The sequence below is a fragment of the Endozoicomonas sp. Z74 genome (assembly GCF_057680865.1).
The window spans coordinates 1-53296 of sequence record NZ_JBLYZI010000030.1 but is presented as its reverse complement, the minus strand read 5'-3'; the positions used below and the strand labels follow the sequence as shown (position 1 = coordinate 53296).

The following is a 53296-nucleotide window of genomic DNA, read 5'->3' as shown; positions in this document are numbered from 1 at the left end:
AAGAACGCCAATGGAAACTCTGATAGATGGCAAAGAGATCTGGAAGGAAAAATTTGTAGCCTGAATTTGACCTGACAGACACCCTCTGAAAAATCGGTGACTGTCAGATCAGGTCTGAACTACTACACCTAATGAATGGCTGAAAACCATGTGCTGGAACAACCGTTTTCGCCGCGCGGTTGGCAAACTCGCAACACTGAAAGCTTATGCGGAAAGCTCTGGTAAAAGCTGGATTCATGGTATTTCTGTAAGTGTCTGCCTTTATCCCTGCAGATAACAGCCTAGAATTTATTAAAACAATACGATTGTACTCCGATAACTTTATAGCATTGAATCTATCTTCCTTTTTCTTCTTCTTATTTTCTTTTGTCACCGGGCTGATTTTCTAAAGGCTCTTTATGACCCAATACCAACTTGACAGATCATAATCTGTACATACAATGTATGTATGTATGATCAAGTTTGAATGGGGTCCGATTAAAAACCGGTCCAACCAGAGAAAACACGGAGTCTCCTTTGAAGAGGCAAAAAGCGTATTTTATGATGAATATGCGGTTCAGTTTTATGACGAGGAAAGTTCAGAAGCTGAAGATAGATTTTTGATGGTTGGCCTGAGCCAAGAATCTCGCGTTCTATTGGTATGTCATTGCGAAAGAGATGACGGTCAATCCATTCGTATCATCTCAGCACGGAAAGCCACCAATGATGAACGCAAATATTATGAAGGGACCTTATCATGAAAGATGAATATGATTTGTCAAAAATGAAATCCCGTAGAAACCCTTACGCATCAAAGCTGAAAAAATCAGTAACAATGCGCCTTGGTGAAGATGTCATTGAATATTTCAAAAAAATGGCAGAAGAAACGGGTGTACCTTATCAAAGTCTAATCAACCTCTATCTCAGAGACTGTGTAGCCCAGCATCGTAAAATCGATATCACATGGCAAGCCAGGCCATAACAAAAACTTCGAGGGGAAGCCGGGGTGTTACCACCAATTTGAAATGTCCGGCAAAGATAGAAACGGCGCACAAATCAAAGCAGAACCAGAATATTATTCAGGAGTGAACTCGCCAGCACTGGCTTGAAGTAAAAAAATACCCAATCCAACCTCTCATTCCAATTTCCCTCCAACTGCTATGGTCGCAGGCACCATGCTTCCTCTTTTCTTCCTTACTCCCTTCCTGAGTAAAACCCCCTCCCAAATTGCCATAAACCCGTCGTTTAAATGGTCTCCAGATGTCAGAATAAAACCACCTGTAACCCCTGATAACCACTAATGGCTGCAAGAAAGCACATTAATAACCCATTGATATTTATATTAACTTATTGAAATTAAAGGAGCTGTCCTTGCTCTTCAGTGATACGCACTATGGGATTAATGAAGGGAATGCATATAGGCACTGCCTGCTGTCAGCATCAGGCTCTGCATATTGATCAACCATTCCTGGTTTGGGTTCCGGTTCACTTCCTTCTGGCTGACTTGTTCAGCTACTTGATGAACCAGAGGAAGCAACTCCCGATATTTGTTGTCTTCGGCACAGCTACCCAGCACATGCTTGAGCAGTAACGTACTGTTAGTGAACCGGGCCATGTTTTCATACAGCGTTTCCCCCAGGGAGTTCCGGGCATTCCTCAACAGAATTTCCGCCGCTTCAAAGGCGCAACCCGCATGGGGGAGTGCTTCGTCAAAACGCATTTCACGGGCCAGCAGCAGCGCATTTTCGGATCCCTGCTCCCAGGTTCTTAAAGCGGCAGCATTGTGCTGTTCGAGCCATCGCCTGTGATTGGCGCACAAAAATTGCAGTTTCATAGCGATCTCCTGATGCGACTTTCAAATGATAATGATTATCATTTGAAATAACAACCCTTCCTGCGGATGCCCAAAGTAACCTTCCGAAACAAAAACAGAGTAGACTCCAGGACACCTGAACCCATAACCTTCTCAAGATAGTTCAGGGATCAGGGAAAGCGATGAGCCAGAAGAACCAATTCGCCCTACTGGGAAAACGACGGTTTTTACCTTTTTTTACCACCCAGTTTCTCGGCGCATTTAACGACAATATTTATAAAAATACGCTGTTGCTGATGGTCGCCTTTGCCGCTGCCGAAAGCCTGCCATTCAACTCAGCACTGTTTATCAACCTTCTAGTGTCCCCAGAATCTCAGACCGGAAACACTCCAGAGACTGAACCGGTTTCTTAAGCAAGGAAGCCGGGACACTGGTGAGCTGATGTGTCAAAAAAAAGTGCGTATTCCTGATCTTTGATGGATAACTCCAAGCAGATACCCTCTGGCACTTTATCCAGCAGGAAAGGGGTCTGCCTGCGACTCTGTCTGCTCGGGTTTTCATACAGCATTAACTGGGCCATCAGAAACTCCGGAACTCATCAGAGAACAGTCCGTACTCTTCCTGGAATCGATTCACCGCTTCAACGCCCTCCCTGTTTTCTTCCAGCCATTGTTCCGAACGGCGTTTTTTTATTTTTTCCGCCAAAGCTTCCTCCAGGGTCGCGTAAAGATTGATACCCAGGGATTTTGCGGTTTCCACAAGAGCCTTGCGGGCTCTGAGGTTAACAGTTTTTTTCTCATGGTCTTTAGCAGGCATATCTGCCTCCTGTGCGCCCTATCTATGCACCTACTCTATGCGCATAATTCTAGAACAGCAAATACAAGCCATTTAAAATTGCCCCAAATAGATACAAAAAAAGAAGACAAGAATGCTTGTGCACGAATGGGAGAACCGAACATGATCAACACTGCCCCCCAGTCTTCAAAGGCCACGGGTATAATTACCCAGTGACGCCCGGCATCGAGAGAAAGATAATAGTCCAATGACTTCATCTTTTATCGTCCCCCCCTGCCGGGAGCCATTGACCGAAATTTACCGGGATGCCCACATTGTTGTGATCAGCAAACCCGCTGGTTTGCTCAGTGTGCCGGGCAAGCCCCCCAATGATCAGGACAGTGCACTGGCACGGCTTCAGAAAATTGAACCGGAAACCCGGGTGGTTCACCGGCTGGATATGGCCACATCCGGATTGATGGTGTTTGGCCTTGACGCCGACAGCCATCGCTCACTGAGCCGCCAGTTCCAAGATCGCAAAGTCCGCAAACAGTACCTCGCTGAGGTTTGGGGAGAACCCGGGGAAACACATGGGGAAATCAATCTGCCCCTGCGTTGTGACTGGCCGAACCGCCCGAGGCAGATGGTGGATCATGAGCTGGGAAAACCTTCCCTGACCCATTTTCAGCAGGTCCATAATTACCGGGAAAGGTATTCCAGAGTGCTGCTTCAACCCATCACCGGGCGCTCACACCAGCTGAGGGTTCACCTGGCAGAAATCGGACACCCGATCCTGGGCTGTGAGTTTTATGCCCATCCTGACGCCAGGGCCGCTTCTGACCGGCTGCATTTGCACGCCAGCCAGTTACAGTTCACCCACCCTGTCACGGGTGACATCATGACGTTTAACAGCCCGGCTCCGTTTTAGGGTTGATGCAATGTCCCTCAGCTGGGACAGCATCAGAAGGCAATCTGAAAAACAACAGCCAGGTGCTGTCCGGTGTTTTATCGGAAGCCCCGTTATCATTCACCAGAATCATCAGCCTCGAACCATCCCTGAGTTGAGGCCCAAACGTCACTCCTTCAATGTTCAGGGTTGACAGCAGGTTTTCTCCCTCAACGTGCCGAACTTTCTGCTCAAGCGCCTCTGTGTTCAGAAGCCGTTTCTTATCAACCAGAGCCTTCTGAACTTGGGGTGAAGATAACAGCGAGTTTCCCCGCAGTATCGTGACGTGTTCTGGATCCACCAGCCCCAGTTCCAACCACTCAAGCATGTTTTTCATGGTCTGCGGCAGATTCTCAGCCAGCCGGGCTCCAGGCACAGAATCCCCGGGGGTTTTGTCAAGGCCCACAACAAACAGCTGGGTGTATGACCCACGGTATGGAATATGATTTTTCTCAATCACCAAGGCCTGATGTTCATTTAATACGCTCACGTCCGAAACCCCACGCTCTATTGAATATTTAAATTCCCCCTTAGCGATATCCTCTGGTAAAGGGTCAAAGGGATAAAGGTATTGTTCCAGGCCTATCACCTCTCCTTCATGTTCAGGAAGCTCAAATATAAGGAACCTTGCAGGAGCATATTTACTAATATCAATCATATCTTGCGTAATCGCAGCTTCAGTGATGGCAACAAAACGTTCTTTTCCTGAGCTTGAAAGCCACCTGTCAACACTTTCTATTCCTTTGTTTCTTTGAATCCCCTCTTGAAGAAATAAATCGCACTTTGCTGAATTCCACTTATGGGTTAATAACAAATAGGGGTGATTTACCCAACTCCAGCATGTATCCCGGTAGTGCTCCGGAAACCTGTATCGCGCTTTGATCTGCCCTTCCGGCCCTATTAACAAAAGAGAGGATTCAGCATTTTGCTCAGAGGCAACCAGCATGTCTTTACTTTTGGTTAACGCCAGACCTTCGAGGACAGGACATCCAGTACTAAACGAGTACTTACAGCTTTCGATCCAGCCATCCCCCATTTTCAGCTGAACCTCCCGGATAGTAAGAGTATTTGCAGGCAACTCGGCAATGGTTTCGCTGTTGCGATCCCACACCTGCTTCAAAGGCACTCGATAGTAGCGAGCCTGACCGTACTCACCATAATGGTTTGTTGTCGATCCCGTATCATTAGAGAGCAGTATCAACTGATCCGCATCTTGATCATAGCGAATAGATGAAACCCTCAGAATTGGCTGTTTCGCCGAATGGGCAACGGGAACTTTACCCAGGTATTCAATCTCTTCTGGAGTATATAAATCTGCATTTGCCAGAGCGCTGAATAGCAAACTTGCCAGGCAGGCTAACCACTTTTTCACGTGTCTTCTCCCAGGGTTCTGCTTATTGGCCAATAAAACCAATATCCAATTGAGGATCACTGGCAAACGCCAGCTGGCAGCTTTGACACCTCCATAGTCATAAAATTCCCAATCAAGTTATTGGCATATGCCAATAACGAGCGTATAGTGAACCTGAAGTCCATAACCAGGAGGCACTATGCCCAGGCCGAAAAAATGCCGTCGAATCTGTGGTCGCCCTGCCCATAGCTGCTTCAAGCCCAACGGTGTCCCAATGAAACAGCTTCAGCAAACCCGGTTTCTTCCGGAAGAGTTTGAAGCCCTGCGACTGGCAGACCACAACGGCCTGAGCCAGCAGGAGGCCGCTGAGCAGATGGGGGTTTCAAGACAGACTTTCGGCAACATTATCCAGCAGGCACGCTACAAAGTGGCCACCTGCCTGGTCGAAGGCAAGGCGCTGATGTTTGAGGCGCCGTTTGTTGAAAACAGCGAATGAAAAAGATTTTGCGTCACCCTCACTTATGAAAAGCCAGGGAGCAAATTATTTTTCACACCAAGAGGAATCACAGTCATGATCATTGCCATGCCCTGCCATCAACAACGAGTGGCAGGCCACTTTTCCAGAGCGCCTCAGCTGGCGTTCTATGATACTGAACGCTCATCCCTGCAAACCATTGACAACCCGGCCTCCCTTTCCGATGACTGCCATGCTAAAAAAGCCATGGCCCATTTGCTGGAAAGCATGAAAGTAGATGCTCTCATCGTCCGCCATATTGGCCAGAGAATGCTGGCTCGGCTTCTTGGCCAGGGAGTAAGGGTGTTCCAGCTGGGTTCTGGCATGAACATTAACCAGGCCATCACAGCCCCTTATACTGAAATGACCTCTGCCAGCCAGGGCAGACCTTCCCATCGACATCAGGGTCGACATCAAGAAGGTCAATGTGGGGAATCGAGATCCTGTTGTGGTCACCACAAGGGTGAATCTCGCTCCCGCTGCGGTTCTGGCTGTGGTAGCCGCTGCCATTAAGAGCAGGAGTGCACTCTACGGCTCAGGAATCAGGCTGACCTTTTCGATACCCGGACTGACTGGCCAGTAGAGTTTCGTCATTTTCCTGTTCCAGTCTGGCCAGCAACCGGGCAGAAGCTGCCGTAAAGTGAGTCAGCTCAATCCCATGAAGCACCTTTTCAACCTTGGGTTTTGCCTTCATGGCGTCCACTGGCCGCCCATCCACATACACTTCATAGTGCAGGTGGGGGCCTGTGGATAACCCACTGTTACCCGACAGGGCAATTACCTGTCCCCGCTCCACTTTCTCCCCCACTTTTACTCTAAGTCGACTCAAGTGCAAAAAACGGGTGACGTAACGACGGCCATTGCGAATTTCAATGTAGTTGCCCGCAGCAGGATGGTTTTTCACAGCGCGGACAACAACCCCTTCTGCAGTGGCCATAACGGGTGTACCTGAAGGAACCGACCAGTCCGTTCCCTTGTGGGGGCGAACTTTTCCGGTAATCGGATGTTTTCTGGCCAGGTTGAAACCGGAACTGACCGGGTACTTTTCATCCAGTGGGAAACGCATAAACGTCCGGCCCAGCAGCATTCCCTTTGGGGTATAATAACGACCATCGGTATGACGAATGCCGGTCAGTGTTCGTTGCTTCTGATGAATCCGGGCCACCAGAATACGGGCATCGCTGCTCGAGCGCTCACCAGCGGGCTTTTCCAGCAGAAGGTCAAAACGATCGCCGGGTTGCAGGTCACGGTTAAAATCAATCAACCACTGAAACACATTGGCAAACTGGCTAATAGTGGACGATGACAGCCCCGCTGCCCGGGCACTGAAATAAAAGCTGCCGGTAATCTCCCCTTCTACACGAACCGTCTCCAGGGCCAGCCGATCCTTGATCTCCCTGAGGGTGAAGTCGTCATAAGGGCCTGGAAACAACCGCTCAAACCTGAGTCGCTCACCGGAATGCAGAGTCACTTCCAGCAGAGACACCCGGCTGTCCTCCCTGAGCTGGTAACGAATCAGATCAACCTTGCCAGACTCTTTAAACAGGGGTGAATTCCCGGCAATGTTCAGCAACCGGTCAAGATCGCTCTGTGCCAGACCTTCATTGATAAATACCGTGGCCAGGCTCTCATCCGGGCTGACCTTATACTCATGCCAGAGGCCATTGCCTTCCAGCCTTTCCAGATCCACCAGCAGAGGATCTTTGACCGGATCACTCAGCAGGCTTTCCGTTTCCATATCAAAATAGAGAGGCGCTTCGGCTTCAGAGGATCCACCGGCAAACGCTTCCATGGAAGTGCCCGGGGCACTCAGCAGAAAAGCCGCTATGGATATGAGAGCGGATAATATGAACGTCTTGTGTCGTAAAAAACAGTTTGCTCTCGCTGTGGGTATTTGTTCTGTAAAAAAACCTGCCAGAGCAAGGGGCCAGCACAGCAACCTCAGGATTTTTGCATCTATTGCCATGAATACGGTCTGTAGAAAGGAAACCCTGGCAGTATCTATTCTGGCGGGAGATGAGCCTATGGCGGTTTGCCCTTAAAATAAGCAGGTACTTTCAGGAAAAAAGAAAAAAGCGGACTGTTCTGAACAGAGCAGCCCTGGCAGGTCAGCAATCTCCCCGAAACTCTTTCGAGTCTCCGCAGCCGGTTCAGCCTGCTGCGAAAACCGTTCCGGGGAAAACACAAACCGTTGAGCGATTACGCCTCTTCAATCCCCTGGCTGCGCAGGTAATCGTCGTAAGTACCATGAAAATCAACAATGCCGCTGTCTTTAATTTCGATGATGCGGGTGGCCAGTGAGGAGACAAACTGGCGGTCGTGGGAAACAAACATCAACGTTCCCGGATAATTTTCCAGCGCCAGGTTCAGGGACTCAATAGACTCCATATCCATATGGTTGGTGGGTTCGTCCATCAACAGAATATTAGGCCTCTGCTGAATCAGCTTGCCAAACAGCATCCGACCCTGTTCGCCCCCGGAAATCACCTTTACGGACTTTTTGATATCACTCTGGGAGAACAGCATGCGACCCAGCACACCTCGAATCACCTGTTCATCGTCGCCTTCATTGGTCCACTGGCTCATCCAGTCGAACAGGTTCATGTCCTTTTCGAACTCATCGCTGTGGTTCTGGGCGTAATAACCGATATTGGCGTTTTCTGACCACTGAATGGTGCCGGTTCGGGGCGCCATTTGCCCAGCCAGGGTATGAAGCAGAGTGGTCTTACCAATACCGTTTTGGCCAATAATGGCGATTCGCTCGCCCACTTCAACCATCAGGTTAACGCCTTTGAAGAGGTCCTCTTCGTACCCCTGGCTCATCTTTTCCACCACCAGGGCATTACGAAACAGCTTCTTTTCCTGCTCAAAGCGGATAAAAGGATTCTGTCGGCTGGAAGGCTTGATCTCCTCCAGCTTGATCTTGTCTATCTGACGGGCCCGGGAAGTGGCCTGCTTGGCTTTGGAAGCATTGGCCGAGAACCGGCTGACAAACGACTGCAGTTCAGCAATCTGGGCTTTCTTCTTGGCATTCTCTGCCTGCAGGCGTTCACGGGCCTGGGTGGCGGCAGTCATGTACTCGTCATAGTTCCCTGGCAGCACCTGCAACCTTCCGTAATCCAGATCCGCCATATGGGTGCAGACACTGTTCAGAAAGTGGCGGTCGTGGGAAATGATGATCATGGTGCAGTCGCGCTGCTTCAACACCCCTTCCAGCCAGCGGATGGCATTGATATCCAGGTTGTTGGTGGGCTCGTCCAGCAACATGATGTCCGGATCGGCAAACAGTACCTGGGCCAGCAGCACCCTGAGCTTCCAGCCCGGTGCAACGGCACTCATGGGGCCGTAATGCTGTTCAATGGGAATATCCAGCCCCAGCAGAAGTTCCCCGGCACGGGCCTCGGCAGAATAACCGTCCATTTCACCAAACTGCACTTCCAGGTCTGCCACCCGCATGCCTTCTTCTTCGCTCATTTCACCTTTGGCATAGATGGCATCCCGTTCTGCTTTTACTTTCCAGAGTTCGGCGTGGCCCATGATGACGGTGTCGATCACCGTGTACTCTTCATAGGCAAACTGGTCCTGGCTCAGCTTGGCCATCCGCTCATTGGGATCCTTGATAACGTTGCCGGAAGTGGCTTCCAGTTCGCCACCCAGAATTTTCATCAGGGTTGACTTGCCACAACCGTTGGCGCCAATCAGTCCGTAACGATTACCGTCGCCAAATTTGACGGAGATGTCTTCAAACAGGGGCTTGTCCGAGAACTGCATGGTGATGTTGGCTGTGGAAATCAAATTATTGTCCTGCTTTTCGTTTATGTGTCATCAATAGAAAGGGCAAATCAGCGGCGCAGCCTACAGTGACTGAGCCCTGTGCAGCAATAGGGAATTTACAGACTCCTTTCGATTTCGGCCTGATCACGACGAACTCAAGCCTTTGCTACCGCCTGCAGACAAGCTTATGCCAATAACACCTAAACCGTTGGATTTCTGATGGCGGAAAAGGCCACGGGAATATCCTCAAGCAGATCATAAACAGGCTGGTTATCCTCGGTGTAATAGGAAACGGTGGACTCAAAAGTAGAATGGCTGGTGGAAACACACTGAAGATAGTGCGTCACTCTCACCCGGAGACTGACTTCCTGGTTATAGTCACCACTGGGCGTTCTGTAGACTGCCTGACTGACCAGTGGCAGGTTGCTGATGGCAGAACCATCATTATTGGTGACAGCGCTGATGGTGTCGTATTCTAAAAAATCAGTGGCGGAGGGCTTGATCACCAGACTGTCAGGCCCAGTGTAGAGTCCATTCGGCGTGCTGCTGAGATTATAGCCATGGTTCACTTCATCATCTGCACTGTTGTTGGCAACAGTAAAGTCAGCAACGGTCTGAGAGACTCCGCTGGTACTGCTTTCGGAGACACCCACAGATAAAGTGGGAACCCCTTCCTGTTCACTGGCACCGGCACTGACCCCCAGGGTTTCACCACTGGAAAAGGAAGTGGCACTGGAACTTGTGGCGGGAATATCTTTGAGCAAAACCGGATTATTACCAAACCCGTCGACCCCCATATACACCTTGACCTTTTCCGTGAACCAGCCCCTTTGAGTATCCGTGTCATAGACCATATCACCGGTATGGCTGGCGGCAACGGTGCTGTTTTCCAGGGAAATAGTCAGAAACTTGCTATCTATGCCATCAAAGCATTCCAGCTTTATGGACAGCTGCAGGGTAATTTCCGGAACCTGGCCGTCATACCGGTCATCCGTCCCTTTGATGGAGTAGGTATAATATTGCGTATTGGAATCACCGCTCATGTTATTGTTCCTTCAATGATCCATTCCTTATCCTAGAATGAAGGATTTCACCGGTTTTTTCACGACAAAAGTGCCATTCATGGTTAGACTTCAGGCCTTTGCCATCAACCGACCCACCCTTCATGCCTATCCAACTTCACTGCCCTGTCTGTCACACCCCCCTGAACAACACAGAGAAAGGGGCAAGCTGCGCCAATAATCACCAGTTTGACCGGGCTCGCCAGGGTTACCTCAATCTGCTTCCAAGCCATAAGAAGCGCAGCAAAAACCCGGGCGATGACAAGGCGATGATTCAGGCAAGAACCCGTTTTCTGAGTGCCGGATACTATAAACCCGTCGTACAGACCCTGGCTGAAAAGATTCAGTCACTGGTGGGCCAGGGCAAGCCCCCGGTTATTCTGGATGCCGGTTGTGGCGAGGGCTATTACACCGCTGAACTGGAGTCCATGATCAACCAGAGCACGGTGTGCGGAGTGGACATTGCCAAACCGGGTATCGTAGCCTGCAGTCACCGCAGCAAAACCGTTCAGTGGCTGGTGGCCAGTGTCAGTGACCTGCCATTGGCCGACAATCAGTTTGATATCATCGTCAGTGTCTTCTCCCGCTGCCACTGGCCTGAGTTTTCCCGGGTACTGAAACCCGGAGGGCACATCCTGGTACTGACCCCTGGCCAGAATCACCTGATGAGCCTCCGCCAGGCCATTTATCCACAGGTACACCCCTATCCCGAGGATAAGAGGCTCCAGAGCCTTCCGGACGATCTGGAACGGATTGATACCCTGCCCGTCACCGACACCCTGGAACTGCCAGACCGCCAGACCATTATGGACCTGCTCGCCATGACGCCCCACTACTGGCACGTTAAACCTGACCAGAAACGCCATCTGGAAACCCTTGAGCATCTGAGCTGCCCCCTGGACATGCGCCTGTCCGTGATTCAAAAAGTACAAACCGGCCACTGAAAGCAGGTAAATACCGTAATAAACACTGCGGTATATCAACCTTATTCCCTTCTCCCGGTGTTATAAGGAATAAGGCAGGAACAGGTCAGACCCCGCTGCTGGATCCGGCCTCTGCTGCTTTTCAATAAGAAAGGGGGAATTCGTCATGTTCGGGTTAAAGCAGCTCGTCACAGGGCACCAGGATCAGAACCTCTTTAACCAACTCGCCTTCAAAGCCGAAACGGCACTGGGTGTGACACTGGCCATTGCCGTGATTCAGGCTCTGACCTACGGCACCGACGGTCAACGCCTGGCCCTGATCGCAGGCTCTCTGCTGTCCATTGCCGTTCTGGCCGGTCTTTGCAAAGGAGCCCGAAAAATCCTCTGTGGAGCGCTCAGCTACATCCCCTACCTGTTCGGGATTTATCTGTTCTTTTTCGAAGGGTTTATACGACTGAATCGATTGATGGGCCGCTTTACTGTCGAAGATACTGCTCTGGTGATTGTTTTTTTCCTGCTGGGAAATATTGTCGCTACAGTCGGTTATAATGCCATTACTTACGCCAAACGCATGAAGCAGGCGCACTGACGTCAGGATTTCTGACCACAAGGCAGTATTAATGGAAGCAACCGTCCCACAGGCTCGTGAAACAATAACGACCTGGTATCTGGAGATGACCCGTCCCGACCAACTTATCCCCAAGGCGGTGGATAACCCGGACTTTGTCATTCAGGAGTGCCAGGTTAAACAGTACTCATTTAACCGCTTCCTTTACGCACTGGTGGGTAAAAACTGGCAATGGACTGATAAACTGTCATGGTCTGATACTCAATGGCAGGAGTACGCCGAAAACGACAACCTTCGCCTGTGGGTTGCCTGGTACCAAGGCAGTCCAGCCGGTTATTTTGAGCTGCAAAACGTCCAGGACCATGTTGAGATTGCCTATTTTGGCCTGGCTGAACCGTTTATCGGGAAAGGGTTGGGAGGCGCGCTGTTAAGCAATGCCATCGAAAAGGCCTGGGCATGGAATGCTCAACGGGTATGGGTAAACACCTGCAGCCTGGATCACGCCCACGCCCTCAAGAACTACCAGGCCCGCGGACTTCAGGTCTATAAAGAAGAGTGCGCCTGAAGGTGCCTGCCGGACTTACGACCACTTCACTATTACTTTCTATCCATTCATCAGTCACGCAGTAACCCAATGGCAAAAGCAGCAAAACGACAGGCTTCTTCGCAGCAGACCCGGGATGAAGCGAGTAAAATTGCCCGGGCAACCCAGCGCCCAGGGCAAACCAAAGAACAGACCCGATTGATTGCCCAGGGCATTCAGAAGGGGATTGATCAATACAAGAAGCAGCAGAAAGCCAAAGCCCGTGAGCTGGATCGCCACCTGAAAAAAGTCACCCGTCAGGCAGCGCAACCCCTACAGGAAAGCGAAAGCAAAACAGCCTCTCCTGCCACCACCCCTACCGAAAACAACTCGGTGCCCACCAGAGTCAACTGGTTGCCCTGGGGGCTTCTGGTGCTCAGCTGGCTGGGATTTCTGGCTTATTCGCTGCTGTGAAAAACAGCTCCTTGAGTATGGATTTTTAAAACAGCAGCTCAACCAGGCCATCGCACAGAAGTGTGATAATCACAATACCCGCCAGGTTAAGAGCCATTCCACTACGGGCCATCTGCCGAATAGGCAACATACCCGAACCGTAAACAATGGCATTGGGCGGTGTAGCCACTGGCAGCATAAACGCACAACTTGCCGCCAGTGCTGCGGGTATGGCCAGCATAGCCGGATCCATTCCCAGAGAGACGGCCAGAGCGCCTAACGGCGGCAAAAAGGCTGCGGTGGTCGCAGTATTACTGGTGACTTCGGTCAAAAAGATAATCACCGTTACCACCAGGGCAATGGCCACCAGGGAAGGCATGCCCCCGAGAATGTCCATGGAACCGGCAATCCACTCTGCCAGGCCTGTCCGACGAATCATGGCCGCCAGACTCAAACCACCACCGAACAGCAGCAGAACATCCCAGGGCATCTTCTGCATCTCCTTCCAACTCATGAGAAACTCCAGTTTGCTCAACCGAACCGGACAAAGGAACAACAGAAGAGTCGCCATCATGGCGATGGAAGTATCAGACAGGCTCAGCCATGGCAGTAGCCCACTCAGCCATGGCCTCAAAACCCAGGCACCGGCGGTCAACAGAAAGATCACCATGACCGCTTTCTCCGGCCTGCTCAGGGCGCCAGCGCCTGTCTGTTGTTCCTGCAGAGCCTGTTTTACAGATAGATTGTCATCCGACCCCAGGTCATAACCGGACCGACTCAACCACCAGCCAGTCACCAGCAGCATCAGAAAAGAAGCGGGCAACCCAATAATCAGCCACTGGGCAAAGCCGATTTGCACCCCATACTGTTCTTCCAGAAATGCCGCCAGCAAAGCGTTGGGGGGAGTCCCTATCAAGGTTCCAAAGCCGCCAATGGAGGCTCCATAGGCTATGGCGAGGAGCAGGGCTACCGGGAACCCTTTACTCATTCGCCCCTGCTCTCGCATCATGGCGATGACGGAAAGCCCTATGGGCAACATCATGATGGAGGTGGCGGTATTGGAAACCCACATGCTGATCAGCGCTGTCGCTGCCAGAAACCCAATGACCAGTCGCTTTTCACCGGTTCCCACAAATAACATGGTTTTCAGGGCCACCCGGTTATGAAGCCCCCAACGCTCCATGGCCAGCCCCAGAACAAAGCCCCCCATAAACATAAAAATCACCGGGTGAGCGTAAGGCGTTGCCACTTTATCAATACTGGCCAGTCCCAGAATGGGCGCCATAATCAACGGCAGAAGAGCCGTTACCGCCGTGGGCAGGATTTCCATAGACCAGAACACCGCCATCATCATGGCCAGCCCGGCACAATGCCAGGCCTGCTCACTCATACCCACAGGAGGCTCAACGATCAGGGTGAGACTTTGCAGGCCGACCCCGAGGAGCAGTCCTGCCAACCAGAAAATTGTGCGGCCGCCATTGTCCGCCTCCAGTTCCTGGTGTGATGAATCGGGTGTCATGGCAGTCTCCATGGGTATTGGGAAAGTGGACAGGCAATCTATAAAGTAATCGGTCAAAGCCCTCACAGATTGAATAACACGGGTGACTTCTGGTTCTGTTATACTCCGTCCCTCTGATGGTATACCCCGTTCCACCACCGCCATTCACAACCACAACCTCAAGAGCCTGCTTTGACCAGTCCCCGCTTTAACCGCTTGCCGCTTCCTGCTCCTCTTCTAAGCAACCTTGATGCTCTGGGCTATCGGACGATGACTCCGATCCAGCAGCAGAGCCTGCCTGAAATCCTGGAAGGGAAAGATCTGATCGCCAGGGCAAAAACCGGCAGTGGTAAAACCGCCGCTTTCTCCATAGGCCTGCTACTGAAACTGAAGCAACGGAACTTTGGCTGCCAGGCCCTGGTGCTCTGCCCAACCCGGGAACTGGCGACCCAGGTGGCCCAGGAAATCCGGCGACTGGCCCGTTACCAGCAAAACATCAAAGTGGTGACCCTGTCCGGCGGGCAACCCATCGGCCCCCAGATAGGCTCCCTGGAGCACGGAGCCCATGTGGTGGTGGGAACACCCGGCCGTATTCAGGATCATCTGAGAAAGCGCACCCTGAGCCTGGAACAAGTGAGCACCGTGGTCCTTGATGAGGCTGATCGAATGCTGGATATGGGATTCATTGATGCCATGGAAGCGATTCTGGCCCACACACCGGCTCAACGCCAGACACTGCTGTTCTCTGCCACCTACCCTGTGGGTATCCGCCAGTTGAGCAGCCGGTTTCAGGTGAACCCGGTGGAAATAACGGTGGAATCCTCCCATAGCCACGAACAGATTGAGCAGCGCTTTTACCTTGTAGATGACCATTCAGGCAAGCCTGCAGACAAAAACGGTAAACAAGCCATGCTGCTAAAGCTGCTGGCCCATTACACCCCCGAGTCCTGTGTGATCTTCTGCAACACCAAGCAAGCCTGTAAAGAGGTGGGTACCCAGCTCTATGAGCAGGGATACAAACCTCTGGTTCTGCACGGGGACATGGAACAGAAAGAGCGGGACCAGATGCTGGTTCGCTTTGCCAACCGAAGCGCCACCCTGCTCATTGCCACAGACGTAGCGGCCAGAGGGCTGGATATTGATAGCCTGGCAGCGGTGATCAACTATGACCTGAGCCGCGATCCGGAAGTTCATGTACACCGGACAGGACGAACCGGGCGGGCAGGAAAAGAGGGGCTGGCACTCAGCCTGTACACCCGCCGCGAACAGTACAAACTGGATCGCATCAGTGATTATCTGAAGGCGCCCCTGGCTTTTGGAGACCATAAAACCCTCACTGACCACTCAACTGTCCTCCAAGCCCCCATGGTCACGCTGGCCATTGATGGCGGCAGGAAAAATAAGGTGCGTCCCGGTGACATTCTCGGAGCCCTGACCGGTGAGGCAGGTATACCCGGTGACCAGGTGGGTAAAATCAATATTTTTGACTTTGTCGCCTATGTTGCGGTTAAGCGGGAAGTGGCTCGCAAAGCCCTTGCCCAGCTGGAAAAAGGAAGAATCAAGGGAAGGAAATTCAAAGTCAGAAGACTTTGATCGTATATTGACCCACAGAGTCAAACAGGCGCTCCCGACTGCACTGCTATAATCAGAACCGGGCGGTATAAAACATCCGCCCAATACAGTTTTACTCTTCAAGTCTACATACTCTGCCTATACCGGCAAACGGTATTACATGATTTGTGAACAGAAAGCCCTGAAGGCCTCAATCCTCATGGAAGCCCTGTTTGGGGTATTGGGGCTGGCGGTGGCTTGCCACAGCAACTCGGCCGTTCTGTTTATTGACGGAGCCTATTCCACACTCTGTATCTTTATCATGATGGCTAATGTTCGGGTGGCCCGTCTGGCAGCTCAGCCAACCACCCGGCTAAAGCCTTATGGCAGTGCAGCACTGGAACCTCTTTCCATCATACTCCAGGCGCTTCTGATTATTTTGTTATGCACCGTATTGATCACGGTTTCCTGCTACCGCTTGATCAACGGCGGCTATATTCCTGTATTTTCAAGTGCCGCCCTTTACGAATGCATTTCTGTCGTGGCCGGTATTGGAATGACCGCCGTGTTTTATCGACTGTCCAACCACCAGTCATCACCCATTTTAAAAATTGAATACCAGGAGTGGCTGGTGGATACCGCCCTAAGCACCACTGCGCTTATGGCTTTTATTATCGGCCTGCTGCTAACACCTCTGCACGCTGTCACCCCTTATCTCGACCCGGCCATGACGCTTCTGATCACCCTTGTCCTGATCCGGTTTCCCCTGAAAACATTGATGGCCAGCATCCGGGAGCTGACTCTCCGGGAACTGCCACTGGCTGACATTACCACCCCTATTGAACAATCCATTGAACAAACCGCCACCGACAGCCAGATAAAACTGACGGGTCTGCGAATGATCAAAGTGGGCCGCTGGCTATGGCTGGACATTGAAGTAGACTGTTCTCCGGGTATGTCCGTTGATACCCTGGCAAACCTCCAATATCAGGCTCGCTGCATAGTAGGTCAGCATTGTGAACACTACCGTGTCCAGGTGCTTTTCCCGGAGAACTGGTCACAGTCCGCTCATGGCCATCAGAACCACGGACAAATAAACCCGGTGAAAAACAGACCAGGTTAAGAAACAAAGTTCTCCAATCTCTTCCAGTACATCGTTCAAGCGTATTTATAAATACATGGCCGACTAAAATACAAAAAGGACAAACAAACCTGGGTTCTATTCCAAAGTGTTTCAAGAACCGTTCTGATTCAACCCATGCCTCCACTATAACTATGCAATACTTTTGGCTGGCTACCTGACAAAGGGCCCACTGAAACCACTTCCTCCATGACAGGTTTTTATTTGCCTTAACCTGGAATTAAAATGCAAAAACCAAAATCAGATGCCCCTGTTCTATTGAAACCTGTCCTTCTGAAGAGTCAATCAGAACGATCGGGATCAGCACCTGCAATCAATGACCATTTTATAAAGAAAAACGGCCAGATTTATGCCGGTGAACACATCATTATTGATTTCTGGGGAGCAGAGAGCCTCAGTGACCTGAAGCATATAGAGAAGGCCTTAAGACAATGTGTTCTTGCCTGCAAAGCCACCCTGCTCCATATTCACCTGCACCACTTCAGCCCTAATGACGGTATCTCAGGGGTTGCCGTTCTTGCGGAATCCCACATCAGTATTCATACCTGGCCTGAACGCCAGTATGCAGCCCTGGATGTCTTCATGTGTGGAAATACCCTGCCAAACAGGGCCATTAATATTCTTGAGCAGGCATTGCGTCCGGAACGAAAAGAAGTCAGAAACCTTCTGCGGGGGCAGCTGTCATTATGAATACTTTTTTTGAAACGCTGTTTGATGGCTACGGTCAGGAATTTGAAATCAATCGCCTGCTGTTTGAACAGAAAACCGAACATCAGCATCTGGTTGTGTTTGAAAACACCCGCTTTGGCAGGGTAATGGCCCTGGACGGCATCATCCAGACCACCGAGGCCGATGAATACTTTTATCATGAAATGCTGGTTCATGTACCAGTCATTGCCCATGGTAAAGTCAGGAATGTATTGATTATCGGAGGCGGTGACGGGGGTAGCCTCAGGGAAGTGCTGAAGCACAAAGGTGTTGAGCAGGTGACCCTGGTCGACATTGACCGGCAGGTGATTGATATTTCCCGAGAACTTCTGCCCGGCCACAGCCAGGGAGGCTACGAAGACTCCCGCCTTAATCTGGTCATTAATGATGGTCTGAAGTTTGTTCAGGAAACGGACCTGACGTTTGACGTCATCATTTCTGACTGCACTGACAACATTGGCCCGGGAAAGTCGCTGTTCAGTGATGCATTTTATCAGGGCTGCCGCCGTTGCCTGAGACCGGAGGGTATTTTTGTTGCCCAGAATGGCGTCCCTTTTTTTCAGCCTGACCAGTTGCTTGAGACCAGCAGGAAGCTCCCCAATTATTTTCAGTTATCCACCTTCTACTGCGTTCCAGTCCCCTCCTACGTAGGAGGGTTTATGGCACTGGCATGGGCTACCGATAAACCGGAACTGACAAAAACTGAACTTCCCCTTCTGACCCAACGACACCAGGCCTCAGGGATGGCAACCCGGTATTACACACCCGCCATCCACCGGGCCAGTTTTGCTTTGCCACAATACATGCTTTCAATCCTGAAGATGCAATGAACAGGCTTACCATAAACCCCATTCATCAGGCCAGATACTGGCGCTCTCTTGTTAAAGACTATGGATCCCCTTTGTGTGTGATTGATTGCTGGAAACTGCTTAAACAATACCAGCAGTTATGTCAGAGCCTCCCCGGGGTCAGGCACTTCTACGCAGTGAAGGCGCTTCCGGAAAAAGCTGTGCTTAAAACACTCGCTCTCCAGGGTGCCGGTTTCGACATCTGCAGCCTTGGTGAACTGGAGTTGCTTCAAAGCTTTGACGTTTCATCCAGGGCTATTCTTCATACCCATCCCATTAAGAAAGATCAGGATATATCCAGCGCCCTGAGACTGGGATGCACAACATTCGTTGTAGATAACCCGCTGGAACTTGAAAAGTTCAAACCCTACCGCCACCGGGTGGCGCTGCTACTGAGATTGAGCTTTCCCAACCCGACATCGCCGGTTGACCTCTCTGCAAAATTTGGCTGCACGCCTCAAAATGCAGCTCTGATTCTGAAACAGGCTCAACAGGCAGGCCTTATCATCAAAGGGCTCTCCTTCCATGCGGGTTCTCAGTGCCCGGGCCCGGAGAACCACGTCAAAGCAATTCAGGCCTGCTGTTATCTATTGAAAGAAGCGGCCAGAAAACACGGGAATGCGCAGCTGAATATACTGAATATTGGTGGAGGCTTCCCTGTGGAGTACTGCCAGCCAGTCCCGGACCTTAATGACTTCTGCCAGCCCATCCGACAGGCGCTGGCAGAGTTGCCGGACTATATCAATGTTCAGTCAGAACCGGGTCGTATACTGGCAGCCCCGGCAGTCACCTGCATATCAACTGTGGTTGGCTCTGCACAGCGGGAAAAGGCTCTCTGGTATTATCTTGACGATGGTCTTTACGGCTCCTATAGCGGCCAGCTGTATGATCATGCCAGGTACCCACTGACGGTTTTTGGCGATCGACACAACCTCCAGCCATCGGTCTTTGCCGGTCCTACCTGTGACAGCATTGATGTTATTGCCAGAAATACCCTGAGCCCAAGACTCAATCCTGGAGACCTGGTGCTTGGCAAACAGATGGGGGCCTATACCCTGGCCAGTGCCACTGACTTTAATCATCAGCCCAGGGCAAGAGTCATCGCCCTCCATCAGCCAGCTCAAAAGCACCCCAAAAATGATCGCAACCGATGGGAGTATCCCTATTTGTGCATAAGGCAACGTGCATAAGTGGAGCCATGATTCCCTCACCAGGATATTTCAGGGCTGATCGTGAACTTTTTGCCGATTTACGGCTCTATCACTGAGTAATTAGAACGATTTACCTAATAAGAGCTGACAATCATGGTACAGATTACTGAGCTCAGTGAGAGTCAAACCGTCAGAGATATACCGCTTCCTCAACCGTCTCCCACTGATTCCGGGCAATTTAAGGGGCGAACTGCAGAACCCGTTTCCCCCCAGAGGCCGCCATTGAAACGGCGTCATTCATGCAGTGACCTGCCTGAGCATTGGAATCAAACACCCATTGCCAACAGAAGTAACCCACAATCGGTTAAGAAGCCCAGGCTCCAGCGAAGCCTCTCAACCCCCACCGGGGATCATCAAAACGTCCAGACAGACCTCACTGACAGGGCTGCCCGACTGATGAAGCTGAAAAAGCAGACAGAAAAACAATTAAGGAAAGAAGGTGAGAAGTGCTTTGAAGACTATCAGAAAGCCTTTACCCCATATACTCAGCTTTCTCTTGCCCACAGTGCCGCCGGAGCCCTGAAACCGTTCAGTGCAGCATGCTTAAACAGCGAAGATAACAAAGTGCCCTTGATGGACCTTCTCAAGCAGGCCAATGATCAATTGACGGCAGAAGTGGAAGTCACAATAACCATCGGTAAAAGAAAACTGACCCTGATCCCACCCGATCCTTCGCTCACCGAAGAAGAAGCCAGAAAGTACTACCCCATGGCAGTAAAAGCACTGGCCAACTGGAAGCCTGCTGATGCCGGGAGTGTCGTAGACCTCAAAGCACAGTTGTCACAGGCAGAGAAAGCACTGAAACAGGCAAAAGAGGCTCTGGATGACGTTGTTATCATCCTCAGGAAAAAGGGGATCAGCAACCCATGGGAAGCCCGGCTGGAAGAAATTCACAGCAAACCCGTAACCCTCCACGCCTCCTGTTCAGCCCCTAAAAGCAAAGACAGCGTGGAAGTGAAAGCTGCCCCCCGTTTGCCAGCGAATAAAAAACATCCTCCGTCACAGGGTGTTCCAGCTGGATAAAACAGCACCTCCCAGTTATGCGTGACTAAAAAATGATCACGCCCGGCTTTCCGGGCTTGATACCTCAACCAGAGGCGGCAACGGGCACTCCATAATGACCGCTATTGCCCGCAGAGCCTGGGCCTCCGCCAGCATTACTTTGCCATCATGGTCAATACAGCGGCAAAGGGCATTCAGTAAATCTTTCCGGGCATCACTATAAAGCAGGGAAATCTTTTCCAGCGCCTCATTCAACACCCTGAAATTGACTTTTTCCTTATCCGCCACGGACTGCAATCCCAGTGACTGCATGGTCTGCACATAACATTCCCGCTTATCATTCAATGCCATGCCCGACATACTGACCAGAGCCTTGACGACAATCCCCACCTCCCGATTCAACCGTTTCAGGGAGCGATATTTTTCATACCGGATGGTCCCTTCCGGCCTTTGCTCCCGAGCCAGAGAGTGATGAACAATCGTGGTCAGCGCCCACTCCATAACCGAAGTTTTGCCATCCGCTCGAGTCAGTTTCAGCAACATTGACTGTAACCCCTGCTGCTGATTCCGGCTGGCGGTTTTTAGCGCAGGCAATGCCATATCCAGAATCGACAGACGATCCTTGAGCAAACCCGCACACTCCAGCTCTTCCTGTAAGGCCAGGGTTCGGTTGAGAGCTTCAGGCAAAGGACTGTGAGCAATGATATCGCATTGCTTTTTCAGGACAGAGGGGGTTTCATCCAGCACCAGCGCCATCAGAACCAGTTGAACGCCCTCTGGGTCATAGATGGCCTTTGACAGCCGCACGGGGAGCGTCTGAACCAGGCTCCGGGCATACTTCCTGTGGGCTTTCCCCGGAGCCCCCATGGACTGGACCGATTCCGACAGGCTGGCTGCGGATGCAATCAGCGCCGTACCTTCATGGCCGGAACCTCCCGGTTTCCCTGGTCGCTCCTGAGGTGAAACAACCGTTGCTTCGGGAATGATAAACGCCCCATCCCAGCGAGGCGTTAACCGGCGAATACGGTTATCCAGCGGCGGATGAGTCGCAAACCACCCCGTTAAAAAACGGTCAACCGATGAGCCAAACATCATATGGCTGGTCTCAGGGGCAGAGGCACTGTCCAGCCTCGAACCAAATATGGAACCCCCGATTTTTTTCAGGGCGTTTGCCAGGCCCTCGTTATCGCGGGTGTATTGCACAGCCGATGCGTCCGCCAGATACTCTCTGGTTCGGCTGACCGATGAGCGGATCAGGCTGCCGAAGAATGCTCCGCTGTAACCGGTCACCATCAATCCCAGTCCGGTTACAAAAAGGAAGTGGCTGCTTTTTGAACGGGACAGCGTCGCACTTCGCAACATCGCATATCCCAGATCCGCCAGCATGGTGATCCCGAAGATGATCCCTATCAAACGCATGTTCAGTCGCATATCGCCATGGACAATATGGCTGAACTCATGGGCAACCACCCCTTCCAGCTCATCACGACTCAATTGCTCCATGGCACCACGGGTCATTCCTATCACGGCATCATGGAGCCGGAAACCGGCAGCAAAGGCATTAATGCCCTCTTCCCCATACAGAATGTAAACCGCCGGTACAGGAGCCCCCGAAGCAATGGCCATCTCTTCCACCACATTAAGCAACCGTCGTTCATAAAGATTGTCGGTGGATGGGTTGATCATCTTTGCCCCCAGGGACTCGGCAACGCCTCTGCCTCCCCCCTGGGCCAGAATCAGGGTTTTAATGCCCCCTGCAATCATCACCACCGAAACGATAAGGGCTGACGACACCTTAAAGGTATCCATTGTGAAAAAACTGGAAAGGGCCTGCTGATAACGGACACTGCCATACAAGGCGTACAACAGGTTCGTAGCAACGATAAGTCCAAGCACCGCCAACAGCATCAATACCAGTAAGAGACGGGTTCGGGTGCGGGCCTCTTTCTGTCGCTGAAAAAAAATCATAGCCTGTCCATCACTCAGAAACGGACGTCTGGTGCTTTCTGCAGGCTGGCACTGTCTTCAAATTCCAGCAGAGCCGCATCCTGTTTATGGCCAAACTGACGGGCAAAAAAAACGGGAGGAAAAGACTGCCGGTAACGGTTGTATTCGGTAACCGAATCATTGAAAAACTGGCGGCCCCTGGAAACACGGTTTTCGGTGCTGGTCAACTCTTCAGTGAGCTGCTTCATATTGTCACTGGCTTTCAGTTCCGGGTAGCTCTCCATCACCACATTCAGCTGACCCAGTGCACTGGACAATAACTGTTCCGCTCCCTGAAGCTGTTTCATGCTTGGAGCACTGAGCGAACCGGAAAGGGTACTCAGTAATTTAGCCGCCTGGTTACGCGCACTGATCACCTGCTCCAGGGTTTCCTGCTCATGCTTCAGGTAGCCCTTTGCGATTTCAACCAGATTCGGAATCAGGTCATAGCGCCTTTTCAACTGAACCTCTATCTGGGCAAAGGCGTTTTCATAGTCGTTTTTCCGGCTAACCAGGCTGTTATAAATATGAATGATGTAATAAATCACTCCCCCAATAGCAGCCAGGGTTATGATGGTTGAGCTTTCCACGGCAGGCGTCCTTGATCTTGTTGTCTAAACGACCAATTATTCCAAAGTTTTTCCTGGGAAGCACAGTGATAAATCAACGGAAGCGGATTATGGATCAATAATATGGCTAGCTGAATACTGAATCATATCCACCGCCTCACTGGAAAGTTGATTCTGAATCTCCTGCAATTGAGCTTTCAGATCATCAGGCCTGGCTTTTTCATTGGCCAGTTGCTTGCTGGTGCTGTCAACGAGCTCTTTCAGTGGGGCAGCCTTCGTCTCCACATGAAGCACTATTTCATCAATTTTGCCCTGCTGCTGTGGACTGTAATTCTCTTTCTGCTCCTGCAACTGGGAAAAGAGCCGATCAAAGCCTTCTGGTGTTTCATTTTCAAGAATCATTGCGGCCTGTTCATCAATATTGTTACCCAGGAAAAAGTCTCGAATCATCTCATTCTTTTCACTGATCCGGCTCTCATGCAGCTCCGTCACTGTTTGCAACTCCTGCTCCAGTGCCGCCATCAGCTTCTCGCTCTGGACTGAGGCCGGGTTCATCTCCAGGTAATCCATTTCCCCCTGAATCTGGTTTACTTCTGTTTTAATGAACTGTAACCGATCCTGCAACTGACTGGCCGTCATCGCCTGAGGGTTACGGCTGAGCAGAGATTTACTCTCAGGTCTTCCTCCCGTCTCCTGCCCCCCCAGGATAGAAGTCGCCTCTTTAAACTCAGAAACCTTACGGCCTTTATAATCCCCTGGTTCAACCTGTGGTGAAGCATCCTCCAGCGACAGATTCTGGACTGAAGCCCCTCCAACGCTGCCAACACCCTGTCCACTCATACTTTCATCCCTGCCTGTATTTGTGAATCAATACAATCAATGATAGCAACCGTCAGGCACCCTCGGTCTGATGCACCCTCCAGACTGCCGCCTCCACCCTTGAGCGCACTCCCAGCTTTTTCAGCAACCGTTTGACATGCACCTTCACCGTCCCTTCACTGATGGCCATTCGCCGGGCGATCATTTTGTTGGCCAGCCCCTCGGCAATCAGGCTGAGCACTTCCTTTTCTTTGGGGGTCAGCTCATCCAGTTTGCTCTGGGCCTTTGGTTCAGGACGCAGCACAGAAGCCAGCACTTCCGCCAGCCGGTCATCCACCACCAGCTTTCCCCGGGCGGCCTCAGACACTTTGGCCAGCAAATCTTCCGGCTCCATATCCTTCAGCAGATACCCGTCAGCTCCCGCCCGAAACATGGCTGCCACATCTTCACGATGTTCGGAAACCGTCAAGACAATCACCTTGCAATCGACGCCCGCGGCCCTCATTGCCTTCAGGGTATCCAGACCATCCATCCCCTTCATGTTCAGGTCCAGCAACACCAGATCCGGTTCCAGAGCCAGCGCCAGCTCCAGACCCGACTGTCCGCCGCCGGCTTCACCCACCACCTGTAAACCGTCTTCTTCGTCAATCAACTGAGCCAGCCCTTTTCTGAGAAGAGGGTGATCGTCAATCAACAACACTGCAGTATCATTCATATCCATAGGATTTATCCGCCCACACCATTCAGCATCCGTTATCAGGCTACATCAAATTCCAGATACACCTGGGTTCCCCCCAGCGGCCCCGGACGAATATCCAGGGTTCCCTCCATACTGGCCGCCCGCTCACGCATAATCGTTGTACCATAATGCCCGGAATCCGGCTGGTTGTCCGGTATACCGCAACCATCGTCTTCTACCAGAATCGCCACAGCACCGTCCTCTTTCTGGAAGCAACGAACAATGGCTTTAGTGGCCTGTGCATGCTTGATGACATTAACCAGAGCCTCACGAACAATCTGCAGGGCATGAATCTGGTGAGGGGCATCAATGCTGCAATACCTCAGCTGGTAGTCCAGTTCAAATTGAATCTCCGGCGCTCTCTGGCCGTATTCATCCAGGGTTTTATTCAAGGCCTTCTCCAGATCCCCTTCGGTCAGGGTCAACCGGAACGTTCTCAACAGTTCTCTCAGCTGGGTATAGGCGCTGCTGATGCCTTCCTGCAGCTCAGCCAACACTGTGGTGACCGCAGGCAGAGCACCCGTCTTATCCAGTTGACGCCTGAGCCTCAGAGCCTGAATCTTCTGGTAGGACAGAGCCTGAGCCAGAGAGTCATGCAGCTCCCTGGCAATCACCGCCCTCTCTTCCATCAATAACAACCGCCGCTCCTGGGTTCTGGAGCTGCTCTGATAAAGGGATGTGGCGACAATATCCGCAAAGGTCTGTAGCCACTGCCGGGCCTCTTCACCCCGTTCACTGCCCGGAGTCACTTTCACCTTCAGAAACCCGAAACTCTGCTGTTTGGCCAACAACTCAAACTGCCAGCTGTTGGAACCTGCCAGAATAGGGGCTTCGGTGTTCCTGAGACAGTTAACACAGCTATTGCCGGAACAGGATGAGGGCTCGGCTTCCAGTGAAATTTTGTGCAAACGGACGCTATCGGCGCTCCCGGAAAGACAGATGTACGCACTGTCCAGGGCCAGAAGGTGTTTCCACTCATCCATCATGCGGGCCACCAGCTCACCGTCATAGGGATTGGCAGCCAGGCTCCGGGAAGCTTTGTACAACAGCTCAAGGGCCTTGTTTGACTGGGCCAGCGCCTCCGTCTTTTGCGCTACCTTGAACTCCAGTTGACCATAGAGATGACTGAGGTCATCGGCCATGCCCTGAAAGGTCCGGGTCAACTGCCCCATCTCATTCGGGGAGTCATAGGACAGTGATAATCCAGTAAAATCGCCTCCCTGAACCTTTCTTGCCGCCGCTCCCAACTGCCCCATTGGCTGGAGGATATGTTTACCGATAAACCGGAGGGCGATCAGGCCAATCCCAAGAATGCCCATCAATGCCAGAAGGGCCGTAATAAACAGCTGCTGTAGCTTCTGCTCGGTGTTCAGTTGCAGGGCCTGAACCATCCTGTCGATGTGATCAACAAAGTCGGGAACCTGGTCAACAAAGGCTTCATAACCGGCAGGATCCGACAGCAAAGGCTTCATATGCTCACGCCATTCCCCGAGCACTGACCGATAGGCATTGCCAAGAGCATCCTGACGATCCTGCAGTTTAGCCAGTGGCTGGCTATTGATGCTGTTGTCGTAAATATCGATGAGCCTTAACAGCGCCTCCTGGCTGGTCAGCTCTGGAATCAGTACCTGCTCAGTCAGACGCCAGGACTGCATGCGCAGGGATCCCGCAATATTGATGGCAGCGGCATCACTCTCAGTCACCACCGCAAACCAGATGGACGAACCGACACTCACCAGTGCCAGCAGACAGATGCCCAGAATCACGGCAAGCGCCTTTTTCTTCAGGGAGGCGCCCTTTTTCATGAAAGTCATTTTGCCATGGACATTTTCTCTGGAAATGCCGCTTTTGCGGGTGCTGCTGCTCTGTTGCAACTCCGGATGAACCGTGGATTGATCCAGATCAAACCTCCTTCACTTAATGGTTTGTACCTCTAAATAGCCCAGGGGGGACCTCAGGGGACTGTGCAGAATTCAGAGATCATTGGCAATACCTGAAACCCCCCTTTTCCCGGCGGTTTTTCTGGGTTCCTGAAGGACACTCCAACATCCCCCCGCACCACCAATATACCTCTTTAGAGGTACAGGCGTTATACCCCGAACTCTACCCCGTATTTACAGGGGGTTCCCCCTGTTTTCCGGACCGTTATGATCCCTGTTAACCAAGCTTTTTCAACGCGATTTCAATAACCGATAAGTACAGCCAGTCATGGGGGCAAGCAGCATTCTTTCACGTCGTCGTTTTCTCAGGGGTTCCCTGCAGCCAGGGTCGGTCTTTCGCCCTCCATGGACCCCACCCGAAGTTGACTTCACGGATCAGTGCCGACGCTGTGGAGACTGCGTCTCTGCCTGTGAAACCGGCCTTCTGAAAAACGGCAGTGGCGGCTTTCCTGAAGCGGACTTCAGTCGGGCTGGCTGCTCATTCTGCCAGTCCTGCGCCAACGCCTGCCAGTTTGATGTGATCAAGGTCACGGAAGCGGATGCCTGGCACATCAAACCCGGAATCAATGACCGCTGCCTCGCCCTTAATCAGGTTCATTGCCGTACCTGTCAGGAACTGTGTGAAGCAGAGGCGATTTCCTTCCAGCTCAGAGCCGGTGGCGTGGCTTTACCACAGGTACTGACAGACCTCTGCAGCGGATGTGGAGAGTGTGCAGGAGATTGCCCGGTCAACGCCATTGCCATGACCCATTCGCTGCCAGACAGCCAGGGACAGGAAAAACATCGTTCTATTACCACCCAGGAGGTGTCATGACCCAACAGACTGAAATAGGCGCCATCTCCGGAGTGGTTGTCCGGGCATTGCCGGAAAATCTATCCGACGTAACCCGTCGTCTTGAGAGCCTGCCCGGAGTGGAGGTCCATGCCAGTGACCCATCCGGCAAGCTGGTGGTCACTGTTGAAGAACTGCCCGGTCAGAAGCTGATGGTTGACCGGTTAACCGAAATGAATGCTGTGGCGGGGGTTTTGTCTGCTGCACTGATTTATGCGCACCAGGAGTAAGTTATGTCTACTGATCTGAGGGATCTGAAACAAAGTCGAAGGGACTTTATAAAAAGCAGTGCCATTGCCGCCACTGCTGCTGCCGCCGGGGTCAGCACCTCCGCTTCCGCGACCAACCTGATCACCAGCAGCAAAGACACTGAGATCAAATGGGACAAAGCTCCCTGTCGTTTCTGTGGCACCGGCTGTTCTGTCCTGGTGGGCAGCAAGGATGGCCGTGTAGTAGCCACCCAGGGAGACCCGGAAGCACCGGTTAACCGCGGGCTGAACTGCATCAAGGGCTACTTCCTGTCAAAAATCATGTACGGCGCTGACCGTCTGAAAACCCCGCTGCTGCGCATGAAAAACGGTGAATTCCATAAGGACGGTGACTTCACCCCCATCAGCTGGGACCAGGCCTTCGACATCATGGCTGACAAATGGAAGGCAGCCATGGCCAAAACCCGGAACTCCGATGAGATGCCACCGGTCGGTATGTTTGGCTCCGGCCAGTGGACCGTCTGGGAAGGCTACGCCGCCGCCAAGCTGATGAAAGCAGGTTTCCGCAGCAACCATATCGACCCCAATGCCCGTCACTGCATGGCGTCTGCCGTTGTTGGCTTCATGCGTACCTTCGGCATGGACGAGCCCATGGGTTGCTACGACGACTTCGAAAAAGCGGACGCCTTTGTGCTCTGGGGCTCCAATATGGCGGAAATGCACCCGGTGCTCTGGTCCCGCCTGACAGATCGCCGCCTATCAAGCGACAACGTAAAGGTAGCTGTACTTTCCACCTTTACCCACCGTTCTTTTGAGCTGGCAGACAATGGAATTATATTCACGCCACAAAGTGACCTGGCCATTGGTAACTACATTGCCAACTACATCATCAGCAATGGCGCAGTGGATCAGGACTTCGTTAAAAAGCATGCCCACTTCCGCCAGGGTGTCACCGATATCGGCTATGGTCTGCGCCCGAACCACCCCCTGGAGCAACAGGCCAAAAATGCGGGCAACGGTGGCTCTAAAGAAATTACCTTCAAAGAGTTCGCCAGCTTTGTCAGTGAATACACCGCTGAAAAAGCCTCTGAGCTCTCCGGCGTACCGGTAAAACAGCTGGAAGACCTGGCCAAACTCTATGCCGACCCCAAGGTTAAGGTCATGTCCCTCTGGACCATGGGCGTTAACCAGCACACCCGCGGTGTGTGGATGAACAACATCATCTACAACCTGCACCTGCTGACTGGCAAGATTTCCAAGCCCGGCTGCGGTCCCTTCTCCCTCACCGGACAACCCTCCGCCTGCGGTACCGCCCGTGAAGTGGGCACCTTCGCCCACCGTTTGCCTGCCGACATGGTAGTCGCCAAAAAGCCCCATCGCGACAAGGCTGAAAAAATCTGGAAACTGCCAGAAGGCACCATTCCCGCCAAGGTGGGCTATCACGCCGTACTGCAGAACCGCATGCTCAAGGATGGCAAACTCAATGCCTACTGGGTGATGTGCAACAACAACATGCAGACCGCTCCGAACATGAACCAGGAAGGGCTGCCCGGTTACCGGAACCCTGACAACTTCATCGTGGTGTCTGATCCATACCCAACGGTCACCGCCCAGGCCGCCGACCTGATTCTGCCAACGGCCATGTGGGTAGAAAAAGAAGGGGCTTACGGTAATGCCGAGCGCAGAACCCAGTTCTGGTATCAGCAGGTGCATGCCCAGGGCGATGCCAAATCCGACCTCTGGCAGCTCATGGAGTTTTCCAAGCGCTTCAAGGTGGAAGAAGTCTGGTCTGATGAACTGCTGGCCAAAGCACCGGAGCTGAAAGGCAAGACCCTGTATGACATTCTCTACCGCAACGGCCAGGCCGACCGTTTCAGCCTGAAAGAAATCCCGGAAGAACGGTTGAACGACGAAAGCCGTGATTTTGGTTTCTATGTACAGAAAGGCCTGTTTGAAGAATATGCCAGCTTTGGCCGTGGCAAGGCTCACGACCTGGCGCCCTTCGACATGTATCACCAGTCCCGCGGACTGCGCTGGCCAGTGGTCGATGGCAAGGAAACCCTGTGGCGTTACCGCGAAGGCTATGACCCTTACGTTAAAAAGGGAGAAGAGGTCAGCTTCTACGGCAAGCCCGATGGCAAAGCCTGGCTGTTTGCACTGCCTTACGAGCCACCCCATGAGACCCCGGATGAGGAGTTCGATCTCTGGTTATCCACAGGCCGGGTACTGGAACACTGGCATTCCGGCTCCATGACCCGTCGGGTACCGGAACTCTACCGGGCCTTCCCCGATGCCGTGATTTACATGCATCCGGAAGACGCCAAAGCCCGTGGGCTGCGTCGCGGTATGGAAGCCAAAATCGTGACCCGGTATGGCGAGGTCCGGACCCGTGTTGAAACCCGTGGACGGAACAAAACACCGAAAGGACTGGTCTTCATGCCGTTCTTCGATGCCGGACAGCTGGTGAACAAACTGGTACTGGACGCCACGGATCCGCTTTCCAAAGAGACCGACTTTAAAAAGACCGCTGCCAAGGTGGTCAAGGTCTGAAACTGAAAGCCTGATTGTGAAAGGACTGGACTGAACCGTCATGAGTACCCAAAAGGCCATTACCGGCAAGCACGCTTCCGGCACTCCCGGAGAAGCATCCCCAGCGCCTGCAGCGCCAAGGAGAGCGCCTGCTGCCATGGGTAAAAAGCCTGGTAAAAACGACAGTAACCACCTGAGTCGCCGCCGCTTTCTGGCCAGCGCTGCTCAGGCGACCTGTGCTGTCAGCCTGCTGGGCATGGGCATGACATTTGTCGCAGACAAATCAAAAGCCCATGGTTCCCAGGCCCTGCGCCCACCCGGTGCGCTGGCGGAAGATGAGTTCCTTGCTTCATGCCTGCGTTGCGGGATCTGTGTGCGGGACTGTCCCTATGACGTGTTGAAACTGGGCACACCGGAAGACCCTGTGGCTTCAGGAACGCCGTTCTTTGAAGCCCGGGAGAACCCCTGTCTGATGTGTGAGGACATTCCCTGCACAGCCCACTGCCCCAGCGGCTCACTGGCGCCCGAACTGACCGACATCACTGATGCCCGCATGGGGCTGGCCGTGCTGATCGACCGGGAAAACTGCCTGAACCTCCAGGGCCTGCGCTGTGATGTCTGCTACCGGGTCTGCCCGCTGATTGATGAAGCCATCACGCTGCAGCGTTCCCGGAACCCCCGGACCCATGTTCACGCCATCTTCGAGCCGGTGGTGCATTCCGATGCCTGTACCGGCTGTGGCAAGTGTGAGCATGCCTGTGTTCTGGACGAAGCAGCCATCAAGGTGGTTCCCCACGAGCTGGCCCAGGGCAAACTGGGTCGGCATTACCGGCTTGGCTGGAAAGAGGAAGAGCGGACGGGACAGAAACTGGTGCCCCGTAACCTCAAACTGCCCGCCCACCAGCCAGAGGGAGACAGCTTATGAGCAGGACTCCAGGCCAGGAAGCCATTAACGAGATGGGCTACTGGAAGGCCTTTCGCTTTCTGGTACTCCGCCGTACCTGCCAACTGACAGTGCTGGGAATGTTCCTGGCCCTGCCTCTGGCCGGACTGCCGCTGATTAATGGCAATCTGTCGTCCAGCAGGATTCTGGACACAGTGCCCATGAGCGATCCACTGGCCATCCTGCAAAGTCTGCTGGCAGGTCATCCGGTGGTGGCCACGGGACTGATCGGCGCATTGGTGGTGATCAGTCTCTATGCCCTGCTCGGTGGCCGGAGCTTTTGCAGCTGGGTCTGTCCAATCAACCCCGTCACCGATCTGGCCGCCTGGCTCAGAAGGAAACTGGGGATTCGCAACAGCCACAAACTGCCCCGAAGCAGTCGCTACTGGATGCTGGCCCTGGTGCTGGCACTGCCCGTTGTCACGGGCATGATGGTCTGGGAAATCTTCAACCCGGTCAGCCAGGTCCTGCGCGGCATCCTCTTTGGCATGGGCGCTGGCTGGTATCTGATTGCCGGTATCTTCGGGTTTGATCTGCTGATCAGCTCCCGGGGCTGGTGCGGCCACCTTTGCCCTCTGGGTGCCTTCTACGGATTGCTGGGACGGTTCAGCCCACTGCAGGTCAGTGCCACCCGGCGAAGCGCCTGTGATGACTGCATGGACTGCTATGGGGTCTGCCCGGAACCACAGATCCTGCCACTGGCTCTGAAGGAAACAAAAGGCCAGGGCCCGGTTCTGAAAAAAAGCGACTGCACCCGCTGCGGCCGCTGCATTGATGTCTGCGCCAAGCGGGTTTTCCAGTTCCAGACACGCTTTTCACAACAATCACAGCACAAACAACCGACTTTAACCTCTTCGGACGCTGCCCCATCCACTCACCAGGGCAGTGAGCTGAATAATGAATAACCAGGAAGGCGGAGAGACTGCCATGAGATCACTAAAAGCCTTTAACCCACTGAGCGCCTTTAAAAAACAGTTGCCCGCTATTCTGGCAGCCCTGATCACCGTTGTGGCCAGCCACACTGCAATTGCTGAAACCGGCGGTATGGACTCACTGAGAAGCAACAATCTGTCTGAGGAAGCCCCGGCAGAAGCCCTGAAGAAGACACTGGAAAGCGACACCGTGATGGCCCGCGACTTTATCCAGCAGCCCCCACTGATCCCCCACGACATCCGGGGCTACACCGTCGATAAAGACGTCAACACCTGCCTGCGCTGCCACAGCTGGAAAAATGCCAGCAAATGGGGCGCTACCCGGATCAGTGTCACTCACTTCTATGACCGTGAAGGGAAACAGCGTGCCGACGTAGCACCAAACCGTTACTTCTGCCTGCAGTGCCACGTGCCCCAGGCTGACGCCAAGCCGCTCAAGGAAAACACCTTTGAGCCTGTGGATTCCCTGAAGAAATAAGACGGCGGGAGAATAATCATTATGAGCAGGGATTTTTTTCTGAAACGCTACTGGAAAATGCTGACCACTCCGGCGGGCAAGATTTCCATGGGCGTGATACTGGCATTTGGCTTTGTGGCCGGTGTCGTTTTCTGGGGTGGTTTCAACACCGGAATGGAAGCAGCCAATACCGAAGAGTTCTGTATTGGTTGTCATGAAATGAAGGACAATGTCTACGAAGAGTACAAGTCCACCATTCACTATAACAACCGTTCCGGCGTAAGAGCCGTCTGTTCAGACTGTCATGTGCCGAAAGAGTGGACTCCCAAACTGGTTCGGAAGATTCAGGCCAGCAAAGAGCTGTGGGGCAAGATCACCGGCAAAATCGACACCCGTGAGAAGTTTATCTCACACCGTCGTGAAATGGCGGAACGGGAGTGGGCACGGATGAAAGCCAATGACTCTCAGGAGTGCCGTAACTGTCACAACTTTGATTACATGGACTTCTCTGAACAGTCACCAAGAGCCATGGACATCCACAGCAAAGCCTTTATCGGCAGTGAACAGACTCCGCCCACCGGCGAGACCTGTATTGACTGTCACAAGGGGATCGCCCATCAGCTCCCTAATATGAAAGGCATTGAAGGCTGGTAAGGCTTTTTATGGAGACCCTATGAAGCGAATAAGGAGAAAACCATGAGCGCACTGGAATCGTTTATCTGGCACTTTCTGGGTTATGCCGCCATGCCAGCGATATTCATTGGTGGCTTTCTGGCCACCGCCCTGGTGTTCTGTTTTCTGATGGACCGGTTTGGCAAAAACTGATCCCTGAGCAGCGGGCCGGAGTATACGACTCCGGCCTGGCCATTACTCCGGCATCCTGGCAAAGGGCAGTGCCTGAGCAGCTTTGTCAAAGGTAAAAGAACCATTAAAACGACCTCCCTTCTTCTCAATGACCCACTTTGCTTTATTGATAATTAACGCATCCGCAAAGTCAGCTTCCTTTCCCCTGACAGGCTTTGATTTCCTGAAATCGTTGACGGCCTGCCAGACAACCTGTCCTTCTTCAAAGCGGATATTGATTTCATCGAACAGAAGGAGCAGTGTCTGAATAAGCTCCCCTTTCGTAAGCTGGTACTTTTTACCTTTGAGAGTCCAAATGGTTTCAACCAGCACGGCGTCTGTAATCAGGATCTTTTCATCGCCGCCAATCAGTCTTTCAGCTTGGGGGGACTGACGCTTATCGTCCCTGAGGAGATAGCGGAGCAGAACATTAGTATCAATAGCAATCACTGAAGAGCGCTCTGCAGAGAGTCATCATCGGACATTGGGGATTTTGGCCTGATGTGGCTTAAAGCACCTTCAGCAGCCCCTCTGGCCTTTTTCACCAGGGTCAACTTCCCATCGGCTATAAAAACCTCTACTTCATCACCGGGAACAATTCCCAATTCATCACACAGGCTGGCAGGAAGAGTCACCTGCCTTTTGGCACTCACTTTTGGCATCTTCATCTCTCTTTGCCGACAGTATTAATGCCAAGATAGTCCTGATCTTTACTTTTATCAAATAGTAAAGAATTGAGTATATTTACCCGTTCCCCGGCAACATTACCCTCACCTGTAACCCTTCCTCCCTGTTCACCAGCTCAATATCCCCACCATGGTTACGGACGATATTCCTGGCGATGGCCATACCGAGCCCGATCCCTCCAGTATCCCGGTTTCTTGAGCCTTCCAGCCGGAAGAAGGGTTCAAACACCTGCTCCATTTTGGCTTCAGGAATTCCCGGGCCGGCATCCTGAATGGTAATCACCCTGTGTTTCTGGCCCGATTTGTCCTCGGTAATGGCAAAGCTGACTTGTGCCTGATTGCCATATTTCACGGCGTTTTCAATAAGGTTTCTGAAAGCCCGCTTCAGACTGACGGGCCGGCAACGGATAATGGTTTCACTGCCCTCCCGGTAATGCACTTCCTGCCCCAGCTCGGCCAGGTCATCACAGAGACTCCCCAGCATGGCATTCAAATCCACCTGCCGGGTCTGCTCGTTATCCGAAGCCTGTCGCATAAAAGCCAGAGTCGCCTCTGACATCTGCTGCATCTCTTCCAGGGTAGCCAGTAACTGGTTCCTGTCACGGCTTTCCGGCATCAGCTCGACTCTGAGCCTCATGCTGGTAATCGGGGTTCGCAGATCATGGGACAAGGCTGCCAGCATCCGGGTCCGATCCGATACAAACCGCTGCAACCGGTCGTTCATCTGGTTAAAGGCGCGAATGGTTTCCCGCAGATCTTCCGGACCTTTCTCCGGCAGCGGTTGCACTTGCTCCCCCAGTCCCAGACGTACGGATGCCCTGGACAACATTCCCAGTGGCCGGGTAATCCGGCGCACCATAAAGGCCAGAGCCAACAAAACAAAAACGGAGGACAAAACCAGGAACACCAGGGTCTGCCTGGGTGCCAGTGGCGGTGCCACCGGCGCTTTCGCCTGCAAGTTCAGCCAATGCCCATTGAGCATCTGCACAGAAACCCTGAGGCTGATCAGCCGGGGTGGCCTCCACCCTTCCTTTATCATTGCTCGGGCCATCATTCTACGATCGCCACCGTTTTCCCTCATAGAGTGGTGGTGCCAGGGCTTCTGGCACTCTTTTCCTGAGCAGTCTTGTGCGTCTTCTCTTTCAGGGGCTTTGTTCGGGGAAAAAGTTCGGGTGTTTGCCTGGATGAATACCCGCCCACGGTACTCCCTGCCCATATTGTGTAACAACCTCTGGGCCAGCCTCTGCTCCCGGAGATTCATGTCCCGTGACGGAACCCCATAGCGGTCATCCACCGAGAACCAGGCATTTTTGGTGCTGGACGCCGCCAGAATCGCCGGATAGTTTTCAACATCACTGGCCTCCAGCAACTGCACCAGAGAGTCGATCTGCTGAAACTGGGATTTCTGGTTAATATCGGACACGACGGTTCGATAGGCATTGCCCAGTATCAGGAAACTGATCACCTGGGCCACTACCAGGGCCAGGAGCACCACCAGGATCATTTGTGCCGCCATGCTGGAAAACAGCCGCCTGATCCAGGCAACCATCGCTTTTACCGGCTTTCTTATCGTGGCTATAGGCTGCATCTACCTCAGGCTCTGGCTTCTTCAGTGAACATATAACCCCCACCCCAGACCGTTTTGATCAACAGAGGGTTCCTGGGATCTTTTTCTATTTTTTTCCGTAACCGGCTGATCTGGTTATCGATGCTGCGGTCAAAAGGCAAGGCTTCACGACCCTTGGTCAAATCCATCAACTGATCACGACTCAGCACCTGGCGGGAGTGCTCGAGAAACACTTTCAACAGACGGAACTCTGCAGCACTTAATGCCACCAGCAAACCGTCCTCACGGGTCAGCTGATGCTGGTTCAGGTCCAGACTCCAGCCTTTGAATTGCATCTCTGAACTGGATGCATCGCGAACCTCTCGCCCGGAGGTGTGCTCCATGCGTCTCAGCACGGCCTTGATCCTGGCCAGCAACTCCCTGGGGCTGAAAGGTTTGGTGACGTAGTCATCAGCCCCCATTTCAAGGCCGACAATCGTATCCGCCTCCTCACTCATGGCGGTCAGCATAATCACCGGAGGGCCGTTGTGTTCCTGGAGGTACCGGCACAGAGTCAGTCCATCTTCCCCCGGCATCATGATATCCAGTACCACCAGATCCACCGACTCTCTGGCCAGAACAGCGCGCATTTCCTGGCCTCCATCTGCCAGGCTGACCTGGTAACCATGCTGATCCAGGTATCGTCCCAGCAAGTCACGGATTTCATCGTGGTCATCAACCACCAGAATATGTTTGCTCATGATCGGTGTTTTCATCAGGGTAGTGTTTCAGCCATACACTCAGGATGCCATTATAAAGCCAGCCCGCCTGTGGTTTGGATAGGGCCGGGAATAAATGATACAAACTGCGACAATTGCACACAGCCCTTGAGCGGCAAGCCCCTGTCGTTTCTGGAAACATGTTCATACCACCGTATCCTGCATTCACCGTTATTCCCTCCCTCTTCTTGCCGATAAATAAGACAGGTTGCCTGATGCCCCTCCAGGTGATACAGGTAGACGACACAGGGAGTTTTATGCCGGATGTAAAAACCCGGTCATTGTCACTGAGGGGCAAAGCGGGACAGGAAGCCTTTTCTTACACTCAGACCCAAAAGGAGCGCGGTTATGTTTGAACAATCGCTGAATGAGGTTCGGAAAAAGCTGCACCACCACCCGCTTTACGCCAAAGTCAACAACATGGAAAGGCTGGCAGCCTTTATGGAAGCCCATGTGTTTGCTGTGTGGGATTTTATGTCACTGGCCAAGCGCCTGCAGATTGAATTCACCCAGGTACAACTGCCCTGGACTCCGGTGCCTGACTCCCGGTCTGCACGCTTTATCAATGAAATCATTCTTTATGAAGAAACCGATAAAGACCACCACGGCATTCCTTCCAGCCACCTGGAAATGTACCTTTCCGCCATGCGCGAAGTATCTGCAGATACCAGCCGGATAGAGAGTGTTCTTTATCAGATCAACCAGGGAATACCCTGGCAGCAGGCTCTGCAGGAAGCCCTTGTCCCAGACTATATCCAGGAATTTGTCACGGACACCCTGACCATTGCCCAGCAAGGCACCCTGCCGGAAGTGGCCAGTTACTTCCTGTTCGGTCGGGAAGATGCGATTCCAGAGATGTTTACTGCCCTGCTGAAGCAATGGGGGGTTAACCCGGAGTCGGTTCCGGCCATGACTTACTACCTTGAGCGCCACATAGACCTGGACAGCAACGACCATGGCCCTGCGGCAGAAAGCCTGCTAAAGCAATGCATTAATTCCGAAAAAGAGGCGGAGCAGGCCGCTCTGGAAAAAGCCCACAAAGCGCTGGAATCCCGCATCCGGCTCTGGGATGCCCTTGAAAAGCAGCTGGATGCCCTGCCATCCGGGACGAAAGAAACTGCCCCCGAAACAGCGGTTGCTGATGGGGGCCAGGAAGATTAAGGGAGCTTGCAGAGAGGAAATCAGGAGTTGGCGAGGTTCTGGTATTGCTTGTACAGAACCGCCTCTTCTTTGGTGATTCTTTTACTGAGAGCCTTGATAATGTTGGTGCAATCGGTCTGGAAATTCTCCAATGTATTACTGCCAGACTCGTACATACTAAAAAACAGCATCACATCCGAGGAAATATTTTCCATATCCTGGGCGTATTCCTCCAGCGTGTTTTTCAAGCCTTCATCTTTCTCTGCCGCAGCCCTCAGCACGGGATAAAGATATCGGTCCTCTTTATTCAAATGGGCCAGAAGCATCTTTTTGGCAGACATCATCAGATCCCGCCCCTCCTGGGTCCCCACCCCCTCACTCTTTGCCTGAAGCAGCATCAGGCTGATTTGCTCATGTTCACTGCGCAGTTCATCAATTAACATGGCTTTTCCTCTCATCCGTGAACGATTTCATTGATATCCCTGAAAAGTCTAGACTATCCATTGCCAGCCCTTCTCCCAGGCTCTCTCCCTTCTGATACACATTGCGACAATTTCAAAAAAGACAGGGATATTTCTGTGACACCCCTGGTCTTTAATGACGCTATACAAAGACTGATTGGAGAGAAGAGCCATGAAAAAGAAAACCCTGATCGCCACCGCCCTGGTCGCTGTTTTTTCCGCCTCATCCGCCTTTGCCTGGATGCACAACAGTGACGGCAAGGGCTTTGGAAACTGCTCGTCCGGGCAGCGGATGAGCCACTTCCAGAAGTCAGGCCATGGCAAACCTGGCATGGGAATGAAATCCCAAAAGATGCAGGAATTCCTGAATCGCAGCTATACCGCCGATGAAATCAGAACCCTGAATGAAGCCCGCCTGATTCACCAGGGCAACCCCAATGTCAAAGTGGGCAAGGTAACGCCTACTCCTGAAGGCTACAAAGTCACCATCGTCACCAAAGACAATTCTCTGGTGAAGGAGCTGGAACTGGCGAAAAATGGGATGCCTCTGGAGCGGTATAACCGGATGAAAGAGCGGATGACAGCCTGGGAGAAAAAGCAGCAGGGCTGATCAATGCTTTAACCATCGCCTTTATCTTCCTTAAACAAAGGCGGTGGTCACCAGACGTCATCAACAAACCTGTTTTATCGTCGATAAAACCGGCTGTTACCAATGGAGGGAAGCAATGAACCGCAAATCATTGATTATTGGATGTGTCTTCATCCTGGCAGGATGCACAGCCATACCATCAGCAGAGCAACTCGCCCATGATGGCCAGTGGCAGGCGCTTGGAGTCCAGGATGGAGAGATGGGGTATGCCATCAAAAATGTCAATCAACTCCAAAACCTGAATCCCGCTGGCACATCACCGGATGAGAAAGCCATCAGGCAATACCACACTGGCTATGAACAGGGGCTCAAGGCGTTCTGCCAGCTGGACAATGCCTATTTCCTGGGGCTCTCCGGCCAGGAATACAACCACCAGTGCAGTAAACACGCTCAGGCCAGAGAAATTGAGAAAGAGTGGCAGAATGGGCTCGATGACTACTTTATGGGCCTGACCACGGATTTCGAAAGCTGACCTGGAAGACCGATTATCGGTTATCAGGCAGCAGTTCATTGCGCCTGGCGCTGACTTGTTTTGCAACCAGGCTTTTCAGCCAGGCCAATAAAGGCGCTTGTGCATCAAGGTGCCGCCAGGCCAGACAGATATCAAAATCCGGAACCGGCACCGGGCAGGGAGAAATACTGAGTTTCCGCCCGGACTGTTCCAGCTCAGCCAGTACCTGGGGCACCACACTGATTAACCGGGATCCAGGCAGCAGGCGCAACAGGGAAGTAAAGCGGCCACAGGTTACCCGTACTGTCCTTTTATCTCCCTGCCCGGCCAGCAACTCATCCACAACGCCCCGGATCTCACCGGTATTGTTGATCAGCGCATGATCCAGTTTGAGAAAATCCTGGTAGGACAGAGGCAGCTTCAGATTCATCTCCCGGTTATCAAACAGGCAGACATGTTGCTCGGTATAGAGCGTCTGGATATCAATATCACCCGGAGGCCCCACCCAGTTGCCAATGGCCAGATCCAGCTGGCCCTTGCGGAACAATGAGCAGGCCCGTTCACGGTCCACCAGCAGAAAACTGATGGAAGCACCCGGCGCACTTTCCCCCAGGGCACTGACGATGACATCTCCATAAAGAGACTCGGCGTAGTCGGTGATACCAATGGTCAGGTGCCCATTAAACCGGGCAGGCTCAAACACCTGGGCAGGCAGTACCTCATTGCGAATGTTATCCAGTGCCCGGCGCACTTTCGGCGCCAGCTCCTGTGCCCGCCGGGTTGGCAGCATCCGACTGCCCTGGCGAACCAGAAGCGGATCGTCAAACAGCTCTCTCAACCTCGCCAGATGATGACTCATGGCTGGCTGACCGATATAAAGGCGCTGGGCGGCCCGGCTGACGCTCTGTTCATCCAGAAGCGCCTCCAGTGCCGTCAGCAGATTGAGATCAATTCGCGACAGGTTGAATTTACCGGAGTGGACCACGAGACCTCCAGACTTCATGGTTTACAAAGCCGTGTTATAACACCAGCACACCCAGCACAATAGCCAGCGCCACCAGCCAGAACACCGGCCACTTCATCACCCTGAGCAGATAAAAGCCCACCAGGGCCGCAGCCAGCTCAACAGCGGAATGAACCGCGGAAGTAAACACCGGGGAATACAGTGCAGACAACAGCAACCCAACCACGGCAGCATTAATGCCCGCAATGGCACCGGCCACCCGGGCCCGCCCTGCCAGAGCCTGCCAGGCGGGCAGCACACCAACCACCAGCAGGAAGCCTGGCAGGAAAATCGCCAGAGTGGCTACGATCGCCGCCGCCACAGGAACCGAGTCGGAAGCAAAATACCCCAGGTAGGCCGCCAGAGTAAACATGGGACCCGGAACCGCCTGGGCAGCCGCATAACCGGTAAGGAAGGTATCGGTGCTGATCAGATCCTGAGTGGTGCTCTGCAACAGAGGCAGCACCACATGGCCTCCACCAAATACCATGCTGCCCGCCTGATAAAAGTCGCTGAACACCTCTACCATAGGCAGTTGGCCGGCAATAAAGGGAAGGCCCAGCAGAAGACCCGCAAACACGATCAACGGCCAGACCACAAAACGACAGGATGAGCTGATATCGGTGCTGGCTGGTAACCAGCGGTAACCTATGATCGCTGCAATCACCAGTACTCCCATCTGCATCACTACATCAGGTAGTACCAGCAACAGCGCCGCACTGAACACACAGAGGCTCACCGTCAGGCGATTCTTGCAGAATGAACGAAACATTTGCAGCGTTGCGTCCGCCACCACGACCACTGCCAATAGCTTGAGACCGGCAATGATGCCCTGATACCAGCTGGCTTCCAGAAACAGCTGGCTGCTCATGGCCACCGCCACCAGAATGGCAAAGGAAGGCAGGGTAAACCCGATAAAAGCAGCAATGCCTCCAGCCAGTCCGGCACGCTGATAGCCCAGGGCAAAACCGATCTGGCTGGAGCCCGGCCCCGGTAAAAACTGGCTAAGGGCGATCAGCTGAGAGTAGTCGGTGTCCGTCAGCCATTTTTTCCGCTCCACAAAGGTATTTCTGAAATAACCAATATGGGCCGCCGGCCCCCCAAAACTGGTCCACCCCAGAAGAAAAAATTGCCAGAAAATCGTCAGTAACTTGTTCACCGGCCAGGCACCTGCATGCTCAATTTCAATGCAGCCATGATATCGGCCCCTTGAAAATTATGCATATCGATCCTTTCAATCAAAAAGCATCGATAATTCTAATCTTCATGTTTCCTGTCCCCTGAAATGTAAAGCGGTCAATCCTCTGGTGGAAGATTGACCGCTACCTATTGATGGCTCAGAACGTCATTCTGAAAGCCCTTACATCACCGGGTAGGTATAGGTGGAAGCGATGCCCAGAGGCAATCCGGTTGCCCAGTAAAGCAGCAGGAAGATCGTCCAGCCGATCATGAAGACGATGGAGAACGGCAGCATAGTGGAAGCCACCGTGCCAATACCGGCATTTTTCACATAGCGCTGGAAGAAAACCACCACCAGTGGGAAGTAGGTCAGCATGGGCGTAATGATATTGGATGAAGAGTCCCCAATACGGTAAGCCGCCTGAGCCAGCTCCGGAGAAATGCCCACCGCCATCAGCATCGGCACAAAAATGGGGCCGATCAACGCCCACTTGGCGGACATGGAACCAATAAACAGGTTAACAATGGCGGACAACAGGATGATGCCAACGATGGTCAACTGTCCGGGAAGCGCCAGTGTCTGCAGCAGATCGGCACCGGCCAGGGCAATCAGGGTTCCCATATTGGAATCCCCAAAAGCCTTCAGGAACAGGGCACAGAAGAAGGCCATGACCATATAACCACTCATGGTGGCCATACTGTCCCCCATGGAGTTAATCACATCCGCAGAGTTCTTGAACTTGCCGGTGGTGTAGCCATAAACGACAGCAGGCAAAAGGAAGATCAGGAAAATCAACGGCACAATGGAGCCCATGATCGGCGCATTAAAGGCCGTCAGCAGACCTTCTTCATTACGGAACGGTGAAGCGGCCGGGATACACAGGGCCGCCACCAGAATAATCAGCCCCAGCATGGTGTAACCAGCCAGACGAAAAGCCCGGTGTTCCTGTTCAGAGATATCCCCCAGGTCATCCACTACGTCCAGGTCTTTATCAATGGGCGCATTGCGGTTCAGGCGGGGCTCAACGATTTTATCGGTCACGTACCAGCCCATGGCTCCCACCAGGAAGGTGGATGCAAAAGTAAAGAAGAAGTTACACAGGGGGTTGACCAGATAGGCTGGGTCGAACAGCTGAGCGGAGGCCTGGGTAAAGCCCTGGATCAGCGGGTCCGTAGGTGTGGGTACCAGACTCGCGGAAAAGCCGCCGGAAACCCCGGCAAATGCCGCCGCCAGACCCGCCAGGGGATGACGTCCCGCCGCATAAAAAATAATACCGCCCAGGGGAATCACCAGCACATAACCAGCATCGGAAGCAATATTACTGACTGCCCCGACCAGGACTACCACCGGAGTAATCAACCGGGCAGGTGTCATTCGCAGTACTTTTTTCAATGTGGTGTTGATAAAACCGGAGGTTTCAGCAACGCCTACCCCCATAATGGCCACCAGCACAACACCCAGGGGAGCAAAGCTGGTAAATGTGGTTACGGAGGACGCCAGGAAATTCGCCAGATACTGGCCGTTAATAAGATTGTGCACAACAATGGCGCTTCCCGAACGGGGATCGACCATTTCAAAAGTCACCAGAGAGAGTAAGAAAGAGAGAACCAGGGTAATAAACAGACAGTAGATAAAAAGCATAGCCGGTGAGGGCAGTTTATTACCGGCGTTTTCAATAAAATTCAGAAATCGATCCGACCAGGATAGTTTTTTGGAACCTTTTAAATCAACACTACCCGCAACAGCCTTTGCATCAGGCATTGAATGTTCCCCCGCTAAATCTTGTTGGAATACAGGTATGTCAGAAAGCGCGCTGTGGTTATGATTCAAGCGCTTGAACAGATCCGGCACAGTCAGCAATATACTGATTGCTGGTATTGATTTTGTTGATAGGTGTCAATCTGAAGCTTTCTTTACGATTGATACACTTTGAGACAATTTCCGGGTCCCCGGAGATATTTCCGGGACATTTTCTGGTTTAAATAAAATCAATAAATGAAAGACAGGCGTCCGGTAAAGCCCAATGAATAAAAATCAGGCGATTATTGCCACCAACCGTTTTGGCATGGGTGCAAAGGGAAATGAACTTCATGAAGCCGGAACCGATCCCCAGGGCTGGTTGCTTAATCATCTGATGCCCGTCACCTTTGATTCATCCCTGCCGAAAAGCAATGAGGTGATCGCCCAGCACGCCCTCTTCCGGGCCATGAAAAAAAAACAGGCTGCCGGCCAAACCTCCGGAACAATGATAGAACCCCCGGGCAGGAAAAGTTACTTTCAGCTTTGCGCCGATGGCCTTTCCCGAAGCATCATCAGCAACCAGTCTTTTACTTGGCGCCTGCTGGATTTTTTTTCCAATCATTTCAGTGTCAGCGCCCAGGGAGGGTTGATGACGCCCCTGGCCCCCACCCTGGAAAGAGAAGCCATTGCCCCAAACCTGTTCGGATCCTTTTCAGACCTGCTAATAGCCGTTGAGCAACACCCGGCCATGTTGATTTATCTGGATAATGACAAGTCCATTGGGCCGGACTCCAGGGCCGCCCGTTACCTGGCCAGAAAAGCGAAACCACCCAGGGGCATCAATGAAAACCTGGCAAGGGAAATCCTGGAGCTTCACACCATGGGTGCGGACGGAGGTTATACCCTGAAGGATATTCAAGAGCTGGCCAGGGCCATTACCGGCTGGAGTGTCGCCAACCCGGACCGGGATCAGGAACACCTTGAAAAGCAAGGTTTTCTGTTCAGGAGCAACACCCATCAACCGGGCCAGCGGACGGTGCTGGGAAAAACTTATTCACAAGCTGGCCTTGGGCAGGGGGAAAGCATATTGAAAGACATCGCTGTTCACCCATCCACAGCCCGTTACCTTTCGTTCAAACTGGCCCGCCACTTTGTCAGTGATACCCCTCCACCAGAACTGGTCCATGCCCTGGAAAAACGCTGGCTGGAAACCGGTGGCCAGTTGCAAGAAGTGTTTACCACTCTGGTTACCCATGACAGCAGCTGGCATCCGGAACAACAGAAGCTGAAAACCCCGCGGGAATATCTGGTTTCAGTGTGCCGGGCCACCAGCCACCAGAATGTCGCAACACTTCCCAAACCGCGAAAAACCAGAATGGAGCGGATGTTGGTTAATACGCTCACCGCCATGGGACAGCGTCCCTTTGGCGCAGGCTCTCCTGCCGGTTATAAGGACACCGCCAGTGCCTGGAATGGTTCCGATGCCCTGCTTACCCGGATCGACTGGGTCAACCGCTGGGTAGAGCGAATCCCGCAGACGCCGGAACCTTTGGCGTTAGCCGATCGCACACTAAACTGGCTGTTAACCCAACCTTCACGGCAAGTCGTCAGTCGTGCCGAAAGCCGTCAGCAGGGGCTGGCCCTGTTACTGCTGAGCCCGGAATTCATGAGGAGATAAACGTTCCATGAGTAAACTGAACCGCCGTAACCTGGTCAAATGGCTGGGCACGGGCATGGCTTTATCCCAACTGCCACTGGCAGGCAGCCTGGCCCTGGGGGCCGACACTGATAATGACAGCCCCCGCCTGGTCTGGATCGTACTCCGGGGTGCCATGGACTCTCTGCACGCGGTGATTCCAGCCTTTGACGACCACCTGATGCCGCACCGTGAAGTGATTGCAGCTCCAGCCATTGATACGATGCTTCCCCTCGACCGCGGATTCGGCCTTAACGCCGAGCTGAAAACCCTCCACAGCTGGTACCAGACCCAGCAGATGATGCCTGTGGTGGCCGTGGCTTCCCCCTATCGCCAGCGCTCCCACTTTGATGGCCAGGACATCCTGGAAAGCGCCCTGACACCGGTCAACCAGGACAACGGCTGGTTATCCCGGGCCCTGTCGGTAACCGGCAAAAAAGGGCTGGCGATTGCCCAGTCCCTCCCCATCAGTCTCCGGGGCCATCACCCGGCAGGAACCTGGTACCCCAGCCAGATCCCTTCCGCCAAAGAGGATCTGTACCAGCGACTATTTAAGATGTACGAACAGGATGAACAACTGCACCAGCGCCTTGAAGAAGCCCTTGAAACCAGGGCCATGGTGGGGAATTCCATGGAGGGCAGCAGAAACCGGCGATTTGTTGAACTGGCCCGTTCCGCAGGGGTGCTGATGAAAGATGCCCATAGCCCTGACGCCATCATGCTGGAAATGGGCGGCTGGGATACCCACGATAACCAGCATGCCCGGCTGACCCGGCAATTCCGTGAACTGGATGAGGGCCTGCAGACGATGAAGGCCGCCATGGGCGACAAAGCATGGTCCCGAACCATGATGATCATTGCCACCGAGTTTGGCAGAACCGTAGCCGCCAATGGCACCCGGGGCACCGATCATGGTACAGCCTCCTGCCTGTTTCTGGCGGGCGGTGCCATCAAGAGCGGAAAGACCCTGGGTGAGTGGCCCGGCCTGGGCAAAAACGATCTTTATCAACAGCGGGATCTTCGCCCCACCTCTGATATACGTCAATGGATATCTTCCATTCTGGTACAGCACTGGCAACTGTCCGGCCATCAGTTGAACCAGGTGTTCCCTGGCGTCACGCCCGCCTCACTGACTGTTTAACCCCCACGGCTTTCATCCCGGAAAGCCGATTCTCCCCATCCTGCGAACCGTTTGTTCGGTAATCACTTGGTTGACTGTGTCAACCAAGTTCAGTTCAATGGCCTGGGAAAATTAGCACGATATAGCCAATGGAAAACCAGGCACACTCTTTATACGACTCATACGATTTATACGACAACTTAATAACACTCACCTGGTATTTCAGCAGTCATTGCTGCACCGGTTGTGACAACCAGGATCTGGACATGCCGGATCTGAACATGGTGGATTTCCTGGCATTAAGGCTGATCCATAAACACGACCGCTGTCCGGTCCAGACCATTGGCAAAGCACTTGGAATGACCAAAAGCGGCGCAACCCGGGTTGCCCGTCGGCTGGAAAAGAAAGGGCTGCTCGATATTACCGGCAGCCACGAAGACGGCCGGGTACGTTGTCTGCAGCTGACCAGAAATGGCCAGGAGTGCATGGCCAGAATCACCCACTCCCAGGCAGAACAGCTCCAGAAACATCTGGACTCCATGGGAGCGCAAAACAGCCGACAACTGATCAATGGGCTGACATCGTTGATGCAAAACCTGGATGTCCTGAAATCACTTCATCACTGCTCCGATGACCGTTAAACAGCCCCGCTAAGGCAATCACCCACAATGAAAAGGCTTAAAAAGGCACACGATTGAAACTACTCTGGAAACTCCGGTTTATCCTCAGGGATTATTGGCGACAATACCTGCTGGCCTTTATCTGTCTGCAGATTGTTTCTGCCCTGAACCTGCTGCCTCCCTGGATCATTGGTCATGTGGTTGACGGAATCAAAGACAACAGCCTGACCCATCAGCAACTGGCTATCTATGTTGCCGGTATCCTTGCCACCGGGGCGGCGGTATATGGACTTCGATACACCTGGAGATCGATGCTTTACGGGGCATCCATTGAGCTGGTCAGAAGTCAGCGTAGCCGCCTGTTTGCCCACTTCACCCGTTTATCGCCGGCGTTTTACCAACGCTACAGCACCGGGGACCTGATGGCCCATGCCACCAATGACCTCAATGCGGTAGAAGAGAGCGCCGGCGTTGGCATTATGACCCTGGTTGACTCGCTGATTGCCGGATTTACCGTACTGTTTGCCATGGTGTTTATTGTCAGTGGCAAACTGACCCTGATCGCCATGCTGCCCTTCCCCATTCTGGTCTGGGTCACCAAGCGGTACGGTATCGCATTGCACAAGCGCTTCAGCAAAGCCCAGGCCGCCTTTTCCAATCTGAATGAGGAGACCCGGGAGTCCATCAGTGGCATTCGGGCGGTGAAAGCCCACCAGCTGACGGAGCGACAGATTCACCGTTTTAACAAACTGTCCCGGGACACGGTGGCAGCCAACAGCGAAGTGGCCCGAATTGATGCCCTGTTCGGCCCCAGCATCAGCCTGTTTTTCGGGCTTTCCTTTGTCCTGGCCCTGATGGCCGGTGCCTGGCTGATCCAGCGGGGGGAGCTTACCGTCGGGCTGCTCACCAGCTTTACGCTCTATCTGGGACAGATGCTGGGCCCAATGCTTCAGTTTGGCTGGCAATTTAACGTGTTCCAGCGGGGCAGTGCCTCCTGGAGCCGACTGGAGAAGCTGTTTAACAAGACCCCTGAAGTGAAGGACTGCAGTAACCCCAGTCCTGTTCCTGACGACACCAGTCTTGCAATCAACATTCAGTCGTTTTCCTACGTTGATCATAAAGACCAGGAAAACAAAGAACCGGTTCTGAGAAATATCCATACCCATATTCCCGAAGGGTCTTTTATCGGTATTACCGGCCGGACGGGCAGCGGCAAGAGCAGCCTGCTCCGTCTGATTCTCCGGGAGTTTGAACTTGCAGAAGGCTCCTCCATCACCCTGGGCGGCACACCCTTACCGCAGTTAAAACTGGCCAGTCTGCGCAGCCAGCTGGCCTGGGTGCCCCAGGAACCCATGCTGTTTTCCGGAACCATTGCTGACAACATCAGCCTGGCAGCTCCCGGAACGGATCAGGCCCGAATTGAGCAGGCCGCCCGGCTCGCTGCGATTCATGAAGAGATCATGGCCTTTCAGGATGGCTACCAAACGCTGCTTGGAGAAAATGGCATCAACCTGTCCGGTGGCCAGAAGCAGCGTCTCTCCCTGGCACGGGCACTGTTGAGCGACAGTCGTATTTTACTGCTGGATGATTCGTTCAGCGCCCTGGATATGAAAACAGAGGCCCGTATTCTGAAAAACCTGATGGCGATCAGACAGGAGGGCAAAGGCCGAAAAACCATCATTCTGGTTACCCAGCGACTGCCGGAACTGATTACCGCAGATCACATTCTGGTGCTGGATAAAGGTCAGATCATTGAGCAGGGAACCCATGACCAGCTGATGGACCAGTCTGCCAATCAGGCGGGTCAGACTCACTGGTACGCCAGAATATTCCGCCAGCAGGCCAGAACCCTCTTGCAGCCCCTGGAGACCGATCACCAGACGGCCACGATCAACCAGACCGTCAAACCGGTATCCGCCTGACAGGAGTTCAGCTCGTCATAATGAAATCCATGAACAGACCCGAAGCGACCTCAGGCTATTCCGGACTGGCCAAGCTGGTTCGCTATGCCAAACCCTACCAGTGGCGGTTTGCCGCAGCCTTTACCCTGCTGCTGTTGGCCACGGCTCTGGAAATGCTGGCCCCCTGGCTGATGAAAATGATTCTTGATGATCACATTGCCCCCGGCAGCCAGGATGTTATGGCACTGGCGGTGCTTGGTTCGGCCCTGGTGGGCGTTTACCTGGGGTCTTCTGCGCTTCAGTACATTCAGAACGTGCAGTTTCAGGAGAGTGCCCTGAATGTTGTACACGACATTCGAAGCATGCTGTTCACCCACGTGCTGAAGCTGCCCATGGCCTATTTCGACAGTGAGCCCACCGGACGCCTGATCTCACGGATCACCAACGATTCCGAAGTCCTTCGGCAAATGTTCGTTGGTGTGATTCCAGCCATACTGCAGGCCTTTTTCAGAGTGGCCGGTATCTTTATTGCCATGTCGCTGCTGGATGCCCGTTTGATGCTGATGACCCTGCTGCTGATTCCCATCATGCTGATGGCGATCCGCATCTACCAGAAAATCAGCCACCCGGTCATTCATGGTGTCCGCAGCCAGCTGGCCAATATCAACACCCGCATTAACGAATCCCTGAACGGCATGCGGATTATCCAGGCCATGGCTCAGGAAGACCACCTGCAACAACAGTTTGACCAGGACAACCGGGAATGGAGCCGTCTGAAGCGAAAAAACATTGGTATCGACAGCCTTCTGCTGATGCCATTTACCCACCTGTTGAACGGCATTGCCCTGGCAGTGGTGGTGGGCTGGTTCGGCTACCGGTCAGGATTCTCAGTCATTGAGGTGGGTACCCTGTACGCGTTTATTAATTACCTGAGCCGTTTCTTTGAGCCCTTCCGCCAGATCACCATGCAGATGAGCAACCTGCAGCAATCCCTGGTGGCTTCGGAAAGGTTATTCCAGGTTCTGAATAAAACCACCGATGAAACGCTTTACCACAAGAACACTGCTGAAATGAGCCAGGGTGAGGATAAAAAAGGTATCCGAAAAGGCAAAATTACTTTTAATAACGTCTCCCTGTCTTACGACAATAAAAATCAGGCGCTGGACCAGGTCAGCTTCAGTGTTGAGCCCGGTCAGTTTGTTGCCATTGTCGGGCACAGTGGCAGCGGTAAAAGCTCGGTCATTAACCTGCTCATGCGTTTTTACCAGCATCAGCAGGGCAGTATTCTGGTAGACGACCAGCCCTTGTCCCTGCTGGATGAAGACAGCCTTCGCCAGGGCATTGGCCTGGTCTTCCAGGAACCCTACATCTTCAGTGGCACCCTGGCGGAAAATATCACTCTGAACAACCCGGCCATTACCCCGGAACAAATGACAGCGGCAGCCCGGAAAGTCCATGCGGACCCGTTTATTGAGCAACTTAGCGGCGGCTATCTCCACGAACCCGGCTCTGGAGGCAAGGCGCTGTCAACCGGTGAAAGACAGCTACTCTCCTTTGCCCGGACGGTCGCCCAGAACCCGAAAATTCTCCTACTGGATGAAGCCACCGCCAACATTGACGGGGAAACCGAGCACAACATCAAACAGGCCCTGATTACCCTGAGAGAAGACCGAACAACCATTGCGGTGGCCCATCGACTGGCCACCATTCAGGACGCTGACCAGATTCTGGTGATGGACAGAGGCCGGATTGTGCAGCGAGGCCGTCATCAGGAACTGCTTCATCAGGCCGGGCACTACCGGGATCTCTATCTCGCCCAGCAAACAGAGGCCCAACTGGGAGGGTCAGGAGAACGCCCCGCACATCCTTCCCCATCACCGGTCGAAATAGCCGTTTAGCTCTCAGGAGCCTGAAGCAGCACTTATTTCATAACTACAATCAACTAATCTGGAACTATTGTATTAACGAACACTAAAGCAGGGAACGCTTATGAAACAGTGGATGTTTTCAATTTCCATCCTGTGGGGACTGCTCATCACCAACCTCTGGGGGGCTACCCCCTGGCAGGCAGGCCAAAGCTATCCAGGCGGGTCTCAGGTTATTCTTGATGGCTCTCTGTACGAAGCCAAGTGGTGGGCAAATCCGGGCCAATCCCCGGGGGGCAGTTACCAGAATGAATGGGACTCCCCCTGGAAGAGAATAGGTTCTGCCAGCCAGGCTACTCCCTCTGCCTCTCCACCGCCAAGCCCTGCTACACCGGTCGCCACCCCTTCCAGCCCATCTCCTGCCTCTTCTGGAAGCTACCCCGCTTATGTAGAGGGCACCCCCTATCGGGGAGGCGATGTGGTCAGTCACAACGGCCAGCTCTTCCAGTGCAAAGTCGGTATAACCGAGGCATGGTGCAGAGGAGCAGCCTGGGCCTATGCACCCGGAACGGGCTCAGCATGGAGTCAGGCCTGGTCAACCTACTCAGGAGGACAAACATCTCAAGCACCTGGTTCTACGGCACAGCCTGGCACTTCTTCTCAACCGCCCTCCCAACCTGTCATAAACTCAGGGATGACCTTCACCCGAGCCCAGTTAGCCGCCAAAGAAGCAGAGCTCACCGGTTCGAGCCTACTACAGAAGGTCAAAGCTTCTATAGCCACCACCAACAACAGCGTTGTGGATAGCATCCAGCCGGGCTCTATCAGCAATCCTGAGAATGTCCGCCGGATTGAAAATATAATCAGCAGCTCTGCCTGGGATTTTCTGTTTCCCCAAAGAGCCCCTGAATACACCTACCGTCACCTGCTTCAGGCAGCCGGGAAATTCCCGGCCTTTTGTGGTACATACACCGATGGGCGAAACAGCGATCGGATATGTCGAAAAGCTCTGGCCACTATGTTTGCCCACTTCACCCAGGAAACCGGTGGCCATAACACCCATGACTCAGTTCCTGAGTGGCGGCAAGGCCTGGTTCATGTGAGGGAAATGGGGTGGACCGAAGTCATGAGGGGCGGCTACAACAGCGAATGCAACCCTTCGGTCTGGCAAGGTAAAACCTGGCCCTGTGGAACTTTCCCCGATGGTCAGTTCAAAAGCTACTTTGGCCGGGGGGCTAAACAACTCAGTTACAACTACAACTACGGCCCCTTTTCCGAAGCTATGTTTGGCACGGTCAGAACATTATTAGACAACCCTGAAAGGGTGGCAGATACCTGGCTGAACCTGGCCAGTGCCATCTTCTTTTTCATCTACCCACAACCGCCCAAACCCAGCATGCTGCATGTTATCGACGGAACATGGCAGCCCAATGGCAATGACAGCAGTAACGGCCTAGTCCCCGGCTTTGGAGTCACTACCCAGATCATCAACGGTGGCGTAGAGTGTGGTGGAAGCACCGAAATTGCCCAGTCCCGAAATCGAATTACTTACTATCGCAGCTTTGCCAATTACCTGGGTGTAGATGTACCTGTCAGCGAAACACTGGGCTGTGCCAATATGAAGCAGTTTGACAGTGGTGGCGCAGGGGCTGTGGATATCTATTGGGAAAAAGACTGGTCCTGGAGCCCATCAACTCCCGATGGTACCAGTTATGCCTGTAAGCTGGCCGCTTATCAGACCCCGTATTCTGCTTTAAAGCAGGGGGACTATGAAAAGTGTGTAAAGCACCACTTTCCCGATTTAACAATAAGCCCTTGATGGCATCTGGGGAAACAGTAAAGACAATATGCTAACTTTGAAGACTAATAAAAGCCATCAAAAAGGAACTTACAATGCAGCAATCCTTGGAAGCATATGAAAAAAAAATAACAACCTTTATTGCAAAAGGTGGCAATATTGCAGATTTGACAGATATCCCACCTTTTACTCTCGATCAAATGTACCTCAATGCCGTTAACCTCTATGAAAAAAACAAATACATGGAGGCGCTGAAGAAGTTCAAAACCCTATGCTACTTTGACCATTGGAACCCTAAATACTTTATTGGGCTCGGCTCCTGTCAAAAAATGCTCAAACTCTATGGCAATGCCATCGACAGCTTCTCTTATGCCGCCAGGCTTGACCTGTTAAACCCTCTCCCTCTTGTGTACATGGGGGATTGCTACAACCACCTGAATGAATTCGACAAAGCGCAACAGTCCTACCAGGCAGCCGTTGTTTTTTCCAAAGAGCTGGGAATTGAAAACAAAGAATTTTTCAAAGCAGAGAGTTTAATAACCCAACAAAGTAAATAAGGTAACTGATTATGACCGGAGTAGCCTCTAACCAGGGACAAATCCCTGAAAATTTGAAACAATCTCTCGGATTACCCGAAGAGATTGCCAAAGAAAAATACCAGGGCAAAATCAAAGAGGAGAAAGTTTCTCAGGGATTTGACAAACAGAACTCCATGAGTGTTACCGAAGGTGTTAACCCTGTCGCTCAAATGGTAGCGACGAGTGAAAGCAGCAAACCGGTTCTGGCCACATCACCTCAAGCAGCCCCTATAAGCAATGACCAGCTGAAATCAAATTCTCAAGCCGTACACCGCCAGATGGATACTGTTTATCTGACTAACGCAATGCAGACGACTGATACCAAGCCGGAAATGCATCAGGTAGCCGTCGCAAACATTCTGTCAGCGACGGACAATCACCCTGAAATGAAAGCCATCGTGAATGAACACATGGAGAAGGTCAGGCAGGTTCTTGATGCAGGCCAGGCGGATAAAACCAGCTCAGGAGAGGCTCAGGGCAAAAACATGATCAAGAATCAATCAGCCCAAGCACTTTCATCTGTAGTAGTTCAGACCTGATCTGACAGTCACCGATTTTTCAGAGGGTGTCTGTCAGGTCAAATTCAGGCTACAAATTTTTCCTTCCAGATCTCTTTGCCATCTATCAGAGTTTCCATTGGCGTTCTT

At 52.8% G+C, this 53296-nt stretch carries 56 protein-coding genes; 36 read left to right on the top strand and 20 right to left on the bottom strand.

Annotation, left to right across the window (positions count from 1 at the left end):
- Nucleotides 1-452: 452 nt before the first annotated feature.
- Together ACNRUY_RS11100 and ACNRUY_RS11095 are read left to right on the top strand one after the other, a co-directional pair.
- Nucleotides 453-740 carry a BrnT family toxin gene (locus ACNRUY_RS11100; RefSeq protein ID WP_488111701.1) on the top strand — a complete coding sequence of 96 codons (288 nt, stop codon included), beginning with the start codon at nt 453-455 and terminating at the stop codon, nt 738-740.
- Nucleotides 737-961, top strand: coding sequence for a CopG family antitoxin (locus ACNRUY_RS11095; RefSeq protein ID WP_488111700.1), 225 nt, complete (start codon nt 737-739; stop codon nt 959-961). The genes ACNRUY_RS11100 and ACNRUY_RS11095 overlap by 4 nt, the downstream gene beginning before the upstream one ends.
- A gap of 417 nt (nt 962-1378) precedes the next feature.
- Here the strand turns inward: ACNRUY_RS11095 and ACNRUY_RS11090 are convergent, their stop codons facing one another.
- Nucleotides 1379-1813 (bottom strand): hypothetical protein, encoded by a 435-nt coding sequence (locus ACNRUY_RS11090; RefSeq protein ID WP_488111699.1) that lies wholly within the window; start codon nt 1811-1813, stop codon nt 1379-1381.
- Nucleotides 1814-1974: 161 nt separating this feature from the next.
- Here ACNRUY_RS11090 and ACNRUY_RS11085 point away from each other — a divergent pair, with 161 nt between their 5' ends.
- Nucleotides 1975-2205, top strand: coding sequence for a hypothetical protein (locus tag ACNRUY_RS11085; RefSeq protein WP_488111698.1), 231 nt, complete (start codon nt 1975-1977; stop codon nt 2203-2205).
- A 166-nt stretch (nt 2206-2371) separates the two neighbouring features.
- On the opposite strand, the gene ACNRUY_RS11080 is transcribed toward ACNRUY_RS11085, so the two are convergent.
- A complete protein-coding gene (locus ACNRUY_RS11080; RefSeq protein ID WP_488111697.1) occupies nt 2372-2608 on the bottom strand; it encodes a type II toxin-antitoxin system CcdA family antitoxin in 237 nt (78 codons plus the stop codon).
- Nucleotides 2609-2834: 226 nt separating this feature from the next.
- On the opposite strand from ACNRUY_RS11080, the gene ACNRUY_RS11075 reads away from it, so the two are divergent.
- Nucleotides 2835-3494, top strand: coding sequence for a pseudouridine synthase (locus ACNRUY_RS11075; protein ID WP_488111696.1), 660 nt, complete (start codon nt 2835-2837; stop codon nt 3492-3494).
- Here the strand turns inward: ACNRUY_RS11075 and ACNRUY_RS11070 are convergent.
- The gene (locus ACNRUY_RS11070; protein WP_488111695.1) at nt 3472-4884 is read right to left on the bottom strand and encodes an esterase-like activity of phytase family protein; all 1413 of its coding nucleotides are present in this window, start codon (nt 4882-4884) and stop codon (nt 3472-3474) included. The two genes, ACNRUY_RS11075 and ACNRUY_RS11070, sit on opposite strands and share 23 nt — an antisense overlap.
- 178 nt (nt 4885-5062) lie before the next feature.
- Here ACNRUY_RS11070 and ACNRUY_RS11065 point away from each other — a divergent pair, with 178 nt between their 5' ends.
- Entirely contained in the window at nt 5063-5359 is a 297-nt protein-coding gene (locus tag ACNRUY_RS11065; RefSeq protein WP_488111694.1) for a DUF134 domain-containing protein, read from the top strand.
- Nucleotides 5360-5434: 75 nt separating this feature from the next.
- A complete protein-coding gene (locus ACNRUY_RS11060; protein ID WP_488111693.1) occupies nt 5435-5890 on the top strand; it encodes a NifB/NifX family molybdenum-iron cluster-binding protein in 456 nt (151 codons plus the stop codon).
- Between the two features lie 22 nt (nt 5891-5912).
- Here the strand turns inward: ACNRUY_RS11060 and ACNRUY_RS11055 are convergent, their stop codons facing one another.
- Entirely contained in the window at nt 5913-7169 is a 1257-nt protein-coding gene (locus ACNRUY_RS11055) for a peptidoglycan DD-metalloendopeptidase family protein (protein WP_488111692.1), read from the bottom strand.
- A gap of 34 nt (nt 7170-7203) precedes the next feature.
- Between ACNRUY_RS11055 and ACNRUY_RS11050 the strand changes: the two genes are divergently transcribed.
- Entirely contained in the window at nt 7204-7419 is a 216-nt protein-coding gene (locus ACNRUY_RS11050) for a hypothetical protein (protein WP_488111691.1), read from the top strand.
- Between the two features lie 157 nt (nt 7420-7576).
- Here the strand turns inward: ACNRUY_RS11050 and ACNRUY_RS11045 are convergent, their stop codons facing one another.
- Both ACNRUY_RS11045 and ACNRUY_RS11040 read right to left on the bottom strand, forming a co-directional pair.
- Nucleotides 7577-9172: an ABC-F family ATPase gene (locus ACNRUY_RS11045; protein ID WP_488111690.1), complete on the bottom strand. Its 1596-nt coding sequence runs from the start codon at nt 9170-9172 to the stop codon at nt 7577-7579.
- 179 nt (nt 9173-9351) lie between these two features.
- Complete coding sequence (locus tag ACNRUY_RS11040) at nt 9352-10194, bottom strand: hypothetical protein (protein WP_488111689.1); 843 nt, start codon at nt 10192-10194, stop codon at nt 9352-9354.
- 122 nt (nt 10195-10316) lie between these two features.
- On the opposite strand from ACNRUY_RS11040, the gene ACNRUY_RS11035 reads away from it, so the two are divergent.
- The 4 genes from ACNRUY_RS11035 to ACNRUY_RS11020 all read left to right on the top strand — a co-directional run bounded on the left by ACNRUY_RS11035 (nt 10317) and on the right by ACNRUY_RS11020 (nt 12700).
- On the top strand, nt 10317-11156 hold the full coding sequence (locus ACNRUY_RS11035; RefSeq protein WP_488111688.1) for a putative RNA methyltransferase: 840 nt from the start codon (nt 10317-10319) through the stop codon (nt 11154-11156).
- A 145-nt stretch (nt 11157-11301) separates the two neighbouring features.
- Nucleotides 11302-11724, top strand: coding sequence for a hypothetical protein (locus ACNRUY_RS11030; RefSeq protein WP_488111687.1), 423 nt, complete (start codon nt 11302-11304; stop codon nt 11722-11724).
- Between the two features lie 31 nt (nt 11725-11755).
- On the top strand, nt 11756-12268 hold the full coding sequence (locus ACNRUY_RS11025; RefSeq protein WP_488111686.1) for a GNAT family N-acetyltransferase: 513 nt from the start codon (nt 11756-11758) through the stop codon (nt 12266-12268).
- A gap of 69 nt (nt 12269-12337) precedes the next feature.
- A complete protein-coding gene (locus tag ACNRUY_RS11020; RefSeq protein WP_488111685.1) occupies nt 12338-12700 on the top strand; it encodes a DUF2956 domain-containing protein in 363 nt (120 codons plus the stop codon).
- Between the two features lie 25 nt (nt 12701-12725).
- Here the strand turns inward: ACNRUY_RS11020 and ACNRUY_RS11015 are convergent, their stop codons facing one another.
- Nucleotides 12726-14198, bottom strand: a complete 1473-nt coding sequence (locus ACNRUY_RS11015; protein ID WP_488111684.1) for an SLC13 family permease — start codon at nt 14196-14198, stop codon at nt 12726-12728.
- A gap of 171 nt (nt 14199-14369) precedes the next feature.
- On the opposite strand from ACNRUY_RS11015, the gene dbpA reads away from it, so the two are divergent.
- The 6 genes from dbpA to ACNRUY_RS10985 all read left to right on the top strand — a co-directional run bounded on the left by dbpA (nt 14370) and on the right by ACNRUY_RS10985 (nt 20659).
- A complete protein-coding gene (dbpA, locus tag ACNRUY_RS11010) occupies nt 14370-15770 on the top strand; it encodes an ATP-dependent RNA helicase DbpA (RefSeq protein ID WP_488111683.1) in 1401 nt (466 codons plus the stop codon).
- Between the two features lie 139 nt (nt 15771-15909).
- Nucleotides 15910-16851: a cation efflux transmembrane domain-containing protein gene (locus tag ACNRUY_RS11005; protein WP_488111682.1), complete on the top strand. Its 942-nt coding sequence runs from the start codon at nt 15910-15912 to the stop codon at nt 16849-16851.
- A 243-nt stretch (nt 16852-17094) separates the two neighbouring features.
- Nucleotides 17095-17559: an adenosylmethionine decarboxylase gene (speD, locus tag ACNRUY_RS11000; RefSeq protein WP_488111681.1), complete on the top strand. Its 465-nt coding sequence runs from the start codon at nt 17095-17097 to the stop codon at nt 17557-17559.
- Nucleotides 17556-18407 (top strand): polyamine aminopropyltransferase, encoded by an 852-nt coding sequence (gene speE, locus ACNRUY_RS10995; RefSeq protein WP_488111680.1) that lies wholly within the window; start codon nt 17556-17558, stop codon nt 18405-18407. The genes speD and speE overlap by 4 nt, the downstream gene beginning before the upstream one ends.
- On the top strand, nt 18404-19615 hold the full coding sequence (locus tag ACNRUY_RS10990) for a type III PLP-dependent enzyme (RefSeq protein WP_488111679.1): 1212 nt from the start codon (nt 18404-18406) through the stop codon (nt 19613-19615). Before speE ends, ACNRUY_RS10990 begins: the two co-directional genes overlap by 4 nt.
- Nucleotides 19616-19858: 243 nt before the next feature.
- Nucleotides 19859-20659 (top strand): hypothetical protein, encoded by an 801-nt coding sequence (locus ACNRUY_RS10985; protein ID WP_488111678.1) that lies wholly within the window; start codon nt 19859-19861, stop codon nt 20657-20659.
- A gap of 36 nt (nt 20660-20695) precedes the next feature.
- Here ACNRUY_RS10985 and ACNRUY_RS10980 read toward each other — a convergent pair whose 3' ends face one another.
- From ACNRUY_RS10980 to ACNRUY_RS10960, 5 genes are all read right to left on the bottom strand, one after another.
- Nucleotides 20696-22606, bottom strand: coding sequence for a M48 family metallopeptidase (locus ACNRUY_RS10980; RefSeq protein WP_488111677.1), 1911 nt, complete (start codon nt 22604-22606; stop codon nt 20696-20698).
- A 14-nt stretch (nt 22607-22620) separates the two neighbouring features.
- On the bottom strand, nt 22621-23214 hold the full coding sequence (locus tag ACNRUY_RS10975; protein WP_488111676.1) for a LemA family protein: 594 nt from the start codon (nt 23212-23214) through the stop codon (nt 22621-22623).
- Nucleotides 23215-23301: 87 nt separating this feature from the next.
- A complete protein-coding gene (locus ACNRUY_RS10970) occupies nt 23302-24033 on the bottom strand; it encodes a hypothetical protein (protein ID WP_488111675.1) in 732 nt (243 codons plus the stop codon).
- A gap of 52 nt (nt 24034-24085) precedes the next feature.
- Nucleotides 24086-24727, bottom strand: a complete 642-nt coding sequence (gene narL / locus ACNRUY_RS10965; RefSeq protein ID WP_488111702.1) for a two-component system response regulator NarL — start codon at nt 24725-24727, stop codon at nt 24086-24088.
- A gap of 41 nt (nt 24728-24768) precedes the next feature.
- A complete protein-coding gene (locus tag ACNRUY_RS10960) occupies nt 24769-26625 on the bottom strand; it encodes a histidine kinase (protein WP_488111674.1) in 1857 nt (618 codons plus the stop codon).
- 334 nt (nt 26626-26959) lie between these two features.
- Between ACNRUY_RS10960 and napF the strand changes: the two genes are divergently transcribed.
- Genes napF through ACNRUY_RS10920 form a run of 8 tightly spaced genes read left to right on the top strand, consistent with a single transcriptional unit; the run spans nt 26960 to nt 33418 of the window.
- On the top strand, nt 26960-27505 hold the full coding sequence (gene napF, locus ACNRUY_RS10955) for a ferredoxin-type protein NapF (RefSeq protein ID WP_488111673.1): 546 nt from the start codon (nt 26960-26962) through the stop codon (nt 27503-27505).
- Complete coding sequence (locus ACNRUY_RS10950) at nt 27502-27753, top strand: chaperone NapD (RefSeq protein WP_488111672.1); 252 nt, start codon at nt 27502-27504, stop codon at nt 27751-27753. Before napF ends, ACNRUY_RS10950 begins: the two co-directional genes overlap by 4 nt.
- Before the next feature lie 3 nt (nt 27754-27756).
- Nucleotides 27757-30282 (top strand): nitrate reductase catalytic subunit NapA, encoded by a 2526-nt coding sequence (gene napA / locus ACNRUY_RS10945; RefSeq protein WP_488111671.1) that lies wholly within the window; start codon nt 27757-27759, stop codon nt 30280-30282.
- Nucleotides 30283-30322: 40 nt separating this feature from the next.
- Nucleotides 30323-31186, top strand: coding sequence for a ferredoxin-type protein NapG (napG, locus tag ACNRUY_RS10940; RefSeq protein ID WP_488111670.1), 864 nt, complete (start codon nt 30323-30325; stop codon nt 31184-31186).
- Nucleotides 31183-32109 carry a quinol dehydrogenase ferredoxin subunit NapH gene (gene napH, locus ACNRUY_RS10935; protein ID WP_488111669.1) on the top strand — a complete coding sequence of 309 codons (927 nt, stop codon included), beginning with the start codon at nt 31183-31185 and terminating at the stop codon, nt 32107-32109. The genes napG and napH overlap by 4 nt, the downstream gene beginning before the upstream one ends.
- 22 nt (nt 32110-32131) lie before the next feature.
- Nucleotides 32132-32614, top strand: coding sequence for a nitrate reductase cytochrome c-type subunit (locus ACNRUY_RS10930; protein ID WP_488111668.1), 483 nt, complete (start codon nt 32132-32134; stop codon nt 32612-32614).
- Between the two features lie 21 nt (nt 32615-32635).
- Nucleotides 32636-33247: a NapC/NirT family cytochrome c gene (locus ACNRUY_RS10925; protein ID WP_488111667.1), complete on the top strand. Its 612-nt coding sequence runs from the start codon at nt 32636-32638 to the stop codon at nt 33245-33247.
- 42 nt (nt 33248-33289) lie between these two features.
- Nucleotides 33290-33418, top strand: coding sequence for a TIGR02808 family protein (locus ACNRUY_RS10920; RefSeq protein WP_488111666.1), 129 nt, complete (start codon nt 33290-33292; stop codon nt 33416-33418).
- 42 nt (nt 33419-33460) lie between these two features.
- Here the strand turns inward: ACNRUY_RS10920 and ACNRUY_RS10915 are convergent, their stop codons facing one another.
- The 4 genes from ACNRUY_RS10915 to ACNRUY_RS10900 form a co-directional block, all read right to left on the bottom strand.
- On the bottom strand, nt 33461-33886 hold the full coding sequence (locus tag ACNRUY_RS10915) for a type II toxin-antitoxin system VapC family toxin (protein ID WP_488111665.1): 426 nt from the start codon (nt 33884-33886) through the stop codon (nt 33461-33463).
- Complete coding sequence (locus ACNRUY_RS10910) at nt 33883-34098, bottom strand: AbrB/MazE/SpoVT family DNA-binding domain-containing protein (protein ID WP_488111664.1); 216 nt, start codon at nt 34096-34098, stop codon at nt 33883-33885. Before ACNRUY_RS10910 ends, ACNRUY_RS10915 begins: the two co-directional genes overlap by 4 nt.
- An 82-nt stretch (nt 34099-34180) precedes the next feature.
- The gene (locus tag ACNRUY_RS10905; protein ID WP_488111663.1) at nt 34181-35710 is read right to left on the bottom strand and encodes an ATP-binding protein; all 1530 of its coding nucleotides are present in this window, start codon (nt 35708-35710) and stop codon (nt 34181-34183) included.
- 5 nt (nt 35711-35715) lie between these two features.
- Nucleotides 35716-36429, bottom strand: coding sequence for a response regulator (locus tag ACNRUY_RS10900; protein WP_488111662.1), 714 nt, complete (start codon nt 36427-36429; stop codon nt 35716-35718).
- Nucleotides 36430-36795: 366 nt separating this feature from the next.
- Here ACNRUY_RS10900 and ACNRUY_RS10895 point away from each other — a divergent pair, with 366 nt between their 5' ends.
- Nucleotides 36796-37608, top strand: a complete 813-nt coding sequence (locus ACNRUY_RS10895) for a DUF3050 domain-containing protein (protein ID WP_488111661.1) — start codon at nt 36796-36798, stop codon at nt 37606-37608.
- Between the two features lie 20 nt (nt 37609-37628).
- Here the strand turns inward: ACNRUY_RS10895 and ACNRUY_RS10890 are convergent, their stop codons facing one another.
- Complete coding sequence (locus ACNRUY_RS10890) at nt 37629-38030, bottom strand: hemerythrin domain-containing protein (protein WP_488111660.1); 402 nt, start codon at nt 38028-38030, stop codon at nt 37629-37631.
- Nucleotides 38031-38220: 190 nt separating this feature from the next.
- Here ACNRUY_RS10890 and ACNRUY_RS10885 point away from each other — a divergent pair, with 190 nt between their 5' ends.
- Entirely contained in the window at nt 38221-38658 is a 438-nt protein-coding gene (locus ACNRUY_RS10885) for a hypothetical protein (protein ID WP_488111659.1), read from the top strand.
- A gap of 115 nt (nt 38659-38773) precedes the next feature.
- Nucleotides 38774-39169 carry a DUF2799 domain-containing protein gene (locus tag ACNRUY_RS10880; RefSeq protein ID WP_488111658.1) on the top strand — a complete coding sequence of 132 codons (396 nt, stop codon included), beginning with the start codon at nt 38774-38776 and terminating at the stop codon, nt 39167-39169.
- Nucleotides 39170-39182: 13 nt separating this feature from the next.
- Here the strand turns inward: ACNRUY_RS10880 and ACNRUY_RS10875 are convergent, their stop codons facing one another.
- The 3 genes from ACNRUY_RS10875 to ACNRUY_RS10865 all read right to left on the bottom strand — a co-directional run bounded on the left by ACNRUY_RS10875 (nt 39183) and on the right by ACNRUY_RS10865 (nt 43092).
- Entirely contained in the window at nt 39183-40133 is a 951-nt protein-coding gene (locus tag ACNRUY_RS10875) for a LysR substrate-binding domain-containing protein (protein ID WP_488111657.1), read from the bottom strand.
- A gap of 34 nt (nt 40134-40167) precedes the next feature.
- Nucleotides 40168-41310, bottom strand: a complete 1143-nt coding sequence (chrA, locus tag ACNRUY_RS10870) for a chromate efflux transporter (protein ID WP_488111656.1) — start codon at nt 41308-41310, stop codon at nt 40168-40170.
- Nucleotides 41311-41511: 201 nt separating this feature from the next.
- Nucleotides 41512-43092 carry an AbgT family transporter gene (locus ACNRUY_RS10865; RefSeq protein WP_488111655.1) on the bottom strand — a complete coding sequence of 527 codons (1581 nt, stop codon included), beginning with the start codon at nt 43090-43092 and terminating at the stop codon, nt 41512-41514.
- A gap of 262 nt (nt 43093-43354) precedes the next feature.
- Between ACNRUY_RS10865 and ACNRUY_RS10860 the strand changes: the two genes are divergently transcribed.
- From ACNRUY_RS10860 to ACNRUY_RS10825, 8 genes are all read left to right on the top strand, one after another.
- The gene (locus tag ACNRUY_RS10860; protein ID WP_488111654.1) at nt 43355-44749 is read left to right on the top strand and encodes a DUF1800 domain-containing protein; all 1395 of its coding nucleotides are present in this window, start codon (nt 43355-43357) and stop codon (nt 44747-44749) included.
- Between the two features lie 7 nt (nt 44750-44756).
- Nucleotides 44757-45908, top strand: a complete 1152-nt coding sequence (locus ACNRUY_RS10855; RefSeq protein ID WP_488111653.1) for a DUF1501 domain-containing protein — start codon at nt 44757-44759, stop codon at nt 45906-45908.
- Between the two features lie 128 nt (nt 45909-46036).
- Nucleotides 46037-46528 carry a MarR family winged helix-turn-helix transcriptional regulator gene (locus ACNRUY_RS10850; protein WP_488111652.1) on the top strand — a complete coding sequence of 164 codons (492 nt, stop codon included), beginning with the start codon at nt 46037-46039 and terminating at the stop codon, nt 46526-46528.
- 53 nt (nt 46529-46581) lie between these two features.
- Nucleotides 46582-48429, top strand: coding sequence for an ABC transporter ATP-binding protein (locus ACNRUY_RS10845; protein WP_488111651.1), 1848 nt, complete (start codon nt 46582-46584; stop codon nt 48427-48429).
- Nucleotides 48430-48449: 20 nt separating this feature from the next.
- Entirely contained in the window at nt 48450-50306 is a 1857-nt protein-coding gene (locus ACNRUY_RS10840) for an ABC transporter ATP-binding protein (RefSeq protein WP_488111650.1), read from the top strand.
- A 91-nt stretch (nt 50307-50397) separates the two neighbouring features.
- On the top strand, nt 50398-52092 hold the full coding sequence (locus ACNRUY_RS10835) for a glycoside hydrolase family 19 protein (protein ID WP_488111649.1): 1695 nt from the start codon (nt 50398-50400) through the stop codon (nt 52090-52092).
- Nucleotides 52093-52166: 74 nt separating this feature from the next.
- Complete coding sequence (locus tag ACNRUY_RS10830; protein ID WP_488111648.1) at nt 52167-52628, top strand: hypothetical protein; 462 nt, start codon at nt 52167-52169, stop codon at nt 52626-52628.
- 11 nt (nt 52629-52639) lie between these two features.
- Complete coding sequence (locus tag ACNRUY_RS10825) at nt 52640-53188, top strand: hypothetical protein (RefSeq protein WP_488111647.1); 549 nt, start codon at nt 52640-52642, stop codon at nt 53186-53188.
- Nucleotides 53189-53296: the final 108 nt, after the last annotated feature.

Excerpts from the sequence above, each read along its gene's own strand:
- ACNRUY_RS11100 (WP_488111701.1), top strand. The coding sequence starts at position 453 with ATGATCAAGTTTGAATGGGGTCCGATTAAAAACCGGTCCAACCAGAGA.
- ACNRUY_RS11095 (WP_488111700.1), top strand. The coding sequence starts at position 737 with ATGAAAGATGAATATGATTTGTCAAAAATGAAATCCCGTAGAAACCCT.
- ACNRUY_RS11090 (WP_488111699.1), bottom strand. The coding sequence starts at position 1,813 with ATGAAACTGCAATTTTTGTGCGCCAATCACAGGCGATGGCTCGAACAG.
- ACNRUY_RS11085 (WP_488111698.1), top strand. The coding sequence starts at position 1,975 with ATGAGCCAGAAGAACCAATTCGCCCTACTGGGAAAACGACGGTTTTTA.
- ACNRUY_RS11080 (WP_488111697.1), bottom strand. The coding sequence starts at position 2,608 with ATGCCTGCTAAAGACCATGAGAAAAAAACTGTTAACCTCAGAGCCCGC.
- ACNRUY_RS11075 (WP_488111696.1), top strand. The coding sequence starts at position 2,835 with ATGACTTCATCTTTTATCGTCCCCCCCTGCCGGGAGCCATTGACCGAA.
- ACNRUY_RS11065 (WP_488111694.1), top strand. The coding sequence starts at position 5,063 with ATGCCCAGGCCGAAAAAATGCCGTCGAATCTGTGGTCGCCCTGCCCAT.
- ACNRUY_RS11060 (WP_488111693.1), top strand. The coding sequence starts at position 5,435 with ATGATCATTGCCATGCCCTGCCATCAACAACGAGTGGCAGGCCACTTT.
- ACNRUY_RS11055 (WP_488111692.1), bottom strand. The coding sequence starts at position 7,169 with ATGGAAGCGTTTGCCGGTGGATCCTCTGAAGCCGAAGCGCCTCTCTAT.
- ACNRUY_RS11050 (WP_488111691.1), top strand. The coding sequence starts at position 7,204 with ATGGATATGAGAGCGGATAATATGAACGTCTTGTGTCGTAAAAAACAG.
- ACNRUY_RS11040 (WP_488111689.1), bottom strand. The coding sequence starts at position 10,194 with ATGAGCGGTGATTCCAATACGCAATATTATACCTACTCCATCAAAGGG.
- ACNRUY_RS11035 (WP_488111688.1), top strand. The coding sequence starts at position 10,317 with ATGCCTATCCAACTTCACTGCCCTGTCTGTCACACCCCCCTGAACAAC.
- ACNRUY_RS11030 (WP_488111687.1), top strand. The coding sequence starts at position 11,302 with ATGTTCGGGTTAAAGCAGCTCGTCACAGGGCACCAGGATCAGAACCTC.
- ACNRUY_RS11025 (WP_488111686.1), top strand. The coding sequence starts at position 11,756 with ATGGAAGCAACCGTCCCACAGGCTCGTGAAACAATAACGACCTGGTAT.
- ACNRUY_RS11020 (WP_488111685.1), top strand. The coding sequence starts at position 12,338 with ATGGCAAAAGCAGCAAAACGACAGGCTTCTTCGCAGCAGACCCGGGAT.
- ACNRUY_RS11015 (WP_488111684.1), bottom strand. The coding sequence starts at position 14,198 with ATGACACCCGATTCATCACACCAGGAACTGGAGGCGGACAATGGCGGC.
- ACNRUY_RS11005 (WP_488111682.1), top strand. The coding sequence starts at position 15,910 with ATGATTTGTGAACAGAAAGCCCTGAAGGCCTCAATCCTCATGGAAGCC.
- speD (WP_488111681.1), top strand. The coding sequence starts at position 17,095 with ATGCAAAAACCAAAATCAGATGCCCCTGTTCTATTGAAACCTGTCCTT.
- speE (WP_488111680.1), top strand. The coding sequence starts at position 17,556 with ATGAATACTTTTTTTGAAACGCTGTTTGATGGCTACGGTCAGGAATTT.
- ACNRUY_RS10990 (WP_488111679.1), top strand. The coding sequence starts at position 18,404 with ATGAACAGGCTTACCATAAACCCCATTCATCAGGCCAGATACTGGCGC.
- ACNRUY_RS10980 (WP_488111677.1), bottom strand. The coding sequence starts at position 22,606 with ATGATTTTTTTTCAGCGACAGAAAGAGGCCCGCACCCGAACCCGTCTC.
- ACNRUY_RS10970 (WP_488111675.1), bottom strand. The coding sequence starts at position 24,033 with ATGAGTGGACAGGGTGTTGGCAGCGTTGGAGGGGCTTCAGTCCAGAAT.
- narL (WP_488111702.1), bottom strand. The coding sequence starts at position 24,727 with ATGAATGATACTGCAGTGTTGTTGATTGACGATCACCCTCTTCTCAGA.
- napF (WP_488111673.1), top strand. The coding sequence starts at position 26,960 with ATGGGGGCAAGCAGCATTCTTTCACGTCGTCGTTTTCTCAGGGGTTCC.
- ACNRUY_RS10950 (WP_488111672.1), top strand. The coding sequence starts at position 27,502 with ATGACCCAACAGACTGAAATAGGCGCCATCTCCGGAGTGGTTGTCCGG.
- napA (WP_488111671.1), top strand. The coding sequence starts at position 27,757 with ATGTCTACTGATCTGAGGGATCTGAAACAAAGTCGAAGGGACTTTATA.
- napG (WP_488111670.1), top strand. The coding sequence starts at position 30,323 with ATGAGTACCCAAAAGGCCATTACCGGCAAGCACGCTTCCGGCACTCCC.
- napH (WP_488111669.1), top strand. The coding sequence starts at position 31,183 with ATGAGCAGGACTCCAGGCCAGGAAGCCATTAACGAGATGGGCTACTGG.
- ACNRUY_RS10930 (WP_488111668.1), top strand. The coding sequence starts at position 32,132 with ATGAGATCACTAAAAGCCTTTAACCCACTGAGCGCCTTTAAAAAACAG.
- ACNRUY_RS10925 (WP_488111667.1), top strand. The coding sequence starts at position 32,636 with ATGAGCAGGGATTTTTTTCTGAAACGCTACTGGAAAATGCTGACCACT.
- ACNRUY_RS10920 (WP_488111666.1), top strand. The coding sequence starts at position 33,290 with ATGAGCGCACTGGAATCGTTTATCTGGCACTTTCTGGGTTATGCCGCC.
- ACNRUY_RS10910 (WP_488111664.1), bottom strand. The coding sequence starts at position 34,098 with ATGCCAAAAGTGAGTGCCAAAAGGCAGGTGACTCTTCCTGCCAGCCTG.
- ACNRUY_RS10905 (WP_488111663.1), bottom strand. The coding sequence starts at position 35,710 with ATGCAGCCTATAGCCACGATAAGAAAGCCGGTAAAAGCGATGGTTGCC.
- ACNRUY_RS10900 (WP_488111662.1), bottom strand. The coding sequence starts at position 36,429 with ATGAGCAAACATATTCTGGTGGTTGATGACCACGATGAAATCCGTGAC.
- ACNRUY_RS10895 (WP_488111661.1), top strand. The coding sequence starts at position 36,796 with ATGTTTGAACAATCGCTGAATGAGGTTCGGAAAAAGCTGCACCACCAC.
- ACNRUY_RS10890 (WP_488111660.1), bottom strand. The coding sequence starts at position 38,030 with ATGTTAATTGATGAACTGCGCAGTGAACATGAGCAAATCAGCCTGATG.
- ACNRUY_RS10885 (WP_488111659.1), top strand. The coding sequence starts at position 38,221 with ATGAAAAAGAAAACCCTGATCGCCACCGCCCTGGTCGCTGTTTTTTCC.
- ACNRUY_RS10880 (WP_488111658.1), top strand. The coding sequence starts at position 38,774 with ATGAACCGCAAATCATTGATTATTGGATGTGTCTTCATCCTGGCAGGA.
- ACNRUY_RS10865 (WP_488111655.1), bottom strand. The coding sequence starts at position 43,092 with ATGCCTGATGCAAAGGCTGTTGCGGGTAGTGTTGATTTAAAAGGTTCC.
- ACNRUY_RS10860 (WP_488111654.1), top strand. The coding sequence starts at position 43,355 with ATGAATAAAAATCAGGCGATTATTGCCACCAACCGTTTTGGCATGGGT.
- ACNRUY_RS10855 (WP_488111653.1), top strand. The coding sequence starts at position 44,757 with ATGAGTAAACTGAACCGCCGTAACCTGGTCAAATGGCTGGGCACGGGC.
- ACNRUY_RS10850 (WP_488111652.1), top strand. The coding sequence starts at position 46,037 with ATGGAAAACCAGGCACACTCTTTATACGACTCATACGATTTATACGAC.
- ACNRUY_RS10840 (WP_488111650.1), top strand. The coding sequence starts at position 48,450 with ATGAAATCCATGAACAGACCCGAAGCGACCTCAGGCTATTCCGGACTG.
- ACNRUY_RS10835 (WP_488111649.1), top strand. The coding sequence starts at position 50,398 with ATGAAACAGTGGATGTTTTCAATTTCCATCCTGTGGGGACTGCTCATC.
- ACNRUY_RS10830 (WP_488111648.1), top strand. The coding sequence starts at position 52,167 with ATGCAGCAATCCTTGGAAGCATATGAAAAAAAAATAACAACCTTTATT.
- ACNRUY_RS10825 (WP_488111647.1), top strand. The coding sequence starts at position 52,640 with ATGACCGGAGTAGCCTCTAACCAGGGACAAATCCCTGAAAATTTGAAA.